This is a genomic window from Streptomyces sp. A1277 (assembly GCF_004795015.1).
GTDB lineage: Bacteria > Actinomycetota > Actinomycetes > Streptomycetales > Streptomycetaceae > Streptomyces.
Map to the genome: position 1 here is coordinate 1 of NZ_SSBI01000011.1, position 57,671 is coordinate 57,671.

Annotated in this window: 46 protein-coding genes and 1 tRNA gene (1 of these 47 running past the window's edge); 24 read left to right on the forward strand and 23 right to left on the reverse strand. The window is 72.6% G+C overall.

Annotated features, from left to right (window positions below):
- On the reverse strand, positions 1-222 hold a 222-nt coding region (locus E6R18_RS09670; protein ID WP_206308251.1), incomplete at its 3' end, for a zf-HC2 domain-containing protein.
- Complete coding sequence (locus tag E6R18_RS09675; protein WP_136316449.1) at positions 219-821, reverse strand: RNA polymerase sigma factor; 603 nt, start codon at positions 819-821, stop codon at positions 219-221. The genes E6R18_RS09675 and E6R18_RS09670, both read right to left, overlap by 4 nt.
- Before the next feature lie 359 nt (positions 822-1,180).
- Here E6R18_RS09675 and lon point away from each other — a divergent pair, with 359 nt between their 5' ends.
- Positions 1,181-3,601 (forward strand): endopeptidase La, encoded by a 2,421-nt coding sequence (gene lon, locus E6R18_RS09680; RefSeq protein ID WP_136316450.1) that lies wholly within the window; start codon positions 1,181-1,183, stop codon positions 3,599-3,601.
- Between the two features lie 131 nt (positions 3,602-3,732).
- Here the strand turns inward: lon and E6R18_RS09685 are convergent, their stop codons facing one another.
- Positions 3,733-4,413, reverse strand: coding sequence for a polysaccharide deacetylase family protein (locus E6R18_RS09685; RefSeq protein WP_240799678.1), 681 nt, complete (start codon positions 4,411-4,413; stop codon positions 3,733-3,735).
- 273 nt (positions 4,414-4,686) lie between these two features.
- Positions 4,687-5,529: a lysozyme gene (locus E6R18_RS09690; protein WP_136316451.1), complete on the reverse strand. Its 843-nt coding sequence runs from the start codon at positions 5,527-5,529 to the stop codon at positions 4,687-4,689.
- A 240-nt stretch (positions 5,530-5,769) separates the two neighbouring features.
- Between E6R18_RS09690 and E6R18_RS09695 the strand changes: the two genes are divergently transcribed.
- The gene (locus tag E6R18_RS09695) at positions 5,770-6,252 is read left to right on the forward strand and encodes a MarR family transcriptional regulator (RefSeq protein WP_136316452.1); all 483 of its coding nucleotides are present in this window, start codon (positions 5,770-5,772) and stop codon (positions 6,250-6,252) included.
- A 37-nt stretch (positions 6,253-6,289) separates the two neighbouring features.
- Here E6R18_RS09695 and E6R18_RS09700 read toward each other — a convergent pair whose 3' ends face one another.
- Positions 6,290-7,075, reverse strand: a complete 786-nt coding sequence (locus E6R18_RS09700; protein ID WP_136316453.1) for a protein phosphatase 2C domain-containing protein — start codon at positions 7,073-7,075, stop codon at positions 6,290-6,292.
- A 364-nt stretch (positions 7,076-7,439) separates the two neighbouring features.
- On the opposite strand from E6R18_RS09700, the gene E6R18_RS09705 reads away from it, so the two are divergent.
- Genes E6R18_RS09705 through E6R18_RS09725 form a run of 5 tightly spaced genes read left to right on the forward strand, consistent with a single transcriptional unit; the run spans position 7,440 to position 13,318 of the window.
- Positions 7,440-10,517 carry a nitrate- and nitrite sensing domain-containing protein gene (locus E6R18_RS09705; protein WP_136316454.1) on the forward strand — a complete coding sequence of 1,026 codons (3,078 nt, stop codon included), beginning with the start codon at positions 7,440-7,442 and terminating at the stop codon, positions 10,515-10,517.
- Entirely contained in the window at positions 10,514-10,993 is a 480-nt protein-coding gene (locus E6R18_RS09710; RefSeq protein WP_136316455.1) for a roadblock/LC7 domain-containing protein, read from the forward strand. Before E6R18_RS09705 ends, E6R18_RS09710 begins: the two co-directional genes overlap by 4 nt.
- Positions 10,990-11,406 carry a DUF742 domain-containing protein gene (locus E6R18_RS09715; protein ID WP_136203246.1) on the forward strand — a complete coding sequence of 139 codons (417 nt, stop codon included), beginning with the start codon at positions 10,990-10,992 and terminating at the stop codon, positions 11,404-11,406. The genes E6R18_RS09710 and E6R18_RS09715 overlap by 4 nt, the downstream gene beginning before the upstream one ends.
- Positions 11,387-12,037: an ATP/GTP-binding protein gene (locus tag E6R18_RS09720; RefSeq protein ID WP_136316456.1), complete on the forward strand. Its 651-nt coding sequence runs from the start codon at positions 11,387-11,389 to the stop codon at positions 12,035-12,037. Before E6R18_RS09715 ends, E6R18_RS09720 begins: the two co-directional genes overlap by 20 nt.
- 39 nt (positions 12,038-12,076) lie before the next feature.
- Positions 12,077-13,318: a styrene monooxygenase/indole monooxygenase family protein gene (locus E6R18_RS09725; RefSeq protein ID WP_136316457.1), complete on the forward strand. Its 1,242-nt coding sequence runs from the start codon at positions 12,077-12,079 to the stop codon at positions 13,316-13,318.
- A 32-nt stretch (positions 13,319-13,350) separates the two neighbouring features.
- Here E6R18_RS09725 and E6R18_RS09730 read toward each other — a convergent pair whose 3' ends face one another.
- The 5 genes from E6R18_RS09730 to E6R18_RS09750 form a co-directional block, all read right to left on the reverse strand.
- Entirely contained in the window at positions 13,351-14,505 is a 1,155-nt protein-coding gene (locus E6R18_RS09730) for a C40 family peptidase (protein ID WP_136316458.1), read from the reverse strand.
- 162 nt (positions 14,506-14,667) lie between these two features.
- Positions 14,668-17,325 (reverse strand): PQQ-binding-like beta-propeller repeat protein, encoded by a 2,658-nt coding sequence (locus tag E6R18_RS09735; RefSeq protein ID WP_136316459.1) that lies wholly within the window; start codon positions 17,323-17,325, stop codon positions 14,668-14,670.
- A 53-nt stretch (positions 17,326-17,378) separates the two neighbouring features.
- Positions 17,379-17,678: a hypothetical protein gene (locus E6R18_RS09740; RefSeq protein WP_136316460.1), complete on the reverse strand. Its 300-nt coding sequence runs from the start codon at positions 17,676-17,678 to the stop codon at positions 17,379-17,381.
- Between the two features lie 17 nt (positions 17,679-17,695).
- Positions 17,696-18,448 (reverse strand): TetR/AcrR family transcriptional regulator, encoded by a 753-nt coding sequence (locus E6R18_RS09745; RefSeq protein ID WP_136316461.1) that lies wholly within the window; start codon positions 18,446-18,448, stop codon positions 17,696-17,698.
- 26 nt (positions 18,449-18,474) lie between these two features.
- The gene (locus E6R18_RS09750; protein WP_136316462.1) at positions 18,475-19,407 is read right to left on the reverse strand and encodes a diiron oxygenase; all 933 of its coding nucleotides are present in this window, start codon (positions 19,405-19,407) and stop codon (positions 18,475-18,477) included.
- Positions 19,408-19,584: 177 nt separating this feature from the next.
- Here E6R18_RS09750 and E6R18_RS09755 point away from each other — a divergent pair, with 177 nt between their 5' ends.
- Genes E6R18_RS09755 through E6R18_RS09765 form a run of 3 tightly spaced genes read left to right on the forward strand, consistent with a single transcriptional unit; the run spans position 19,585 to position 22,678 of the window.
- On the forward strand, positions 19,585-20,703 hold the full coding sequence (locus tag E6R18_RS09755) for a ferritin-like domain-containing protein (RefSeq protein WP_136316463.1): 1,119 nt from the start codon (positions 19,585-19,587) through the stop codon (positions 20,701-20,703).
- The gene (locus E6R18_RS09760) at positions 20,687-21,736 is read left to right on the forward strand and encodes a protein kinase family protein (protein ID WP_136316464.1); all 1,050 of its coding nucleotides are present in this window, start codon (positions 20,687-20,689) and stop codon (positions 21,734-21,736) included. The genes E6R18_RS09755 and E6R18_RS09760 overlap by 17 nt, the downstream gene beginning before the upstream one ends.
- Positions 21,737-21,796: 60 nt before the next feature.
- On the forward strand, positions 21,797-22,678 hold the full coding sequence (locus tag E6R18_RS09765) for a hypothetical protein (RefSeq protein ID WP_136316465.1): 882 nt from the start codon (positions 21,797-21,799) through the stop codon (positions 22,676-22,678).
- Between the two features lie 32 nt (positions 22,679-22,710).
- Here the strand turns inward: E6R18_RS09765 and E6R18_RS09770 are convergent, their stop codons facing one another.
- From E6R18_RS09770 to ligD, 8 genes are all read right to left on the reverse strand, one after another.
- Positions 22,711-23,019, reverse strand: a complete 309-nt coding sequence (locus E6R18_RS09770) for a hypothetical protein (protein ID WP_136316466.1) — start codon at positions 23,017-23,019, stop codon at positions 22,711-22,713.
- Positions 23,020-23,236: 217 nt separating this feature from the next.
- Entirely contained in the window at positions 23,237-24,694 is a 1,458-nt protein-coding gene (locus E6R18_RS09775) for a penicillin-binding transpeptidase domain-containing protein (RefSeq protein WP_136316467.1), read from the reverse strand.
- Positions 24,691-26,115 (reverse strand): FtsW/RodA/SpoVE family cell cycle protein, encoded by a 1,425-nt coding sequence (locus tag E6R18_RS09780; RefSeq protein ID WP_136316468.1) that lies wholly within the window; start codon positions 26,113-26,115, stop codon positions 24,691-24,693. Before E6R18_RS09780 ends, E6R18_RS09775 begins: the two co-directional genes overlap by 4 nt.
- A gap of 65 nt (positions 26,116-26,180) precedes the next feature.
- Positions 26,181-27,500, reverse strand: a complete 1,320-nt coding sequence (locus E6R18_RS09785) for a HAMP domain-containing sensor histidine kinase (protein ID WP_136316469.1) — start codon at positions 27,498-27,500, stop codon at positions 26,181-26,183.
- Complete coding sequence (locus tag E6R18_RS09790; protein WP_136316470.1) at positions 27,497-28,228, reverse strand: hypothetical protein; 732 nt, start codon at positions 28,226-28,228, stop codon at positions 27,497-27,499. The genes E6R18_RS09785 and E6R18_RS09790 overlap by 4 nt, the downstream gene beginning before the upstream one ends.
- A 123-nt stretch (positions 28,229-28,351) precedes the next feature.
- On the reverse strand, positions 28,352-28,678 hold the full coding sequence (locus E6R18_RS09795) for a zinc-ribbon domain-containing protein (protein WP_136316471.1): 327 nt from the start codon (positions 28,676-28,678) through the stop codon (positions 28,352-28,354).
- The gene (locus E6R18_RS09800) at positions 28,675-30,789 is read right to left on the reverse strand and encodes a PBS lyase (protein ID WP_136316472.1); all 2,115 of its coding nucleotides are present in this window, start codon (positions 30,787-30,789) and stop codon (positions 28,675-28,677) included. Before E6R18_RS09800 ends, E6R18_RS09795 begins: the two co-directional genes overlap by 4 nt.
- Positions 30,790-30,937: 148 nt before the next feature.
- Positions 30,938-31,834: a non-homologous end-joining DNA ligase gene (gene ligD / locus E6R18_RS09805; protein ID WP_136316473.1), complete on the reverse strand. Its 897-nt coding sequence runs from the start codon at positions 31,832-31,834 to the stop codon at positions 30,938-30,940.
- Positions 31,835-31,895: 61 nt separating this feature from the next.
- Here ligD and E6R18_RS09810 point away from each other — a divergent pair, with 61 nt between their 5' ends.
- Positions 31,896-33,053, forward strand: a complete 1,158-nt coding sequence (locus E6R18_RS09810) for a Ku protein (RefSeq protein WP_136316474.1) — start codon at positions 31,896-31,898, stop codon at positions 33,051-33,053.
- A gap of 386 nt (positions 33,054-33,439) precedes the next feature.
- Here the strand turns inward: E6R18_RS09810 and E6R18_RS09815 are convergent, their stop codons facing one another.
- Complete coding sequence (locus E6R18_RS09815) at positions 33,440-36,667, reverse strand: BTAD domain-containing putative transcriptional regulator (RefSeq protein WP_136316475.1); 3,228 nt, start codon at positions 36,665-36,667, stop codon at positions 33,440-33,442.
- Positions 36,668-36,941: 274 nt separating this feature from the next.
- Between E6R18_RS09815 and E6R18_RS09820 the strand changes: the two genes are divergently transcribed.
- The gene (locus E6R18_RS09820) at positions 36,942-38,189 is read left to right on the forward strand and encodes a hypothetical protein (RefSeq protein WP_136316476.1); all 1,248 of its coding nucleotides are present in this window, start codon (positions 36,942-36,944) and stop codon (positions 38,187-38,189) included.
- Between the two features lie 463 nt (positions 38,190-38,652).
- Here the strand turns inward: E6R18_RS09820 and E6R18_RS09825 are convergent, their stop codons facing one another.
- A complete protein-coding gene (locus tag E6R18_RS09825) occupies positions 38,653-40,887 on the reverse strand; it encodes an NB-ARC domain-containing protein (RefSeq protein WP_136316477.1) in 2,235 nt (744 codons plus the stop codon).
- 397 nt (positions 40,888-41,284) lie between these two features.
- Between E6R18_RS09825 and glyA the strand changes: the two genes are divergently transcribed.
- Positions 41,285-42,568, forward strand: a complete 1,284-nt coding sequence (gene glyA, locus E6R18_RS09830; protein ID WP_240799677.1) for a serine hydroxymethyltransferase — start codon at positions 41,285-41,287, stop codon at positions 42,566-42,568.
- 60 nt (positions 42,569-42,628) lie between these two features.
- On the opposite strand, the gene E6R18_RS09835 is transcribed toward glyA, so the two are convergent.
- Together E6R18_RS09835 and E6R18_RS09840 are read right to left on the reverse strand one after the other, a co-directional pair.
- Positions 42,629-42,934, reverse strand: a complete 306-nt coding sequence (locus E6R18_RS09835) for a DUF397 domain-containing protein (RefSeq protein ID WP_136316479.1) — start codon at positions 42,932-42,934, stop codon at positions 42,629-42,631.
- Entirely contained in the window at positions 42,931-43,794 is an 864-nt protein-coding gene (locus tag E6R18_RS09840) for a helix-turn-helix transcriptional regulator (RefSeq protein WP_136316480.1), read from the reverse strand. Before E6R18_RS09840 ends, E6R18_RS09835 begins: the two co-directional genes overlap by 4 nt.
- A 491-nt stretch (positions 43,795-44,285) precedes the next feature.
- Here E6R18_RS09840 and E6R18_RS09845 point away from each other — a divergent pair, with 491 nt between their 5' ends.
- From E6R18_RS09845 to E6R18_RS09855, 3 genes are all read left to right on the forward strand, one after another.
- Positions 44,286-45,224 carry a MarR family transcriptional regulator gene (locus E6R18_RS09845; protein WP_136316481.1) on the forward strand — a complete coding sequence of 313 codons (939 nt, stop codon included), beginning with the start codon at positions 44,286-44,288 and terminating at the stop codon, positions 45,222-45,224.
- Positions 45,225-45,295: 71 nt separating this feature from the next.
- Positions 45,296-45,748: an ATP-binding protein gene (locus tag E6R18_RS09850; RefSeq protein WP_136316482.1), complete on the forward strand. Its 453-nt coding sequence runs from the start codon at positions 45,296-45,298 to the stop codon at positions 45,746-45,748.
- A 177-nt stretch (positions 45,749-45,925) separates the two neighbouring features.
- Positions 45,926-47,359 carry an ATP-binding protein gene (locus E6R18_RS09855; protein WP_136316483.1) on the forward strand — a complete coding sequence of 478 codons (1,434 nt, stop codon included), beginning with the start codon at positions 45,926-45,928 and terminating at the stop codon, positions 47,357-47,359.
- 102 nt (positions 47,360-47,461) lie between these two features.
- On the opposite strand, the gene E6R18_RS09860 is transcribed toward E6R18_RS09855, so the two are convergent.
- Positions 47,462-47,533, reverse strand: a tRNA-Arg gene (locus E6R18_RS09860).
- 216 nt (positions 47,534-47,749) lie between these two features.
- Between E6R18_RS09860 and E6R18_RS09865 the strand changes: the two genes are divergently transcribed.
- From E6R18_RS09865 to E6R18_RS09900, 8 genes are all read left to right on the forward strand, one after another.
- Complete coding sequence (locus tag E6R18_RS09865) at positions 47,750-48,163, forward strand: response regulator (protein WP_136316484.1); 414 nt, start codon at positions 47,750-47,752, stop codon at positions 48,161-48,163.
- A gap of 98 nt (positions 48,164-48,261) precedes the next feature.
- Positions 48,262-49,419, forward strand: coding sequence for an ArgS-related anticodon-binding protein NrtL (gene nrtL, locus E6R18_RS09870; RefSeq protein ID WP_136316485.1), 1,158 nt, complete (start codon positions 48,262-48,264; stop codon positions 49,417-49,419).
- A 25-nt stretch (positions 49,420-49,444) separates the two neighbouring features.
- Positions 49,445-50,836, forward strand: coding sequence for a diaminopimelate decarboxylase (lysA, locus tag E6R18_RS09875; RefSeq protein ID WP_136316486.1), 1,392 nt, complete (start codon positions 49,445-49,447; stop codon positions 50,834-50,836).
- A gap of 125 nt (positions 50,837-50,961) precedes the next feature.
- Positions 50,962-52,272 (forward strand): homoserine dehydrogenase, encoded by a 1,311-nt coding sequence (locus tag E6R18_RS09880; protein WP_206308252.1) that lies wholly within the window; start codon positions 50,962-50,964, stop codon positions 52,270-52,272.
- A gap of 6 nt (positions 52,273-52,278) precedes the next feature.
- Complete coding sequence (gene thrC, locus E6R18_RS09885; protein WP_136316487.1) at positions 52,279-53,349, forward strand: threonine synthase; 1,071 nt, start codon at positions 52,279-52,281, stop codon at positions 53,347-53,349.
- Between the two features lie 309 nt (positions 53,350-53,658).
- Positions 53,659-54,603 carry a homoserine kinase gene (gene thrB, locus E6R18_RS09890; RefSeq protein WP_136316488.1) on the forward strand — a complete coding sequence of 315 codons (945 nt, stop codon included), beginning with the start codon at positions 53,659-53,661 and terminating at the stop codon, positions 54,601-54,603.
- A gap of 377 nt (positions 54,604-54,980) precedes the next feature.
- Positions 54,981-57,020: a transcription termination factor Rho gene (rho, locus tag E6R18_RS09895; protein ID WP_136316489.1), complete on the forward strand. Its 2,040-nt coding sequence runs from the start codon at positions 54,981-54,983 to the stop codon at positions 57,018-57,020.
- A 356-nt stretch (positions 57,021-57,376) separates the two neighbouring features.
- Positions 57,377-57,671 carry the 5' end (the start) of an LCP family protein gene (locus E6R18_RS09900; protein WP_136316490.1) on the forward strand. The gene runs 806 nt beyond the window's last position, so the window shows 295 of its 1,101 coding nt (coding positions 1-295); its start codon is at positions 57,377-57,379; the stop codon falls past the right edge of the window.

Genomic DNA, 57,671 nt, shown 5'->3' on the forward strand with positions numbered 1-57,671 from the left:
CGCCGCCCGGACCGGTTCCGCGGCGGCGGTCGCGAGCACGGCGGCCCGGACCCCGTCCAGCAGCGGTGCCGCGGCCCCCCGACCGCGTACCGCCGCCGACACCCGCTCCGCGCAGCCGGCACAGGACTCGACGTGCTTCTCCAGGGACCAGGCGTCCGTCTCGGGGGCCGTGCCCGCGGCGTACCGCTGGGCCAGGTGGTCCGCCACGTGCCAGGCCGTCATGCCCTGCCTCCCAGGGGGCCGTTCTCCACGACCAGCCGGTCCAGTGCGGCCCGCAGTTCACGCCGGGCCCGCAGCGCACGGGTCTTGACCGTGCCCTCCGGTATGCCGAGCAGCCGGGCGGCCTCCCGGGTCGTCAGCCCGTCGACGACCGTCGCCCGCAGGACCTCCCTGAGTTCGGGCGAGATCCGGTCGAGCGCGGCGCCCACATCCCCGTACTCCAGACCGGCCAGGACCCGGTCCTCGGCGGACGGCACGGGGGCGGCCCACTGCGCACCGCCCACGTGTTCGGCCGCCGCCGCGCGTTCCGTGCGGGCCCGGGTCCGCTGCGCGTCGACCAGCCGCCGGGCGGCGATCACCCAGAGCCAGCCCCCGGCCTCGGCCCCCCGGTGCGCACCGGCGGAACGCCAGACCGTCACGAAGGTGTCCTGCACGACCTCCCGTACGGTCTCGGCGTCCGGGCACCGGCGGTTCAGCCGGGCCAGCAGCCAGCCGGCGTGCCGGTCGTAGAACGCGGCCAGGGCGGTCGTGTCCCCCTGGGCGACGGCACGCAGAAGCGCCTCGTCGCTCCGGTCGTCCCCCGAGGGGCGCAAGTGGCTCACACCCCTCTATCGGAGGCCGGGCGCCGACCGGTTCACGCCAGGGGATGTCCGGCGTGGAGGCGGCCGATGCGCCCCGGGTCAGGGCGCGGAGCCGATCACCCAGTCGCGCGGTTCAGGGGCGGGGCGCAAGGGTCCCGCGCGGGCGTCCGACGCCCACGCGCCCTTGTGTCTCTCCCTGATCGTGCCGAGTCCCCGCATCGTGGCAGCCGGCACTGACAACCGGCGGGGCCAGCGGTGGCGGGCGGGTCTCACCGGCCGTTCGGCCCCTGATCGCTCAGAGCGAACACGGTTCGGGGAACATTGAGCGGCTCAGCAGCATTGAGTCTTCATAGCTCAACTTGACTGCCGAAGGGGAGATCATGGCTACTGAGTCCAACGCCGTCACACCGCTCACCCTGCCCGTGCTGCCACTCGACGACGAGGTCGTGCTGCCGGGGATGGTGGTGCCTCTGGACCTGTCCGACACCGAGGTGCGCGCCGCCGTGGAGGCCGCGCAGGCCGCCGCCCGGGAGGGCGGGGGCAAGCCCGAGGTGCTGCTCGTCCCGCGCATCGACGGGACCTACACCGGGATCGGTGTCCTCGGGACCGTGGAGCAGGTCGGACGGCTCTCCGACGGCGATCCCGGCGCCCTGATCCGCGGCCGCGACCGGGTCAGGATCGGAGCGGGCACCAGCGGACCGGGCGCCGCGCTCTGGGTGGAAGGGGTCCGGGTCGACGTCTCCGTCCCCGAGCCCGTCCCCGGGGCCGTCGCCGAACTGGTCAAGGAGTACAAGGCGCTCGCCACCAGCTGGCTGAAGAAGCGCGGCGCCTGGCAGGTCGTGGACCGGGTCCAGCAGATCGAGGGCGTCTCCGCGCTCGCCGACAACTCCGGGTACTCGCCCTTCCTCACCACCGCCCAGAAGGTGCGGCTGCTGGAGACCACCGACCCGGTCGCCCGGCTGAAGCTCGCCATCCAGTGGCTCGGCGAACACCTCGCCGAGCAGGATGTCGCCGAGTCCATCGCCAAGGACGTCCAGGAGGGCGTCGACAAGCAGCAGCGCGAATTCCTGCTGCGGCGCCAGCTCGACGCCGTACGCAAGGAGCTCTCCGAACTCAACGGCGACCCGGAGGACGAGTCCGACGACTACCGGGCCCGCGTCGAGGCCGCCGATCTGCCCGAGCACGTCCGCGAGGCCGCGCTCAAGGAGGTCGACAAGCTGGAGCGCGCCTCCGACCAGAGCCCCGAGGGCTCCTGGATCAGGACCTGGCTCGACACCGTCCTGGAGCTGCCGTGGACCGAGCGCACCGAGGACGCGTACGACATCAAGGGCGCCCAGGAGATCCTGGACGCCGAGCACGCCGGGCTCCAGGACGTGAAGGAGCGCATCACCGAGTACCTGGCGGTGCGCAAGCGGCGTGCCGACAGGGGACTGGGTGTCGTCGGCGGGCGTCGCGGCGGCGCCGTGCTGGCCCTCGTCGGGCCGCCCGGGGTCGGGAAGACCTCGCTGGGCGAGAGCGTCGCGCACGCCATGGGCCGCAAGTTCGTCCGCGTCGCGCTCGGCGGTGTCCGGGACGAGGCGGAGATCCGCGGCCACCGTCGTACGTACGTCGGGGCGCTGCCCGGACGCATCGTCCGGGCGATCAAGGAGGCCGGTTCGATGAACCCGGTCGTCCTGCTGGACGAGATCGACAAGGTCGGCTCCGACTTCCGGGGCGACCCGGCCGCCGCCCTCCTCGAAGTGCTCGACCCGGCGCAGAACCACACCTTCCGCGACCACTACCTGGAGGTCGAGCTCGACCTCAGCGACGTCGTCTTCCTCGCCACCGCCAACGTCCTGGAGGCCATCCCGGAGGCGCTGCTCGACCGGATGGAGCTGGTCAGGCTCGACGGCTACACCGAGGACGAGAAGGTCGTCATCGCCCGCGACCACCTGCTCCCGCGCCAGCTGGAGCGGGCCGGACTGGAGAAGGACGAGGTCACCCTCGACGAGTCGGCGCTGCGCAAGCTGGCCGGCGAGTACACCCGGGAGGCCGGCGTCCGGAACCTGGAGCGGGCCGTCGCCCGGCTGCTGCGCAAGGTCGCGGCCCAGAGCGAACTGGGCGACCGCGAGCTGCCGTTCACGGTGACCGAGGACGACCTGCGCGGTCTCATCGGCCGCCCGCACCACGTCCCCGAGTCCGCCCAGGACCCGGCCGAGCGCCGGACCGCGGTGCCGGGTGTGGCGACCGGGCTCGCGGTGACCGGGGCCGGCGGTGACGTGCTCTTCGTGGAGGCGTCGCTCGCCGACCCGGAGACCGGGGCGTCCGGACTGACCCTCACCGGCCAGCTCGGCGACGTCATGAAGGAGTCCGCGCAGATCGCGCTGAGCTTCCTGCGGTCGCACGGCGCGGAACTGGAACTGCCGGTCGCGGACCTCAAGGACCGCGGGGCGCACATCCACTTCCCGGCGGGCGCGGTGCCGAAGGACGGCCCGAGCGCGGGCATCACCATGACGACCGCGCTGGCCTCACTGCTCTCCGGGCGGCTGGTCCGCACGGACGTGGCGATGACCGGTGAGGTCTCGCTGACCGGGCGGGTGCTGCCGATCGGCGGGCTGAAGCAGAAGCTGCTGGCCGCGCACCGCGCGGGCATCACCACCGTGGTGATCCCCAAGCGGAACGAGGCCGACCTGGACGACGTCCCGGCCGAGGTGCTGGAGACCCTGGAGGTCCACCCGGTCACCGACGTCCGCCAGGTGCTGGAGATCGCCCTCGCCCCGGCCTCGGCCCCGGCGGAGCGGAGGATTCCGGCCGCGGCGTAGGTGCCACGGCGTGACGGGCGCGGCAGCACGGACGTGGCCGGTACGGGCGGTCCGCCTTCCCCTCGCGGGGGAGGCGGGCCGTTCCGCGTACGTGAGGAAAAGGCTCGGGCCGTTCCGCGCGCAGCCCGGAACTACGGGCGGTAGATGGTCCCCGGGACCGGCTCGGCGGGCGCCATCAGCTGGGGCACCGTCACGAAGGTGTAGCCCTGCTTCTTCAGCGCGTCGATGATGCCGGGCACCGCGGGCACCGTGCCCTTGTAGATGTCGTGCAGCAGGATGATGCCGTCCTTGCTCGCCTGGTCGAGTATCCGCTTCTTGATCAACGCGGAGTCGGTCGTCGAGTAGTCCTTGGCGGTGGCGCTCCACAGGATCTGGGAGAGGCCGAGGTCCTTGCTGATCCCCGAGACGGTGTCGTCGGTGCGGCCCTGCGGCGGGCGCATCAGCCGCGGCTTCTTGCCGGTGATCGCCGCTATCGCGTCCTGCGTCTTCTCCAGCTCGGCCCGTATCTCGGCGGGCTTCTTGTCCGTGAGGATCTCGTGCGACCAGGTGTGGTTGGCGATCTCGTGCCCCTCGGCCGCGAGCCGGCGGACGGTGTCGGGGTGCTTCTTCACGTGGTTCTTGCCGAGCAGGAAGAACGTCGCGTGGACCTTCTTCTCCTTGAGGATGTCCAGCAGATGGGGTGTGTCCTCGCCCGGGCCAGCGTCGAAGGTCAGCGCTATGCACTTGGCCTTGCGGCAGTCGACAGGGCCGAACGAGCCCTTGGCGTCCGAGCCGGCGTCGGCGCGCGCGGAGCCGGGCGCGGTGGTCTCCATCGAGCAGCCGCTCAGCGTCAGCGTGAGCGCAGTCACAAGGGCGACGGCCAACCCCGTACCGATCGACTTCGTCCTACTGGGCACGGTTGGCCACTCCCTCGCGTGAACGGCCGTACTGGTGTGCGACCTGGAGCGGCGACTATACATGTGGCGTATACACCCAGTGTATAGCGGGGGGTGTTCCGCGAAGCGCCTGTCCGGTCGGGGGCGTGGACGCGACGGAGCCCGGCGACGGGATGCGTCACCGGGCCCCGCTGGGCGGGAAGGGCGCTTCTAGCCGTTGGCCAGTGCCTGTACGCGGTCGAGGGCGCCGTTGAAGTGGTTGTGGTCACCCACCGTCGGGCCGGACGAGGTGTACTGCCAGATCGTGTAGAAGCCCCAGCCGGCCGGGAGCTCGCCGACCGTGGAGTTGTAACGGGCCACCCACAGCGGATTGGTGGTGGCGAAGCCCGCGTTGTTGCCCGTGCAGTCCTTCCACCAGCTGGTCGCGGTGTAGATGACCGCGTCCCGCCCGGTGCGCGCCCTGTACGTGTTCACGAAGTCACGGATCCACGCGACCATCTGGGCCGCGGTCTTGCCGTAGCACTGCGCCCCGTACGGGTTCCACTCGATGTCGAGCACCCCCGGCAGGGTCTTGCCGTCCCTGGACCAGCCGCCCCCGTGGTCCACGAAGTAGTTGGCCTGGACCGCGCCGCTCGTGGTGTCGGGTGTCGCGAAGTGGTACGAGCCGCGGATCATCCCCACGTTGTACGAGCCGTTGTACTGCTGGGCGAAGGAGGGGTTCGTGTAGTACGTGCCCTCGGTGGCCTTGGTGTAGGCCCACTTGACGCCGCTGTTCCAGAGCGTCGACCAGGCGACGTTTCCCTGGTAGCTGGCGACGTCCACGCCCTCGGTCTGAGCGGCGCGGGTGCCGATCGGCAGGCCGCCCCGGCCGTCGTGGGCGACGACGCCCATGCCCATGGTGGCGGTGCCGCGGGCGGGCGCGGTGGGGCTCCCGGTCGCCGCGTTCGATGCGCCGGGCAGGGCGACGAGGAGCGAGAGGGCTGCGAGCAGAGTGCCCGCCGCCGCGAAGCGGGAGCGACGGGTCTTCTTGGAGCCGGATCTGTGCACGGGCATTGCGTGCCTCCGAGGCTTCAGTGGGGGGATCTGCTGACCCGGGGGGCGCCGCGTGGCGACCCCGGAGGCATGTCATGGTGTGGACATGCCATGTATGACGCTACGCACGTAGACCCGTGTGACGGAAGAGGGTTTGGGCTGTGCCGTTGGTCTACTCCTGCGAAATACTGGGCGAGCTGCGGCGATGACCGCCGGCGGAAGAAACTTTCAGCGGCAGGAAAGCTCATGAGGGGTGTTGACGTGCACGGGAGCGAAAGCGGACGTGAACCCGGCGCAACCGGAGGAAGTGGTGTGGACCACGAATTTCTCGCCCTGGAGCTGGAGTTGGCCGTCTTCCTGCGGCGCGCGCGGGCGAATTCCGGCGAGATGGCGCGCGAGGTGCACCCCGAGCTGGAGGCCGCCGCGTACGGCCTGTTCGTACGCCTGGAATCCGCCGGGCAGCAGCGGGCCACCGACCTCGCGTCGTACTTCGGCGTCGGCAAGGCCACCATGAGCCGTCAACTCCGCGCCCTGGAAGCCCTCGGACTGGTGGCGCGGGAGCCCGATCCGGCCGACGGGCGCGCATTCCTCGTCCGCCTCACCGAGGAGGGCCTCGCCCGCTTCCGCAGCGTCCGCGACGCGCGCCGCGACCGCTATGTGCGCAAGCTCGCCGACTGGGACCGCGCCGAGGTCGCGGAACTGGCCCGGCTGCTGCACCACTTGAACGCCCGCGCCGAGGACTGACGGTGACCGGCGGCCGCCCCGCCGCCCCCGGACCGCCTCACAGCCGCGCGTAGACCGCCGTCGCGTCGTCGTGCGTCTTGCCGCGCCGCAGGTGCTTACGCTCCGTGTCCGCCTCCTCCAGGGCCCGGACCCGGTCGATCAGCGCCTGCGGCCCCTCCTTGTCCAGGACTCCGAGGCAGTCCGCCCAGTCGCCCTCGCCGAACATCTCCGTCCAGCGGCTCGCCCCGTCCGTCATCGCCGCCAGCGCCCGCACCTCCGTGCGCGGCGTCCGCCCGGTGACCGCGCGCTCCGCCACGGCCGGGTCGGCGGCGGCCGTGAAGAAGCCGCCCTCCTTGTTCCGCGCCCGGGCATCGGCCACCGCTTCCGAGACCAGGAACTCCGGCGCCAGCCGGTCGAGCCGGTCGTCCAGCACCGCGCGTACACCCCCGCCGGGCGACTCGAACAGCAGCACCGAATCGGACAGCACCAGGTGCTCGACCTCGGCCTCGTCCCAACGCACCATGACGACGGTTGCCTGTGGCGTACGCACGTGAGAAAGGTCACACAGGGAGTGGTGGCTGTCCGCGGTGTGCCGGATGGACTGCGCCAGGACCTCCCGCAAAGTCAGATCCCGCCGCGAACCGGACAGTTCGACCAGAGCCCCGCCCAGCCTCGCGGTGAACCAGGGAACCGAGTGCACACAACCGTCGTCGCCCCGCGGAGGCGTGACACCGTCGAGCAGCACCAGTCCTCCGCCCTGACCGGAAGCGGGAAGGACCGTGGCGGTCCAGTCCTCGTTCGGGCGTCCGGGCGTGCCGGCGGCGGTAGCGAGTTCGATACGCATGCCGCCAGTCTGCACGATGCCTTCACCTGGCCTGCACGGCATCGGGATTGGTGCGTACCAGCAGGTCAGACGGGCAGGAGGGGCGGAAGGAATCACTCCGCCCCGGGATGCGGGCGGGCATCCTGCCAAAGCCTGCCCGGAAGTTCCAGCCGGTGTCCACGGGTGGCGCCGGAGCCCGGCGGGGAGACTTGTTCGCCAACTCCGGAGTGATGTTCACTCGTTCGAGTGGCGGAGCGGTTGATGCGCGCCCCCTCCGCAAAAGCACTGGAATGGTCGGAAGCCGTACCAGGGGGCGGGGCGCTCGTTCATGTGACCGTGCGTCACCTCTGCTTCAAGGGCGGACGAGTCAAGATTGCGAGCACCGGTGCAGAAGAAGCGGCCTCGGAGCAAGGGCGGCAGCAACAGCGGTTCCGGGGCGGCGCCGACGGAGCGCGCCGGCAGCGGCCGCACCGTACGCGTCCGCACCAGGCTGGTCGCGGGCGTCGCCGTCGTCGGGATCACCGTCATAGCCGCTGGGACGCCCGCGGTGCTCGCCGCCTCGTCCGACCTCACCGACTCGCAGGCGCTGGTCACCCGGGCCGAGCTGAACCAGCAGGCCATCTCGCTGGCCCACTCCCTCGCCGACGAGCGCGACGAGGTGACCACCTACATCGCCGGCGGCCGTGAGGGCGAGCCGGGCAGCCGCAGCACCCGCGTCGACCAGCAGGTGGACGAGATCCGGGACGCGGCCCCCGCCGACCTGCGCCGCGACCTGTCCACCATCCCGTCCCTGCGCCGGGACGCGGTCAGCGGCAAGGGCACGGCGCTGGAGGCCCACCAGGCGTACTCCGAGGTCATCGCCAAGCTCCACGGCCTCGCCGACGAGCTCGCCCGGGACACCCCGCCGCGCGCCGCCGAGGAGACCCGCACCCCGCAGGCGCTCGGCCGGGCCACCGACCGGGCCGCCGCCACCCGCGGGCTGCTGCTCGCCGCGCTCGCCGTGCCGCGGCCGCAGCAGACGGCCCCCACGATCGACCCGTTCACCGGTCTCCCCGTCCAGCCCCAGGACGAGGGCGAGACCAAGGAGGACCGGACCCGCGACGCGCTGAGCGCCGCCGCCCAGCAGTCCCGGGTCGGCGAGCTGTCCGCGCTCGCCGAGTTCGACCAGTCCGCCGGCGCCGCCGCCCGCGACAAGCTGGCCTCCCTCGTCACGGGGCCCGAGGTCAACAGCGCCGAGAAATACCTCGCCGAGCTCACCGACCGCCCCGAGCTCTCCGACTCAGACCTGAAGGTCAGCACCAAGAAGGTCGCCGCGGCGCTCTCCGCCAGGGTCGACCGGATGCGCTCGGTGGAGTCCGCCCTCGGCACCACCCAGGTCCAGCGGCTCGAACAGCTGCGCGACGACGACGTCACGGCCCTCGAACTGCGCATCGCGCTCCTCGGCGGCTGCCTGCTCGTCGCCGTCGGCGTCTCCACCGCCGTCGCCCGCACCCTCACCCAGCCGCTCGCCGTGCTGCGGATCGGCGCCGCCCGGCTCGCGGCCGAGCCCGCCACCGCCGAACCGGTCCGCTACACCGGCCGCAACGACGAGTTCGCCCAGGTCGTCCGGTCCATCAACGCCCTGCACGGCCAGCTGCACGGGCTGCTGACGGAGTTCAACGGGCGGTTCGAGTCCCTGGAGGCCGAGCGCGCCGAGCTGCTCGCCGGCCGCGAGTCCCTCACCGTCCAGCGCGCCGAACTCCAGGTGCGCGCAGCCGACCTGACGGCCCAGCTGGAGAAGCTGAAGAACACCGTCCACCACACCTTCGTCAACCTCTCGCTGCGCACCCTCGGCCTGGTCGAGCGCCAGCTCGGCGTCATCGAGACCCTGGAGGAGCGCGAGCAGGACCCGGAACGGCTCGGCACGCTCTTCAAGCTCGATCACATGGCCACGGTCATGCGCCGCCACAGCGAGAACATGCTGGTCCTCGCCGGCGCGGAGCACGGCCACGGGCACCCGGGCCCGATCCCGCTGGTCGACGTCCTGCGCGCCGCCGTCAGCGAGATCGAGCGCTACGAGCGGGTCACCATCCAGTCCCTCCCGCCGCACGCCCAGGTCGCCGGGTTCGCCGCCGACGACCTCAGCCACCTGGTCGCGGAGCTCCTGGAGAACGCCACCTCCTTCTCCCCGCCCGACTCCCACGTCCAGCTCTCCGGCTGGCTCCTTGAGAGCGGCGAGGTGATGCTGTCCGTGCAGGACGAGGGCATCGGCATGTCCTCCGTACGGATGGGCGAGCTCAACACCCGCCTCGCCGACCCCACGCTCTTCGAGGCCGGCGAACAGAACGCGGACGGGGCCGGCCTCGGCCTCCAGGTGACCTCGCTGCTCGCGGCCCGCCACGGCGTACGGGTGGAGCTGCGCGAACAGAAGGGCAGCGGGGTGACCGCGGTCGTCGTGCTCCCCGAGGCCCTGTTCCCCAAGGCGCTCCCGGCCGCCACACCGCCGCCGGTCACCACCCACGGCGAGGCGCCCACGCTGAACCTGCCGGGCTCGGTGGCCGAGGCCAACTCCAACACGCTGCCGGGGCGCGGCCCGTCGGCGGCCGACGATCCGATGATCGCGGCGGCGGAGCGGGTGATCGCGGCGTCGGGGGCGGAGGCGGCGAAGCCGCCGGAGGCCGCGTCGGAGGCGCCCGAGGGCCCGGCGGCCCCGGAGACCGACGCGGTGCCAGCGGCCGAGGACGAGCCTGCGGCCGACGACGCGCCTGCGGCCGACGAGCCTGCGGATGCCCCCGAAGCCGCCTCCGAGGCGGCCCCCGCCCCCCAAACCGCCGCCGTCTCGGAACCGGAGACCACCCCCGGGGCGGCCCACGCCCCCGCCCCCGAGACCGACCCCGAGGCCACCCTCCAGGTGCGCCTGCCCCGGCCGCCGCGGACCGGCGACGCGCCCGAGCCCACGATCGCCGGCGGACCGTACGCCATCGGCCCCGACCGCCACGAGCGCGCCGCCGACGAGGCACCGCACAGCGCTCCGGCCCCTGCGGCACCGGAAGTCCCCGCAGCCCCCGAGGCACCACACAGCGCTCCGGCCCCCGCGACAGCGGAAGCCCCTGCGGCCCCCGCGGCACCGAAAGCCCCCGCGGCCCCCGCGGCAGCGGAACCCGCGGACACCGTCCCCGCCCCCCGCAAGCCGGAGGCCGGGCCGGTGACCGACAAGGGGCTCCCCAAGCGGACGCCCAAGATCGTCCGGCCGGCCGGGGCTCCCGCCGCCGAGCGGACGGGGAGCGTCGACAAGGAGGCCCTGAGGCGCCGGCTCGGCGGCTTCCACCAGGGCGCGAAGGACGGCCGCCGCGATGTCGAGGCGGAGATCGCCGAGGGCAAAGGACCGGCCCGGGGCACACGTACCGAGCACGCCGAGCCGGCAGGCCGCAGCGACGGCCGGACCGGAGAGACGGGGGACACAGTCGAGGAGGCACGCAGTTGACTGCGCCCAGCACATTCGGGCTGAGCACCGAGGCCCGGAACCTTCACTGGTTGCTGAGCAATCTCGTCGAGGAGGTGCCAGGGGTCCACTCGGTCACCGTCGTCTCGTCCGACGGGCTGATGCTGCTCTCCTCCGACCCCGGCCACCTCAGCGCCCCCGAGGAGGGGAGGCCGAGCGGACCGCGCGGCTCCAGCGCCGACCTGGCGACCATCGTCTCCGGCATCGGCAGCCTCACCGTCGGCGCCGCGAAGCTGATGGAGGGCGGCGGCGTCAAGCAGACCATGGTCGCCATGGAGGAGGGCAGCGTCTTCGTCATGTCGATCAGCGACGGATCGCTGCTCGGGGTGCACGCCGCACCCGACTGCGACATGAGCGTCATCGCGTACCACATGGCGCTCTTCGTCGGCCGAGCCGGACACGTACTCACCCCCGAACTCCGCAGTGAACTGCGCAAATCGATGGAGAGCGCCCAGTGAGCCACGCCGCTGCCGGACCCGCCCGCAAACTGCCCGTACGGGGGGCCGGCAAACGGCCCGCGCGGGTCCGCCCGTACTCGCTGACCGGCGGCCGCACCCGCTTCGGGCACGTGCTGCTGGTCGAGACGTTCGTCGCCGCGCTGGAGGCGCCCGAGGAACGCCGTGAACTCACCAACGGGAACCTGGCGTCGCGTCTGATGCCGGAGCTCAGGGCCATTGTCGAGATCTGCCGCCGGATGCGTACCGTCGCGGAGATCTCGGCCCTGCTGAAGATGCCGCTCGGCGTGGTCCGGGTGCTGCTCAGCGACTTGGCCGACCAGGGAAAGATCCGCGTGTACGGGACCGGTCACGGCACCGGCCAGCCCGACCGCGCACTGCTCGAAAGGGTGCTCGATGGACTCCGCCGTCTCTGAGTCGCCGCTGTTCGCCCCGCGGCAGCCGGGTCCGGAGGCCCAGCCCGAGGAGAAGCTCCAGCCCTGGCAGCTGGACCGCACCAGGGCCCCGATCGCCACCAAGATCGTGGTCGCGGGCGGCTTCGGCGTCGGCAAGACCACCTTCGTGGGCTCGGTCTCCGAGATCACCCCGCTGCAGACCGAGGCGGTGATGACCCGGGCCAGCGAGGACACCGACGACCTCAGCGCCACGCCGGACAAGACCACGACGACCGTCGCCATGGACTTCGGCCGGCTCACGCTCGACGACGACCTCGTGCTGTACGTCTTCGGTACCCCGGGCCAGCAGCGCTTCTGGTTCATGTGGGACGACCTCGTGCGCGGTGCGATCGGCGCGGTCGTCATGGCCGACACCCGCCGGCTCGCCGACTGCTTCCCCGCCCTCGACTACTTCGAGAGCTGCGGGCTGCCGTACATCGTGGCCGTCAACCACTTCGAGGGAACGCCGGGGTTCGAGGCGGACGACGTCCGGGAGGCCCTGACCGTCCCCCCGCACGTGCCCGTGGTGATCATGGACGCGCGCAACAGGATCACGGTCGTCGAATCGCTGCTGGCCCTCGTCGGCCACGCCCTCGACACCGGCCCCGCGTAGCCCCTGCCTCCCCCAAGCAACACACAACGGAGAACCGCGATGCGGAAGATACTCATAGTCGGAGCCGGTCAGTCCGGACTCCAGCTCGCCCTGGGACTTCAGTCCAAGGGGTACGAAGTCACCCTCATGTCCAACCGCACGGCCGACGAGATCCGCTCCGGCCGGGTCATGTCGACGCAGTGCATGTTCCACACCGCGCTCCAGTACGAGCGGGACTACCAGCTGAACTTCTGGGAGTCGCAGGCCCCGCGCATCGAGGGCCTCGGCGTCTCGGTCGCCGCCCCCGACTCCTCGCGGGCCGTCGACTGGGTCGGCAAGCTGGACGGGTACGCCCAGTCCGTGGACCAGCGCGTCAAGATGGCCGGCTGGATGGAGACCTTCGCCCAGCGCGGCGGCCAGCTCGTCATCCACGGCGCGGCCGTCTCTGACCTGGACTACTTCTCCCGCGCCTACGACCTGGTGATGGTCGCGGCCGGCAAGGGCGAGCTGGTCTCGATGTTCGGCCGGGACGCGTCCCGTTCGCCGTACGACGCCCCGCAGCGCGCGCTGGCCGTCGCGTACGTCCACGGCATGGGCCCGCGCCCCGAGCACCCCGACTTCGACGCGGTGCGCTGCAACCTGGTCCCGGGCGTCGGCGAACTCTTCGTGATGCCGACCCTGACCACCTCGGGCCGCGCCGACATCCTGTTCTGGGAGGGCGTCCCGGGCGGGCCGCTCGACGCGTTCCAGGGCATCAAGGACCCCTCCGAGCACCTGGCCAAGACGCTGGAGCTGATGGAGCGGTTCACGCCCTGGGAGTACGCCCGCGCGACGAAGGTCGAGCTGACCGACGCCAACGGCACCCTCGCCGGCCGCTACGCCCCCACGGTCCGCAAGCCGATCGGCCGGCTCCCCGGCGGCGGTCTGGTGCTCGGCGTCGCGGACGTGGTCGTCGCCAACGACCCGATCACCGGCCAGGGCTCCAACTCCGCCTCCAAGTGCGCCAACGCCTACCTGGACGCGATCGTCGAGCACGGCGACCGGGAGTTCGACGAGGCGTGGATGCAGGCCGCCTTCGACCGCTACTGGGACACCGCCCAGCACGTCACGAAGTGGACGAACGCCATGCTCGGCGCCCCGCCGGAGCACGTCCTGAACCTCATCGGCGCGGCCGGGCAGCTCCAGCCGGTCGCGGACCGCTTCGCCAACGGCTTCAACGACCCGGCGGACTTCGAGAACTTCTTCTTCGACCCGGAGAAGGCCGGCGCCTACCTCGCCTCGGTCGCGGAGGCCGCCGCCTGAGCGGGCCCCGCCGAACTCCCGCGCCCCGGCCGCTACGAGGCCGGGGCCGAGGAGGACCCGTAACCCTCGTCGGACCCTTCCAAGGCGCCGTCGGGCAGCTCGGGCGCCTTGTACGTGGCCAGCGCGGCGCTCTCCGGGTCGGGCCGCACCGCGCCCAGCACCGGGTTGGACGCCACGGGGGAGACCTTCACCCGCGAGCCCGGCCGGGGCGCCTGCACCACCAGGCCGTTGCCGATGTACAGCGCCACGTGGGTCGCCTTCGGGAAGTAGACCACCAGGTCACCGGGGCGCAGCGCGTTCATCGGCACCCTGGGCAGCTGCCGCCACTGCTCCTGCGAGGTGCGCGGAATGGTGCGCCCGGCGTGCGCCCACGCCTGCGAGGTCAGTCCGGAGCAGTCGAACGAGTTCGGGCCCTCCGCCCCCCACACGTACGGCTTGCCGATCTGCCGGACCGCGTACCGGACGGCCGCACCGCCCTGTGCGGACGGCGGCCGGGTCGAGGACAGCGCCCCGGAGGCGGCCAGAGCGCTCTGCGCCTGGGCCGTGTTCTTCCGTTCGAGGCCGGAGAGTTCGGCGAGCTGGTCCGCGGAGAGCGTGGAGAGCATCGCCTCCACCTCCTTCAGCCGGGCCCGCACGGTGTCGCGTTCCTTCTTCTGCCGTGCGGCGAGGACCTGCTGCTCGTCCAGCACCTTGCGGGACTCCTTCGCCAGCTCGTCGGCCCGCTTCTCGGCCGCGCCGAGCCGCTTGACGGTCGCCGCCCGCCCGGCGGCCAGCCGCTGGATGACCTGTCCCTGGTCCAGGGCGTATTCGGGGTCGCGCATCAGCAGCAGACGCAGGTACGCGGAGAGGTCGGACCGGCCCTGGTACTGCTCGCGGGCCAGCCGGCCCGCCGCGTCGCGGCTGCGGGAGAGCGCGAGCCGTGCGGTGACCAGTGCGGCGTCGAGCTTCTTGGCCTTCGCGGCCCGCTTCTTCAGCTCGGCCGCCGTGCCGTTGTAGGTCTCGGTGGCCTCCTCCGCCTGCTGGTACAGCCGCTGCAGCTCGCTCAGCAGCCCGGCGACGCCGCCGGCCGGTGCGCCGGAGGACTCCCCGGGGCCCGGCGAGGGGGCCGCGCCGGCAGTGGCCGGCGAGACCACGACGACGACGGCCAGAGCCGCCGTACCGAGGGAACGCACCAGGGTGCCCGACACGACATCACCTCCGGAACCGGGGCGAATCGTGCGACTACCCCATGAGTGAGCGCAATTCGTCCATACGCTCACCCGGCGCCGGGCGATGCAAGAACCCGGAGGCGTGGCGGCGGGCCCGCGCCCCCGGATTCCCCCGGAAGGCGGCGGCCCGCCCCCGGGCGGTCAGGCGACCGGGAAGGCGTAGACCGTGCGGCCGCGCCGGACGACCGCCGTCCCGTCGTACGCCAGCACCTGGTAGCCGTCGGTGACCGTGGCGCCCTCGGGGTCCTGGTTGCCGATGTCCTGGAACTTCCAGAGCCGCTTGCCGTCGGCCGCGGCGAAGGCGGTGACCTGGCCGGAGCCGGCCGCGAGCACGGTGTCGCCGGAGCCGCTGACGGTGATCAGGGGGGCCGTCCTGTCGGGCGTCGCCTCCGTGGACCGCCGCCAGCGCTGCTTCCCGCTCGCGCGGTCGACGGCCCCGACCTCCTGGTTGGCGTTGGTGGTGTGCAGCAGGCCGTCTGCCAGGACCGAAGCCCCGTACTCCGAGCCGCGTCCGCCCTTCAGCGTCCACTTCGCCTTGCCGCCGGGCGTCTCGAAGGCGCGGAGACCGGTGCCGTCCGCCGCGTACAGCGCGCCGTCCTCGTCGCCCGTGGCCGCCGCGTCGGGCCCGACCGTGCCGAACGCCCTGGTCCACTGGAGCTTGCCGGTCTTCCGGTCGTAGCTGCTGAACCGCGACTTCTTCTTGGCGGCCTTCACCTGGGCGGGGGTGAGGGTCGTCGGGCGCTGCCGTACGACGACGGAGTCCGGGCGGACCGCGATCATCCGGTACGCCGGCGCGACGTCGCCGCGGCCGTTGGGCACCGGCGTCCGCCACAGCTCCTTGCGCCGCACGATGTCGTACGCGAACAGGTACGACTTGACGACCTGCTTGTCCTTGCCGCGCTTCTTGCCCTTCTTGGGCTTGGGCGCCTTCACGGTGACCTCGTGCGCGGCGGTGAACCAGATGCTCGTCCCGTCCGCGCCGACGAGCGTGCTCAGCTCGAGTCCCGGCGCGCCCTGGAAGCCGTCGGTGTACGCCAGCCGGTGGGCGACCTCGCCGTCCTTCGCCGAGATCCACAGGAACTCCGCCGGGCCCGCCACGAAGCAGTGCTCCTTGTCGACGGGCAGGGCGGTCCGGCCCTTGGCACCGTCCGCGCTCTCCCAGACCCGGCGCCCGGTGCGCAGGTCGAGGGCGCTCGCCCGCTGCTCGTCGATCAGCACCAGCAGCCGGTCGTTCCAGAGGGCGGCGGTCTGCGGGGCGGGCTCGCCCTCCGGGTGGGTGTAGATCCAGCGCGGCTGCGGGGCGGTCCCGGCCGGGGTGGGCCCGGCGGTGCTGGGCGCGGGCTTGGGGTCGTCGGCGGCCTCCGCCTCGTCGCCGGACCCGAGCGCGTACACCGCGCCGCCCCCGATCAGCAGCCCGGCCACGCCCGCGGCGCCCCCGAACAGCAGCGCCCGCCGGTCGAGACCGGCCGGCCGGGGCTCGGCGGGCGGGGCGGCGTCCGGGACCGGCGCCGGGGGAACGGGCACGGGCAGCGGCTGCGGGGGCCGGGGAGGCTGCGCCTGCTGGGGTTGGGGCTGCTGGGCGTATGGCTGCTGGGTGTACGGCTGCTGGTACGCGCCCTGGTTCGGCCGGGAGGCGGCGGGCTGTCCGGCAGGTTGTCCGGCGTGCTGCCCGATCGTCCCGAGCTGTGTGGTCCGGGTGTCGAGGGCCGCTCCGGGGGCGGCGGGGGCCTGCTGCCGGGCGGGCGCGGGCGGCGCCGGGTCGGGCGGTACGGCGTCCTGTACGCCGGGCGCGGGCGGGGCGGGGGCCACGGCGTCCCAGACCTCCCCGTACGACTTCGGAGCGTTGGCGTCCGGGGCGCTCTCGTCGGGCACGGGCCCGCTCGGCCCGGGCTCCTGCGCCAGCCGGCCGGCCTCGACGCCCTGCGCGGCCACGGCCGCCGACAGCCGGTCCGGGAGCCAGCCGCCCGCGGCGAGCGCGGCCGCGCCCTCCAGGGCCAGTTCGGCGGCCACCGCCCCCGCGCCGGGGCGGTCGGCCGGGTCCTTGGCCAGGCACCGGGCGACCAGCTCGCGCAACGCCTCCGGGACGCCGCCGAGTTCGGGGTCACCCTCGGCGATGCGCTCGGCGGCCGCGGCCGGGTCGCCGTCCGCCAGCGGGGTGCTCCCGGTCGCCGCGTAGGCGAGCAGCAGACCGAGCACGAAGAGGTCGGACGCCGGGCCCGCCGCCTCGCCCGCGAGCTGTTCGGGGGTCAGGTAGCCGAGCCGTACGGAGAGCCCGCCGCCCGGACCGGCCTCGGCCTCGGCCGCCGCGCCCAGCGGGCCGAACGCGGTGAGCCGGGGGCCGTCCTCGGCGAGCAGCACGGTGGTGGGGGCGAGGCCCTGGAGGACGGCCCCGGTGGCGTGCACCCGGGAAAGCGTCTCGGCGAGGCCGGCGCCCAGTATCCGCACGGCGCGCTCGGGCAGTGGCCCGGCGGTCCCGATGGCCTCGGCCAGGGTCAGCGCGGGCACGTACGCCGAAGCGGTCCACGGCCGGTCGTCCTCGCCGGGGCCGTTGGCGGGGGCGTCGGTCAGCTCCGCGACCCAGCCGCCCGCCAGCCGCCCCGCGATGCGGGCCTCCGCGTCGAAGCGGTGCCGGAAGGCGGGCAGCGCGGCGAGCGCGGGCCGGGCGGCGGTCACGACGACGAGCTCCCGCCCGGCCGCACCGCGCGCGAGGTACTGCACCGAGGCGGCCGTCTCCCGCAAGCGCGCCAGCACGGTGTACGGCCCGAAACGGCCTGGATCGTCCTGACGCAGCGCCTCCATGGCGCACCCCCCTCATGACCGTCCCCGGCCGTCCCTTGACCAGACGGCCGATCCTAGGGCCTTTCCTGCGGCCCTTTGCCGCCATCGCCCCCGGGCTTGGACCAGGGCCATTTGGGGCGGTGGGGTGCGCGGCCCTCGGGGACGTACTCGTACACCCAGCCCTGCTGGAGGCGCAGCCGCTTCGAGTACCCCGCCGGGGCCCTGCGGTACGCGTACACGGTGGCAGGTCCGCCGTCGGCGGCCGGCACGGGGACCTCGTACCACTTGGGCGGGTGGCCGGTCGCGCCGGTGAGGACGGGCAGCACCCGGCCGTCCAGCGGGCCGCCGACGAAGGCGGTGTTCTCACTTCTCACCGGGCCAGTCTGACCGATCAGTCCGGCGGCAGCAGATGCGCGGCCGCGCCTACCAGCGGAGCGAGCCGGTCCGCCAGCCGGCCCGCCGGGCCCGCGATGGTCTCCAGGGGCAGCAGCGCTGCCACGGCGGAGGCGGTCTGCGGGTCGGAGGCCGAGGTGATGGCGAGGAGGCCGATGAACTGGTCGACCAGCCAGTCGCGCAGCTCGCACGCGTCCGGCCGCTTGCCCTCGTCCAGCCAGATCAGCGAGGCCGCCTCGACCGCCGCGATCCAGGTGCGCACCATCATGCTCAGCCGGGGCGCGGGCTCGCTGTGCTCGTCGTGGCCCAGGTGCAGCAGGATCTGCTCGGCCGCCGCCCGCCGCACCTCGTCCACGATCGTGCTCGTCCGGGAGGTCTCGGCGACGCTGCCGCCCCGCAGCAGGGCGCTGAAACCGGCGTCGTGCTCGTCCACGAACGCCAGATAGCGGTCGAGGACGCGCACCACCCGCTCGGTCGGCGGGCCCTCGGCGGGCTCGGCGAAGCACAGCTTCAGCTGCTCCGCCGCCGACCTGAGCGCCGCCTCGTACAACTGCTGCCGCCCGCCGGGGAAGTAGCGGTAGACCAGCGGGCGCGACACCCCGGCCACCGCCGCGACCTCGTCGAGCGAGACCTCGTCGGGGGCGCGGTGGGCGAAGAGGGTGAGCGCCGCACCGAGCAGCTGGGTGCGCCGCTCCTCGACGCTGAGCCTTCGGTACGCGCGCCCGGGCGGCGCGGCTGCGGCAGGGGTCATACCGGCCAGCCTAAGGGCTGCCGCCCTCAGGCGAGCAGGCCCGAGCTCTTCCACAGCCTGCGCCCCACGCCGTTCAGGACCCCGATGTCCTCGAAGAAGTCGGTCAGCCGCTTGGCGCCCGTCTGCATGACCTCGGCCCGGTGGCCGCTGGCCCGGACCTGGGCGACGGCCTCGTGGCGGTTCAGCCCGACGTTCTCGTACACCTGCGGGTTGACGAAGCAGATGGAGAAGACGCGGGCCGCCTCCCCGCAGCTCAGCCGGGCCAGTTCGCGTTCCCAGCGCGGGGCGGTCACCATCTGGCGGCGCAGCTCCTCGCGGGCGTAGCGCACGTGCCGCGCCTCCTCGATCACATGGATGCGGGTCACCCCGCGCACCAGGGGCTGGACGCGCTCGTCGGGGAAGGTGAGGCGCTGCATCCAGTCGAGGATCTCCTCGCCGAGGAGCGTGCCGGCGAACGAACCGGGCGTCGTGGAGACGCTCTTCAGGATGCGGGCCATGTTGTGGTACCTGCGCGGTACGGAGTAGGTGGGCCCGCCGCCCCAGGTGATCATCCGGCCGAACATCATCGAGTGCCGGCACTCGTCGGCTATCTCGGTGAGGGCGTAGCGGACGTGGCTGCTGGTCGCCGGCTTGTCGTAGATGTGCCGCACCAGCAGCTGCATGAGGATGATCTCGAACCAGATGCCGAGCGAGGCCAGCGAGGCCGCCTCGTGCCGGGACAGTTCGAGCCGCTGGTCGTGCGACATCCGCTTCCACAGCGGGGTGTCGTAGAGGGAGACCAGCTCGGGCGGCCAGAACCACTTGCCGTCCTCGGGCGGCACGTCCCAGGCGAGTTCCCTGTCCGGGTCGAAGGAGTGCTTGGCCGATGCCTCCAGCAGCCGCTCCGCGATCTGTTCGCGGCCGCGCAGTGGGCCGAGGGCGTCGCGGAGGGTCTGCAGGTCGCTTTCGGACACGGTCATGGCGGTAGGCACCTCACACATGGGTTACCGGCGGTCACCCTTTATGAGACTACCTGTCAGCAAGGCCGTCAATCCCTTGCGTACGACTTGTTGACCACACGTCTACCAACGTGTGAACCTGCCAACCGAGCCGGTAACGCGCCGCGTTACGACGTACGCGAGGCGAAGGAGCCGTCCGTGTCGACCCACGACCTCTACACCACCGCCCCCGAGCAGCCGCTGTGGGAGGTGCCCGCCTCGGGCGCCGCGCGCTTCAGCTGGGACTACGACGACGGCCGCGAGCGGCTTCTCGCCCTGTACCAGAAGGGCAAGGACAAGCAGTGGGACGGCAACAAGCGCATCGACTGGAGCCTGGAGGTCGACCCGGCCGACCCGCTCGGCACCCCCGACGAGGCGCTGACCCTCTACGGCACCCCGCACTGGGCGAAGATGACCGAGAAGGACCGGGGCGAGCTGCGCAGGCACTACACCTCCTGGCAGTTCAGCCAGTTCCTGCACGGCGAGCAGGGCGCGATGATCTGCGCCGCCCGGATCACCGAGTCCGTCCCCGACCTGGACGCCAAGTTCTACTCCGCGACCCAGGCCATGGACGAGGCGAGGCACGCGGAGATCTACAGCCGGTTCCTGCACGAGAAGGTCGGGATGCTCTACCCGGTCAACGACAACCTCCAGGGGCTGCTCGGCGACACCCTGCGCGACTCGCGCTGGGACATGCCCTACCTCGGCATGCAGGTGCTCATCGAGGGCCTGGCCCTGGCCGCGTTCGGCATGATCCGCGACACCACGACCCGGCCGCTGCCCAAGCAGATCCTCGCCTACGTCATGCAGGACGAGGCCCGGCACGTCGCCTTCGGGCGGATGGCGCTGCGCGACTACTACAAGCAGCTGAGCGACGCGGAACTGCGCGAGCGCGAGGAGTTCGTCATCGAGGGCTGCTACCTGATGCGCGACCGGCTCAGCGGGGTGGAGGTCCTGGAAAACTTCGGCATCGGCAAGCAGGAGGCGAAGGACCTCTCCGAGCACTCCGAATTCCTCCAGCTCTTCCGTAAGCTGCTGTTCAGCCGCATCGTCCCGTGCGTCAAGGACATCGGCCTGTGGGGCGAACGGCTGCAGAAGGCATACGTCGACATGGGCGTCCTCGAACTCGGCGACTCCAGCCTGGACCAGCTCATGGCCCAGGACGAGGAGATAGCCGAGCAGCTGGACAGGGACCGCTTCGAAGCGGAGGAACAGGCACGGGTCGCTGAGGTGGCCGAGGCGATCAGCCAGGGCGGGGCGGGTGCGGCAGGAGTCTGAACGGCACGGCGCACGCCTGGCCGCCCACGGCCGGGTCTCCGCCCGGCTCTCCCGGATGAGCGACCGCCGCCTCGGCGAGGCCGTCTCCTCCGCCGCCCCGCTGGGATCGGGCATCGGCGGCAGGGCGGCGGAGCTGGACGTCGACGGCACCCGGGTCTTCGTCAAGCGGGTGCCCCTGACGGAACTCGAACTGCGGCCGCACCACGTCCGCTCGACCGCCAACCTCTTCGGGCTGCCGGTGTTCTACCAGTACGGCATCGGCTCGGCCGGCTTCGGGGCCTGGCGGGAACTGGCCGCGCACACCCTCACCACCGACTGGGTCCTCACCGGCGCCTACCCGGACTTCCCGGTGCTGCACCACTGGCGCGTCCTGCCCGACTCCCCGCCCGAGGGCTTCACCGACGAATTCGGCGGCATCGAGGGAGCGGTGGCCCACTGGGAGGGCCACCCGGCCGTACGCGCGCGGCTGGAGGCCGTCGGCCGGTCCGCGGCGAGCCTGGTGCTCTTCCTGGAACACGTGCCGCACACCCTCGCGGCCTGGCTGGGCGAGCGCCGCGAAGCCGCCGCGCAGGGCGGCGAGGACCCGCCGTACGCACGGCTGGACGCGGCCCTGGCGCGCGGCGCCGACTTCATGAGCGCGCACGGGTTCGTCCACTTCGACGCCCACTTCCACAACGTCCTGACCGACGGGCACGCGATCCGCTTCGCCGACTTCGGCCTCGCGCTCAGCTCCTCCTTCGACCTCTCCGCCGAGGAGTCCGCGTTCCTGGCCGGCCACCTCGCGTACGACCGGCACTACGTCGCCGGCCACCTGGTGCGCCACCACCTCTTCGACGGGGTGCGCGACGCCGACTTCCTGCGCGGCTGGATCGCCGGCGACCGGCCCGGCGGCGTACCGCCCGAGGTGGCCGCGCTCGTCGACCGGCACGCGGCGCCCGCCGTCGTCCTGGACGGCTTCCACCGCCGCCTGCTGACGGTGAGCAGGCGCACGCCGTACCCGTCCGCCGCCATCGACCGCGCGGCGGGACGCTGACGGCCCCACGCGCCCGGGCCCTCGAAATCGTGTTCGTGTACATGCCGTAGCTTGGGCGCCATGACCACGCCCCCGCCCCAGCCGCCGCAGGGCCCGTACGGCGCGCCGCAAAGCCCCTACGGCCCGCCGCAGCCCCAGCCCCAGCAGAGCCCGTACGCCCCTCAGCCGCTGCCCGGGCAGCAGCCGCCGCCCTACGGGTATCCGCAGGGCGCCCCGACGCAGCCCGCGCCCTGGGGTGCGGTGCCCGGCGGGCCGGGGTTCCCGGGGATGCCGCCGCCCAGGCGGAACAGGGCCGGACTGATCGCCGCGGTCGTCGCCGGGGCGCTCGTGGTGGCCGGCGGCATCGCCTTCGGGGTCGTGCGGCTGGTGGACGCGGCGGACGACGGGAAGCTGCCGACGGCCGGAGGCTTCCCGGCGGCCGAGTACCGGCTGACCGTGCCGAAGACGCTGCTGGACGACGAGTACACCCTGCTGAAGGACTCCTCGGCGACGGACGGCAAGGAGATCGAGGAGACCTACGACCCGACCATCCGCGACGCGAAGGCGGTGGTCACCCAGTACACCTCCACGAGCGGCGGCACCCTGATCGTCTCCGGGATGTGGGGGCGCATCAAGTCCCCGGAGTTCTCCCGGGACAAGATCCTGGAGGGCGCCGCCGAGGCCGACGGGATGACCGTGGCCGTGCCCGCCCGGGAGTTCACCCCCGAGCGCTACGGGATCACCGTCTCCTGCCAGGTCGTCCGCTCGAAGGAGAGCGGCATCACCAGCACCCTCCCGATGTGCGCCTGGGGCGACGGCAACACCGCCTCCTTCGTCGCCGTCGTCACCGCCGAGACCGCGCTCCAGGACCCGGAGAAGGTCGACCTCGACCGGGCGGCGCTGGACACGGCCCGCGTCCGCGAGGAGATGCGCAAGCCGATCGAGACCACCGGGGCTAGCTGACCGGTCCGGCGGCTGATCAGCCGGCCGGCTGATCAGTCCGACGCGTCGATGATGTTCCCGTCCGCGTCCAGGGTGTGGGTGTTCCAGTACGTCCACCACTTGTCGTCCACGTGCTTCGGGACCTTGCCCTCCGGGTAGCGGGCGTATCCCTTGGGCGGCTCCTGGCCGTCCGGCACACAGGCGCCCCCGGTACTGCCCACGTACAGCACCGGGTACTCGCCGCCGGAGCACACCGCGTCCTCCATGGAGCAGGCGGACGTGAGCAGCGCCAGGGCCGCGCCGGTGACGGCGAGGGCGGCGGTGGCGGTCCGGAGGCGGCGGGGACGACGGGCTGTGCGCACGGTGGGGCTCCTTCTGGGGGGTGGCTGTCGGTGTCCAGGCTGCCGCCTGGGGCCGGCGCGGTCCTGAGTACACGTACTCGGATGCGGTACTCGGGTACGTGTACGGGCAATGCGTCTCCCTCCCCCCGCGACCGGTGACAGGGCCCGCTCCACCGCCCCGGCCGCGCCCAGCAGCTCCGCGTCCCGGCCCCGGCCGGCCACCGAAACCGTCACGGGGTCAGTCTTCCAGGGCGGCTTCCATCACGGAACGGGCGATCGGGGCCGCGCTGCCGCCGCCGCTGATGTCGGCCCGGTCGGCCTCGGCGTCCTCGACGACCACGGCGACCGCCACCGCCGGGCGGGCCGCGCCGTCCGCCTGCGCCCAGGAGATGAACCAGGCGTAGGGCAGGTCCGAGTTGTCGACGCCGTGCTGGGCCGTGCCGGTCTTGCCGCCGACCGTCGCCCCGCCGATCGCCGCGTTCGTGCCGGTGCCGTCCCGCACCACGTCGACCATCATCTGCCGCAGCCGCATCGCCGTCATCGCGTTCATCGCCCGGTGGTAGGACCGGGCACCGGTGGTGTGGACCGTCGCGCCGCTGTGCTTCGTCGTCCGCTCCACCAGGTGCGGGTACATCAGCTCGCCGCCGTTGGCGACGGCCGCCGCCACCATCGCCATCTGGAGCGGGGTGGCCGTCGTGTCGAACTGGCCGATCGAGGACTGGGCCAGCTGGTCGTCGCTCATCTCCGTGTCGAAGTTGCTCTTCGCCACCCCCGACGGGATCTCCAGGCCCGTGTCGTTGAACCCGAAGCGCTCGGCAGCGGCCACCATGCCGTCGAGCCCCACCTCCACCCCCAGGTGCGCCATCACGGTGTTGCAGGAGACCCGGATCGCGTCGGCCAGCGACGCCTTCTCGCAGCCGCGCGACTCGTCGGGCAGGACGGTGGAGGTGCCCGGCAGCACGTACGGGGACGGGGTGTCGGTCGCCGCGTCCGGATCGGTGACGACCTCCGCGTCCAGGGCGGCGGCCGCCGTCACGATCTTGAACGCGGAGCCGGGCGGATAGGTCTGCCGGATCGCCCGGTTGAGCATCGGCCGGCTGTTCGCCGCGTTCAGCTCCCGCCAGGCGTCGGTGACCGACGAGCCGGTGCCGGACAGCCGCCCGGGGTCGTACGAGGGGGTCGAGACCAGCGCGAGAATGCGGCCCGACGACGGCTCGATGGCCGCGACCGCGCCCCGCCGGTTGCCGAGCCCCCGGTAGGCGGCGCGCTGCACCGCGTCCTTGACGGTGGTGGCGACGTCGCCGCCCGGCTGCCGGTCCCGGCTGACCTCGTTCCACAGGGGGAGCGGGGCGAGCAGCGGGTCGGTGCCGGAGAGGACCGCGTCCTCGGCGTTCTCGATGAGGGTGGTGCCGTACGTCTGCGAGGCGTACCCCGTCACCGGCGCGTACAGCGGGCCGTAGCGGTAGGTGCGTTCGTGGGCGAGCTGTTCGCCGGTGTCCTTCGAGCCGGTGACGGGCCGGCCGTCGACCAGGATGTCGCCGCGCGGCTGGTCGTAACGGGCGATGGTGTTGCGGCGGTTGGCCGGGTTGCCGTCCAGTTCGTCGGCCTCGAAGACCTGGACGCGGGCGGCGTTCACCAGCAGAGCCACGAGCAGCAGCAGGCAGAAGGCGGCGGCGTGCCGGATGTGGCGGATCACCGCTCGCCCTCCGGGAACGACGGGAACGACGGGGACGACGAGGACGACGGGGACGACGGGACCGACGCCACGACCCCGGTCTCCACCTCGTCGGGCGGGGGCCGGCGGGCGAGATCGCTGACCCGGATCAGCAGCGCCACGATGATCCAGTTGGTGACCACGGACGAACCGCCCTGCGCCAGGAACGGCATCGCCATCCCGGTCAGCGGGATCAGCCCCATCACCCCGCCCGCGATCACGAAGACCTGGAGCGCCAGGATCGAGGCGAGCCCGATCGACAGCAGCCGCCCGAACGCGTCGCGCAGCGCGAGCCCGGCCCGGTAGCCGCGCGCCACCAGCAGCGCGTACAGCAGGAAGACGGCGGTCAGCCCGGCGAGCCCCAGCTCCTCGCCGGCCGTGGCCAGGATGAAGTCGGACTTGGCGGCGAAACCGATGAGGACCGAGTGGCCGAGCCCGAGGCCGGTGCCGAGCATCCCGCCGGCGGCGAAGGCGAACAGCGACTGGGCGAGCTGGCCCGGCCCCCGGCCGGCGTCGATCGAGGCGAACGGGTCGAGCCAGTCCTGCACCCGGCTGTGCACATGCGGTTCGAAGGAGCCCACGACGAACGCGCCGACCGCCGCGAGCAGCAGCCCGACCGCGATCCAGCCGGTCCGCCCGGTCGCCACGTACAGCAGGATCACGAACAGCCCGAAGAACAGCAGCGAGGTGCCGAGGTCGCGTTCCAGGACCAGGACACCGACGCTGAGCAGCCAGATCGCCACGATCGGGCCGAGCACCCGCCCGGTGGGCAGCTGGAGCTTCCAGATCCTGCGGCCGGTGTACGCGAGGGCGTTGTGGTTCGCCGCGAGGTAGGCGGCGAAGAACACCGCGAGCAGGATCTTGGCGAACTCGCCGGGCTGGAAGGAGAAGCCGCCGATCCTGATCCAGATCTTCGCCCCGTTCACCGCGGGGAAGAAGATCGGCACGATCATCAGGACGAGGGCGGCGGCGACCGAGAGGTACGCGTAGCGCTGGAGCACCCGGTGGTCGCGCAGGAACACCACCACCGCGATGAAGAACGCGACGCCGAGCGTGGACCAGATCAGCTGGGTCGTCGCCGCCCGGTCGCCCGGCGTCTCCAGGTCCAGCCGGTAGATCAGCACCAGGCCCAGGCCATTGAGCAGGACCGCGATGGGCAGCAGCAGCGGATCGGCGTACGGGGCGCGGAAGCGGACCGCGAGATGGGCCAGCAGCGCGAGCAGCCCGAGGCCGCCGCCGTAACCGGCGACATCGGGCGGGACCGCGTCGTCGTGGGCCAGCCCGACCGCGGCGTAGCCGTAGACGGAGATGAGGACGGCCCCGATCAGGAGCGAGAGTTCCACGCCGCGCCGCTTGGGCAGGCGCAGCACGGGCGGGGGTGCGTCCGCCGTCGATGCGGTCATGCCCCGCAACGTAGCAAGAGGTGGGGGTTATTTCCCTTATGTCATAGTGCGGTTCGCGTGGGTGCCTACCGCCCGTCCGGCGGTTCCTCCGCGTCGAGGCGTACGTAGTGCGGCAGCGTCAGCCGGGCCACCGCCCCGCCGTCCGGCGCGTTCCCGAAGGAGAGCGCGGCGCCCATCACCTCGGCCTGCCCGGCGGCGATGGTCAGCCCGAGGCCGTGCCCCTTGCCGCCGGCCTCGGTGCGGAAGCGCTGCGGGCCGCCCGCGGTCAGGTACTCCGGGAAGCCGTCACCGTGGTCGCGCACGGTCACCACCGGCCCGTCGACCGTCAGCACCACCGGCGGCCTGCCGTGCCGGTGCGCGTTGCCGACCAGGTTGCCCAGCACCCGTTCCAGGCGCCGCCTGTCCGTCTCGACGCGCACGGGCTCCCCGGTGACCACGACCTCGGTCTCGGTGCCCGATGCGCGCACCACGCCCGCGGCGAGCGGTGCCAGTTCGTGCACATCGAGATCGACGTGCTCGGTACGGGCGTCGAGGCGCGAGATCTCCAACAGGTCCTCGGTCAGGGCGCGCAGGGCCCGCGCCCGGTCCTGCACCAGCTCGGACGGCCGGCCCGGCGGCAGCAGTTCGGCGGCGGCCGACAGACCGGTCAGCGGGGTGCGCAGCTCGTGCGCCACATCGGCGGTGAAGCGCTGCTCGGCCTGGAGCTTGCGCTGGAGCGCGGACGCCATCGTGTCGAGCGCCCCGGCGACGACGGCGACCTCGTCCTGCCGGCGCGCCGGGTCCGCCGTACGCGGATCGTTGACGCGGGCGTCCAGATCGCCCGCGCCGATCCGCCGGGCCACCCGCGCCGTCTGGTGCAGCCGCCGGGTGACCCGGGTGACGGCGAACGCGCCGACCAGCAGCGTGGCCCCGATCGCCAGCAGCGAGGAGCCGGTGATCGCCCCGTCCAGGCCGTTGATCGTGCGGGCGCTCTGGCTGTAGTCGGTCCAGGCCGCGAGCGCCCGCCCGCCGTCCGCCGGGGCGGCGGCCCACATCGCCGGGCGCCCGAGGTGTCCGGCGACCATGGTGCCCCGCCGCCCGCTCGCCGCCAGGGCCCGCAGCGGCGCGGGCAGGCCCGGCGGGTCCACCCCGGAACGCGGCGGCAGCGCCTCGCCCGCCTGGTAGGCGCGGGAGACCTCGGTGAGCCGGGACAGCGCCTTCTCGCGGGCGTGGCCGACCGTCTGACGGGTGACCGCGGTGTGGACCAGCACGCCGAGGAGTGCGGCGAGCAGGCAGCACATCACGGTGATGAAGACCGCCGACTTCCAGGTGAGCGTCGCGGTCCAGGCGGGCAGCCGCAGCCGGCGCCTGCGCCCGCTCCTCGGCGCCCCCACCCGGCGGCTCACCGGCGCTCCGCCGGGACGGATGCCGTGGGCCGGGGCGTGCGCGGGGCGGAGGGGCGCGGGCTCGGCGGGTGCCGCCGGTCCTGTCCGGTGCGCAGGATCTCGTCCTGGGTGGGCAGCATCGCGCGCTGCCGGTCGTCCCAGGACCACGCCGTGCGGTACTCGTAGCCCGTGATCGCCGACGGCGCCCGCATGATCAGGTCCCGGCCGGCCAGCTCCACGCTGATCACCGCGTCCGACGTGGCCATGATGCGGGTCAGCGCGCCCGCGTCCGGCATGTAGACGCGGACCGAGAGCTGACGGCCGGCCAGCCGGACGGCGAGGACCATCTCGTCCTTCCCGTCGCCGGTGAGGTCCCGGAAGTACGGCTGCAGCACCGGGCAGGAACGGGGCGCGCTGCGGCAGGCGTTGACCTGTTCCACCGTCCGGTCCGGCAGCTCGCCGACCCCGGTGGACCGGTCGGGCAGCGCCTTCAGCCCCGCCTGCACCACCGCCACCGGGTCCAGCCGGTGCACATCGCCGCCCGGGACCCGGATGCCGGGGATGCGCGCGGTCTCGCCCTCGCCGTAGTCGTACGGGGCGGCGGACGCCGGGGGCAGCGTCGGCCACAGGCGCACCGGACCGATCGCGGCCGGGGTCCGGCCGGCACTCCGCAGTTCCCCGCCGGTGCCGCAGCCGGCCAGCAGGGCACCGGCGACGGCCACGAGGGCCGGCAGCAGCCGCGGACGCATGACTTCCTCCGTTCCCGGGATTCCGAGGGGCGGACGGGCCGACGCCGCGCCGGCGCGCGGCCCCGTCCCCCTCGACCTTATTCGGAAGGAAGTCTCTTATGCGTATTTAGTGCTGATGTGCAGTCAGTGCTGGTACGGGTTCTGCCCCTGGCCCGGCGCGCCCGGTGCGTAGCCCGGCTGCTGCGGCTGGCCGTACGGGTTGCCGCCCTGCGACGCCAGGTGCTGGGCCAGCAGCTGGTCGGCCTGCTCCTTGGGTATCTGCTGCTCGCCACCGCAGAACGTGCACTGCGTGGCGAACTTGGTCGAGAAGGGGAACAGCGGCACGAAGAACAGCGTGAACTTCGTGACCCGCTTGCGCAGCGTGTGCGCGGCCGGATTCCCGCACCAGCCGCAGACCAGCGTCAGGACCGCCAGCTGGTACAGATAACCTCGCGTGCCGAAAATGATCATGTGGGTTCCTTCCCCGTCTTCCCCAGGAGCGCCCGGCGGCAGAGCGCCAGCAGCTTTTCGTCCGTGTACGTGTCGTGGCTGCCGTAGACGCCGTCCGTCGCGTTGTGACGGCGTACGGAGGTGAGCTCGGCCAGCAGCACGTGTGCCGCGTCCGACCCTGCACCAGCGGGCCCCATCCGCGCCAGGCATTCCGCCACCCGGACCCGGACGTGACGGTTCTGCTCCCAGGCCGCCAGCAGCACCGGAACGGACTCGGCGGCCCGCCCGGAGACCTCCCACAGGGCGATCGCCGCGTCCACCCGCAGCCACAGCTCCTCGTGGCACAGCAGGGCCCGCAGCCGGGGGGCGGTCACCGCCGCCCGCTCACCCAGCCGGCCCAGCGCGCCCGCCGCCGCGCGCGCCGCGTACACGTCGGGTGTCTCAAGTCCCTCGATCAGTGCCGGAACCACCGCGCCGGCATCCCCCTCCACCGCCCACAGGGCCTCGGCCGCCTCGGTCGCCTCCGCCGTCCCGGGGTGCCGCATCAGCGCCCGCAGCTCCGGCACGGCGCAGCGCGCGGCCGGCCCGAAGGAGGCGAGCGCCCGCAGCGCCGCCGTACGCAGCCACTCGCCCCGGAACTCCGGGGTGCCGCGCAGCACCCGCAGCACCTCCGGCGCGGCCTCGCCCGCCCGCAGCGCGGTCAGTCCGGTCAACAGCGGGCCCGCCCGGTCGTAGGCGTGCTCGTCGAGCACCGCCTCGCCCAGCCGGCGCCGCAGCTCACCGGCCAGCGGCCGGGCCGCCTCGCCCAGGTGGCCGATGCAGGGCCCGACGTCGTACGGCACCAGCGGGCAGTCGAGGGCCGCGGCCAGGGCGGGCAGCGCGCGGGCGTCGCCCAGCCGGGCCAGGGCCTTCACCGCGCTGCCGAGCGTCGGCCGCCCGCTCGCCCACTCCCGCACCCACGCCCCGGGGTCCGCCGCGACCCGCGCCGCCAGCGCGTCCGCCGCGGGGGCGGCCAGACCGAACAAGCCCTCCAGCAGGTGCGAGGCGGCCTCGGCGAGTTTCGGCTCGGGCGAGGCGAGCTGCTCGCCCACCAGTCCCACCAGCTCCGCGTAGGAACCCCGCCAGCCGCCTATGAGCCCGTCGCTCATGCGCACGGCGTCGATGCGCTGCCAGGGGTCGGGGCTGCGCAGCTGGTCGGTCAGCAGCGCGGTGCGTTCGGCCACCCGGTCGTCGAGCCCGACGTGCAGGGTGCGCAGCAGATCGGCCGTCCAGGGCGCGGCCCGCCCCGCGTTCTCCTCGGCGGACAGCGCACGCAGCTGGCCCAGCAGCGTCACCGGGGCGGCCTCGGGGGCGGCGGCCCCGGGCGGCTCGGCGCCTCGGGGCCGGGCCCCGACCGGGCCGGGGAGCGTGCGCAGCTGCCGCAGCAGCCCCGTCACCAGCGGCACCACATCGCCCGGCAGCGAGTGCGGCGCGCAGCGTGCCAGCTGGGCCAGGGCCGCCAGCCGCAGCCCCGGCGGATTGGCCTCGGCGGCCAGCCGGCTCAGCCAGTCGGCGACCGGCCCGGTCAGCGGCCGGTGACGCAGCGCGAGCCGTCCCGCCGCCTCGACCAGTGCGAGCCGCACCTCCTCGTGCGCCTCCACGGCCAGCCGCTTCCGCAGCAGGGCCAGCACCCGGGCCGGGTCGTCGTGCAGGGTGGCCAGGGCGAGCGGGGCGGAGAGCCGTACGCACGGGTCCGCGTCGGCCATCAGCGGGAAGAACACCCCGGCGCCGGCGGAGACGGCCGCCGCCGCCATCGCGTAGTTCGCCGCGCCCTCCGCCTCGTCCTCGTCGAGCTCCTCCTCGTCGTCCTCGTCGAGGTCGATGCCGCCGATGCTGGTGAGCAGCTCGACTATGTCGCCCCGGTCCGGGACCGCCGGATCGACCACCAGCTCGAAGAGGAAGGGGATGCAGGCGAGGGTGCACGCGTAGACGTCGCCCTGGTGGTGCACCGAGCCGTACATCCCGTCCAGGGCGTGTTCGCGCTCCGCCGGATCGGCGGACGCCAGGCCCCGCAGCAGCGCGGGCACGTCGTCCGCCGGCCCGTAGGCATGCTCCATCGAGGCCCAGTCGACCTCTTCGATCCCCGCGAACACGCCATCGCCTCCCCACCGACGTCCACGAAAGCAGTGTCTGCGCAGAGTGTGCACCACGGCTGGGACAATCCGACCACCCCCCGCACCCATTTGCCCTTGGACATGACAAAACTCGCGTGTGTGCGGTATGGGCGCGGGACCCGTACGGCTACGCGCTGTCCGGAACGGGCCGGCCCCGGCCGGGCTCGTGGAGCGGGGCGAGCAGATCGCCGTGGCGGACCAGTCGCCCGGCCATGTCGCCCGCCAGGAAGACCAGCTCGGCGGGGCTGCGGCACTGCTCGATCTCCGCCCAGGTGACCGGTGCCGAGACGGACGGCTCGGCCCGCGCGCGCAGGGTGTAGGCGGTGGCGGTGGTCTTCGCGGCGGCGTTCTGGCTGAAGTCCACGAACACCTTGCCCGGCCGCAGTGCCCGCCGCATCCGGTGCACCACCAGATCCGCGAGCTCCCGTTCCGCCCGGACGGCCAGCGACTTCGCGTACGCCGAGACCGCCGCCGAGTCCGTCGGGACGATCGGCACCAGCAGGTGCAGGCCCTTGGAGCCCGAGGTCTTCCCGTACGCCTCCAAGCCGTCCTCGGCCAGCCGCTCGCGCAGCCACAGCGCGACCCGGCAGCACTCCACGACCGTGGCCGGCGCCCCCGGGTCCAGGTCGAACACCAGCCGGTCGGCCACTGCGGGCGTCTCGGTCCGCCACTGCGGGGTGTGGAACTCCACCACCAGGTTCGCGGCCCACATCAGGGAGGCCAGATCCTGCACGACCACCTGCTCGGCCGGCTCGCTCGCGCGGTGCGGCACCGGGGTCGTGCGTACCCAGGACGGAGTACCGGGCGGCGGGTTCTTGGTGAAGAACAGCTGCCCGTCCGGCCCGTCCGGATAGCGCAGGAACGACACCGGCCGGTCCCGCAGGTGCGCGAGCAGCACCTCGGACGCCGTGGCCGCGTAGTAGTGCAGCACCTCGCCCTTGGTGGTGCCGGTGGCCGGATACAGCACCTTGTCCAGGTTGCTCAGCGACAGGCGTCGCCCCTCCACCTCCGTGATCGGCGTCATACGATAAGAATCACACGAAAATATGTTTTCTACGGACATTGCGGATGTAAGGGGTGAACCGGTGAGGTCCATCTGGAACGGCGCCATCTCCTTCGGGCTGGTCAGCATCCCGATCAAGCTGGTCAACGCCACCGAGAACCACTCGATCTCCTTCCGGCAGATCCACGTCGAGGACGGCGGCCGCATCCGCTACCGCAAGGTGTGCGAGCTGGACGGGGAGGAGGTGACCCCGGCCGAGATCGGCAAGGCGTACGAGGACGCCGACGGCACGATGATCCCGATCACCGACGAGGACCTGGGCAAGCTGCCGCTGCCCACCGCCAAGACGATCGAGATCGTCGCCTTCGTGCCGGCCGACGCGATCGACCCGCTCCAGATGGACGCGGCGTACTACCTCTCCGCCAACGGCGTCCCGGCCGCCAAGCCGTACACCCTGCTGCGCGAGGCGCTGAAGCGGAGCCGGAAGGTCGCGCTCGCCAAGTACGCGCTGCGCGGGCGGGAGCGGCTGGGCATGCTGCGGGTCGTGGACGACGTGATCGCCATGCACGGGCTGCTCTGGCCGGACGAGATCCGCGCCCCCGAGGGCGTCGCGCCGGAGTCCGACGTGACGGTGCGCGACGCCGAGCTCGACCTCGCGGACGCCCTGATGGACACCCTCGGCGAGGTCGACATGGGCTCGCTGCACGACGACTACCGCGAGGCGGTCGAGGAGCTGATCGCCGCCAAGGCGTCGGGCGAGGTCCCGGAGCCGGCCGAGAAGGGCACCTCCGGCGGCGGCAAGGTCATCGACCTGATCGCCGCCCTGGAGAGCAGCGTCCGGGCCGCGAAGGAGGCCCGCGGCGAGGAGACGGACGAGGAGGCGGGCGGCGAGGGCGGCGAGGACGGCGGGGACGGCGAGGGCGAGCGGCCCGTAGCCGATGTCACCTCGCTCTCGGACCGCAAGGCATCGGGCACCTCCCGCAAGAAGGCCGCGTCGGGATCGGGCTCCGGCTCGGGATCGGGCTCCGGTTCCGGATCGGGCGCTGGCTCCGGATCCCGTTCCGGTTCCGGTTCCGGCTCCGCCAAGAAGGCCGCGTCCAAGGGCACGGCCAAGAAGCCGCCCGCGAAGAAGGCGGCCTCCAACAAGGGCACGGCCAAGAAGACGGCCGCCAAGAAGGCGACGGCCAAGAAGCAGTCCGCATCGAAGAGCAGCACCTCACGCAAACGCGCCTCGGCCTGACGGGGCAGGGGTGATTCCGTACGCGGGTGGCCGACCGCCGAGAACCAGTGGCCGGCCCGCTGCGCGAGGCCGTTCAGGCCGGCGGCGTAGCGATCGACGGCCTACGTGCGAAATGCCTTGCCAGAGGGAGGGCGATTAAGAGGCCGGATTGCATGATGATCACTCAAACTGATGAGCTTGTTCCCATTCCTCAGTCGCAACATGCCATGATCAACTCGCCGGATCTCGGCGCTGACAAATTGGCCAACTCGGCCCGGATTGAGATGAGTTGTAGCTCACATGGTAGAAATGCTCCAGTGGATGTGGTGACTCCGCGGCCCCTGACCGGGCACGTCACCGGCGGTTGATCCGCATCACGGTCGAACGGGCCGGCGTCTGGGCGAGGCTCAGTCACCGGTCCGATTCGTTTCCTCCAGCAGAAGACGCCGGAGGCGTTCCGCCTCGGCTCCGGTGCCCAGGCTCCGGTACACCTCCTCCGCTCTCCTGCCGTACTCCAGGGCCAGGTCGCTCCGTCGCGCACTCAGCGCCGCACGTGCGAGGCCCGCCAGCGCACGCGCCGCGGCGAGACGGGAGCCCGTGTGTTCGGACAGGTCGAGAGCGCGCCCGTAGAGCTCCAGGGCCACGTCCGGCCGGGCTGCCGAACGATGGATGTCGGCCATGCCGAGCAGGGCCCGGGTGCGCTCATAGGCACTGCCGATCCTCCGCGCGACCTCCTCCGCCAGCGTGAAGTGGAGCAGTGCCTCCTCGCTGTCGCCGTTCGCGGTGTGCGCGGCGCCCATACTGATCAGCGCGTTCACCTCGCCCAGCGCATCCCCCCGGGCCCGGTGGCTCTCCAGTGCCCGCCGGAAGCCCGCCAGCGCTCGCGGAGTGTCTCCCATGGCCTGGTGAACCGCGCCCATATTCGTGTCCAGAATGGCCAGCTCCTGTGCTCCACTGTGCAGTTGGGCCAACATCCGCGATCGTTCGAGGTGGTCGCGGGCTTGCTCGATGCGCCCCTGAAGTTGGTGGATCTCGCCGATGTTGTTGTGCGCGCGGATCTGCCCCAGCAGGTCCCCCGTCCCTTCGTGTATCCGGAGCGTGACGCGCGCCCGGCCGAGCGCTTCGTCGTACCGGCCCTCGTAATACAGCGCGGCCCCCTCGACGTTGAGGCAGTCCGCCTCGCCGTACAGGTCTCCCAGACCGCGGTATAACCCCAGCGCCCGCTCCACCATGCGCAGCGCCGGGCCGGTGTGGCCGGCCGCCAGGTGGGCGCGGCTCGCCTGGAACGAACTGTCGGCGCATCCCGCAGGGTCGTTGAGGTCCTGGAACAGTGTCAGAGCCTCGCCCGCACAGCTCAGCGCCTCCCCGGGCCCCGTCTGCGCCAGTACGTCCGCGGCCTCCACCAGTGTCTGCGCCAGCAGTACCGGGTTCCCCCTGGGCCGCAGCGCTTCCACGGCCGCGCCGTACAACTCGTTCGTGACCGCCCAGCTGCCCCAGATCCTCAAGGAGGGGGCGAGCGCGTGCGGGAAGAGCGCCGCGTGGTCCGCGTCCTCGGCGGCGGCCGTGCGAGCGGCGGCCAACAGATTGGCCCGCTCGGCGTTCAGCCAGGCCGTCGCCTCTCCATCGTCGCCGAACTCGGCCGCGTACACCGACGGATGCTCGGGCTCCAGGGCTCTGCGGCGCGGGTGGGTGAGGCGGTGTGCCCGGTGCGCGGAAGTGAGGTAGTACCCGAGGAGCCTGCCGACGGCCTCACCGCGAGCGCTCTCCGGCTCGTCGGCCGTGGACATGCGCAGTGCGAACGCTCGGGTGAGGTCATGCAGCTGATAGCGGCCGAGTGTCGGTTCCGCCAGCAGGTGGCAGTCCAGCAGCTCCTCGACGCTGCGCCGCACGCTCCCGGCTCCGCCGCCGGGGCCGAGGCCGGTCCCGTTCCCCGACAGTGCGGCCGCCGCCGCCGCTGTCATGTCGGGGCCGGGATGCAGCGCCAGCAGGCGCAGCAGTCGGCGGGTGCCGGGAGTCAGTTCCGCGTAGGAGAACCGGAACGCCGAAATGAACACTTCTTCGCCGAGTTCGTCCAGTGGGTCGCTCGACTGCGCCAGGCGCTCCAAGAGGTGGCGCAAGTCCCAGATCTCCCGGTGCCGGAATCGGCCGGCCAGCAGAGTCGTGGCCAGCGGATGACGGCCGCAGGCATCCACCAGCAGCTTCAGCGCGTCCGGGTCGCGAGAGGTACGGGCGGTGCCCGCCACCCGGGTGAACAGAGCTGCCGCCTCCTGGGCCGGTAGCGCATCCACCAGCAGGGAGGACGCTCCGTCCAGTGAGGAGAGCCGGTTGCGGCTTGTCACGATCGCCATGCAGCCGGCCGAACCGGGCAGCAGCGGGCGGACCTGGGCAGCGTCCCGCGCGTTGTCGAGGACCACCAGCACCCGGTTGCGCGCGGTCCACTCCCGCCATTCGGCCGCCCGCTCGTCGAGTGTGTCCGGCAACGCGTCGCCCGCTCCGGCGGCGTGCAGCAGGAGGGCCAGCGCCTCGACCGGGTCGACAGGCCGCCGCCCGCTGAACCCGTGCAGATCGACATACAGCTGACCATCCGGATACGCGTCGGCCAGCCGGTGCGCCGCGTGCACTGCCAGCGCGGTCTTGCCGATGCCGGGCATCCCGTGCAGCACGGCGAGTGGCAGCGCGTACCCGCCGGCACCGGCGAGCCCTTCGCGCAGGAGTGTCAGCTCCCGGGTGCGGCCGGTGAAGTCCCGGGTGTCACGGGGGAGGTTGTTGCGGACCGGGGGACTGGCCGGGGGCCGCGCGACCAGGACGGCGGGGGCGGCTGGGGGAGGGGGTGCGGCGGGGGAGGGGGCCTTGACGGTGACGGCGACCTCCCGGGACCCCGTCAGGCCCCGGTCCCGTTCCAGGATCCGCTGGTGGAGGGTCCGTAGACCGGGGCCGGGCTCCATGCCCAGCCCCTCGCGCAGCCTGGCGTGCGTCGTCCGGTAGAGCTCCAGCGCCTCGCTGTCTCTCCCGCTGCGGTGGAGTGCCAGCATCAGAGAGCCGACGACCCCTTCGGCCAGTGGGCTCTCCGCCACTAACTCGCGCAGCTCGCCGATGAGATCGGCATGATGCCCGAGCTCCAGTTCCAGCCGGATGCGCTCCTCCCGGACATGGCGGTGGTCCTCCACCAGACGGGCGCGCACCGACGCCGCCCACTCGCCGGAGCTCTCCGTCAGCGGCTCGCCCCGCCACATGCTCTCGGCGGTGCGCAGGAGCCCGATCGCCCAGTCCGTCCGGCCTTGCTCCGCCGCCACGGCGGCCTCGGCGCGAAACCGCTGGAAGCGGACCAGGTCCAGGTCGTTCGGGTCGCTCATACGAAGTCGGTACAGCCGGGGCGGCACGTGGTCCACCTGCACGAGCGGACCCACGGCGTCGCGCAGGTGGCCGCGCAATTTGGAGAGGTAAGTCTGGAGCGTGGTGGGGCCCTTGGGCGGAGGTTCGTCACCCCAGACGCGCTCCATCAGCGTGTCCACGGCGACGGGCTCCCCGCGCGCGTGTACCAGAACCGCGAGCACACAGCGGTGTTTCACCGAACCGAGCATGTGCTGCTGGTCTCCGTGCCATAGTTCCAGAGGTCCCAGAGCAAGAAGGTCCATATCGCCCCCGATGGGTGCGCCACTTCCTGCCGCCGCCGGCAGCGCCCGCACGTCTGTGCGGAACAGTCCACTGTTCCCTGAGCCACCGGCCCGGACCAGAGCGCATGGGGGCGCGAGTGGGGCGCATGGCGCAGCGCACTTCTCCGCACAGCTGGAACGCAGGATTCCTGCAAGTCGTCCGTCCACCTCCATGGGCAGAAGCGTGCCGGGCCGCCACCAGCCGCGGCCTCCGCGGGCCGGTCGGCCCGCGGCGACGGAAACGGGGACTGATCAGATGACCTTGACCATGTCGGACTCCCACCGGCCTCTTGTACCGGTGCGCTTGGACGTCGAACGCTGGGCCACCCGGCGGACGCGCAGGAAGGTCCTGGCCGTGGTGCACACCGTCACAGCGGGACAGCGGCTGCTCGAAGCCGTGCGACTGCTGGAGGGTGACGCGCGGTTACAGGTGTTCTTCACCCAGGCGCCCGATGTGTTCAGCCACGGGGTGGACCACTTCCTGGAACAACTGGGCGGTCTGGTGCTGCCCTGGCACCAGGTGGTCCAGATGCCCTTCGACCTGGCACTGGCGGCCGCCCACGGCGGACTGGGGGAATTGCACGCCCCGGTGATCGTGCTGCCGCACGGCGCCGGGCACAACAAGCTGATCCCCGCCGGACAGCGCGGCCGCCGGGTCGCCGGACGCGGGATCTACGGACTCAACCGGCAGTGGCTGATCCAGGACGGCCGGCTGGTGCCCGAATCGATCGTGCTCGCCCACCACGAGGACATGGCCCGTCTCGGCCGCGAATGCCCCGAGGCCCTGCCTGCCGCCGAGGTGGTCGGCGACCCGTGCTTCGACCGGATCACCGTGAGCCTGCCGCAGCGGGCTCTCTACCGTGACTCCCTGGGGGTCGGGACGCGGCAGCAACTGGTCTTGGCCTGCTCCACCTGGGGGCCGGGCTCTCTCCTCGGCCAGCAGTGGGAGCTGCTGGAACGGCTGGTCGAGGAGCTGCCCCGGGAGGGATTCCGGGTCGCACTTCTGCTCCATCCACACGTCTGGAACGCCCACGGCGCATGGCAGATCCGCAGCTGGCTCGCGGGGCTCGGACGCTCCGGGCTGTTGGTGATCAGCCAGTACGCCGACTGGGTCGGGGCACTGGTCGCCGCCGACCACATCGTCGGGGACCACGGCTCCGTGACGCTCTACGGGGCGATGACCGGCGTCCCCGTCCTCATGGGCAGCGTCCCGGAGGGCGACCTGGACCCCGCCTCGCCCGCCGCCGAACTGGCCTCGTTCGCCCCGAGGCTGCACGTCGGCCGCCCCCTGGACCGCCAGCTCATCCGCGCCGCGTCGACCCACCGTGCCGAACGGTACGAACAGGTGGCGGCCCGGATCACCTCGGAGCCGGGGCGGTTCGCGGTCAGGATGCGGGCTCTGATCTACCGCAAGCTCCGGCTGCGTGCCCCTGCCGTCCGGCCGCGTACGGACCACGCGCCGCTGCCGGTAACGGTGCGGCACGACGCGAGGGGACCGGCCTGATGAGCGCGACGACCGTACGGCTCACAGAGGATGTTCCGCAGCGGGGAGTCCGCCGTACCGGAGCCACCCTGCTGTATCCGGACGGCACGCTGCGGGACGTCGACGAGCACCTGCGCGTCCGGCTCTCGACGCCGCCCCCGATGCCGCTGCTGGCTGACGTCCTGGTGGCGGAACTCCCATCCGTGGGATTCCCCTCCGCGGGACGTCCGCCGCACGAGGACCCCGTCCGGTACGCGGCTGGGCTCGCCGATCGCCACCCCGGCGCCCTGGTAGTGGCTGTGTACCGGGGGCGCTGCTGCTGGCTGCGGTTCGGAGGCCGGCCGCGACTGCTGGTCCATGAGCCGGGGTGGCCGGTGCAGTCATGGGCGGTCTGTGCCTCGGTCGCGCACGTCTGGTTGGTGGCGGGCCTGGACCCGGACGCGTTCGACCCGGCCGTCGTACGGGTCGTGAGGACCGTGCACGGCTACGGGCCGGAGGCATCGCCGCCCTGGAGGTCCTCGGCCGCTGCCGGCCCCGGGGCTTCGAGGTCCGGAGCCCCGGGCACCGCTTCCGGCGGCTCCAGCGCACTGAGTCTGGCCCGCACCTCCTCTGCCGCCGCTGACTGCGACCGGCTGGCGGAGGAGTACAGAGACAGCGCCTTGCGGTAGTACTGACGGGCTTGCCAAGGCTGCCCGCGCCGCTCGGAGAGCCGAGCCAGGCCCCCGAGCACGTGGGCAGCCTCGAACCCGGCCCCCTCGGCCCGCAGCGCGGACAGCGCCGCCGACAGCTCCGACTCCGCCCGGTCGAGCCTGCCCAGACCCACGCAGGCGCGCCCGGTCAAGCCGGCGGCCCGCGCGGCGTTGTACGTGTCGCCGGCCGCCTCCAGGGTGAGGCGGGCGGCTTCGGCGTTGACGACGGCATCCCCGTACCGGCCCTGGGCCAGGGCGACATCTGCCAGGTTGAACCGGGCCAGGGCGCCGGCCCGGAGGTCTCCGCAGGCAGGAAGTTCGGCCGCCGCGCGGGCGAAGAGTTCAGCCGCGTGGTCCTGCTGCCCGAGCCGCTGATGGGCCAGCCCTTGATAGTTCAGCGTCCGGGCATGCCCGAGGGCGTCGCCGCGCTCCAGGAAGGAGGCGGCGGCCCGCTCGAACATCGCCAGCCCCTCGGCGTGGTCGCCCGTGGCGAGCTTCCCCAGGGCGCCGGAGGTCAGCATCCGGCAGGCGGCCTCCTCGTTCCCCGCCTCCTCGGCGGCCAGCAACCCCTCCCGATGCGCCTCGTGCCACTCCCCGTAGAGCTTGCGACGCGGAAACAGCGGCCACAACGCGTCGGTGAGCCCCCAGGCCAGCTCCGGGGCGCCCATCGGGCGCGCGAGGCGGACCACTGCCATCAGGTTGGGCAGTTCCCGCTCCAGCCAGTTCAGCGCTGCCTCCGCCTCCGTCTGCCCGCCCACGGGGTCGAGGTCCTCCTCCACGACGGATTCCGGCTCGAAGGCCCGTTCCAGAGAGGAGCGTCCGGGCTCGATGATCTCCTCGGCCCGGCCGGTGTTGGCGAGATAGTGGTGACCGATGCGGAGCAGGGCGGCGGCCCGCTCGTCGCCGCTCTCCTCCTGCGCGGCCTGTGCGGCGGCATGCAGTCGCACCAGATCGTGGAACCGGTAGCGCTCGCCGCCCGATGCTCCGGCGACATCGACGAGCAGATTCGCGTCGTGCAACGCGTCGAGCGCCTCGACGGCATCCCCGCCCAGCAGCGCCCGGGCCACCGGGGCGCCGAATTCGCGGCCCGGGTGGAGCCCGAGCAGCCGGTAGAGGCGGGCAGCCGTGGGCGGCAGGCCCTGGTAGGAGAGGCCCAGTGCCGCCCGCACGTCGTAGTCGCCCTCTATGGCCAGGGCCTTCAGCCGTTCGTGCTCCTCGGACAGGGCGCGGACCATCGTGGTGATGCCCTGCCGGGGGCGGGCCGCCAGCCGCGCCCCGGCGATCCGCACCGCGAGCGGCAGCCCCGCGCAGAGCACGACGAGGGCTCGTGCCTCCTCGGGCTGGGCGGCGACCCGGCCGTCGGCGAGGGTCGCGTCGAGAAGTTCGACCGCCGCCTCGGTGGAGAGAGGCTCCAGATGGATCACATGGCCCCCGTCGAGGCTCAGTCCCGGCATTCGCCGACGACTGGTCACCGCCGTCACACACCGCCCGGCCGGTAACAGGGGCCGCACCTGGGCCGCGGTCGCGGCGTCGTCCAGCAGCACCACGAGCCGCCGGTCGGCGGTCAATGACCGGTAGAGCGCGACCCGTTCGCCCAGCGCCGGCGGCACCTGGCCGGTGGGTACGCCCAGAGCCCTCAGGAACCGTCCCACCACCTCACCGGGGTCGGCGGGTCCGCCCGGTGCCTGCGCGCCCAGATCGGCGTACAGCTGACCGCCGGGGAAGTGCGGGCGAAGGGTGTGCAGCCAGGCCAGCGCGACCGCGGTCTTCCCCACCCCGCCCAGCCCGCTCACCGCCGCCAGCGTGGAATGCCCGCCCTCCGCGGCCCGGCACCGGTGCGCCTCCAGGGCACGGAGCTCGTCCGTGCGGTCCGTGATGCGGACCGAGGGTGGTAACTGCCAGGGCAATGGCACCTCTTCCCGCGCATCGGCCCCGGCCACATGGATGCCGCCGTGCACGTTCCCCGCTTGCACCACGAAGCCGTGCACCGTACCGCTCAGATCGTTGCTGCTGTGCTCATGCCCCCGCATGCGTCCCCCTCCGGACAGCCGAGTGCCGACTTCCACAGACATCCTTTCCGCACGTGCGCTCGATACCCGGGCCCGCGACGACCGACTGCGGTCGATTGCCGAATTCCGCGTCGGATCGAGGTGTTCTGCATATGCCAGACGTGTATGTGCTCGCCCGAGTGACCATAGTGCCGCGAGAGACCGCCGGTACCGAGAACCGGGCCTTGGTCCGTGTGCGGGCGCCGGGTAGGGTGCGAGGCGCCGCGACTGGCGCGCACTCCTCGCGGGGTGCTCAGTGGAATCGACCACGAGGGAGCGGCACACCCCCGGGCGCGCCCGGGGGCGTCATCGCCGGAGAGCCGTCCGCCTGGGCATCCGGGTCCACGCCGCAGCCATGCGACCGACCCGGGAGGAACCCGTGACCGCGTCCGTACCCGCACAGCCCCGCCACCCCGCCCTGGCGGCAGCCGATCCGGAACTCGCCGCCCTCGTGGCCGCCGAGGAACAGCTCCAGGCCGACACCCTGCGCCTGATCCCCAGCGAGAACTACGTCTCCGCCGCCGTGCTCGAAGCGTCCGGCACGGTGCTCCAGAACAAGTACTCCGAGGGCTACCCGGGCAAGCGCTACTACGAGGGCCAGCAGATCATCGACCAGGTCGAGACGCTGGCCGCCGAGCGCGCCCGGACCCTGTTCGGCATGGACCACGCGAATGTGCAGCCCTACTCCGGCTCACCGGCCAACCTCGCCGTCTACCTGGCCTTCCTCAAGCCCGGCGACACCGTGCTCGGCATGTCCCTGCCGATGGGCGGCCACCTCACGCACGGCTGGGGCGTCTCGGCCACCGGCACCTGGTTCAACGGCGTCCAGTACGGCGTGCGCCGCGACACCGGCCGCGTCGACCTGGACGAGGTCCGCGACCTGGCCCTCGCCGAGCGGCCGAAGCTGATCTTCTGCGGCGGCACCGCCGTGCCCCGCGAGATCGACTTCGCGGGCTTCGCGGAGATCGCCCGTGAGGTGGGCGCGGTCCTGGTCGCCGACATCGCCCACATCGCGGGCCTGATCGCGGGCGGCGCCCACCCCTCGCCCGCCCCGCACGTGGACGTCGTCTCCACCACCACCCACAAGACCCTGCGCGGCCCGCGCGGCGCGATGCTGCTCAGCCGCGCCGAGCACGCCCGCGCCCTCGACCGCGCCGTCTTCCCCGGCCTCCAGGGCGGCCCGCACAACCAGACCACGGCCGCGATCGGCGTCGCGCTGAACGAGGCGGCCACCCCGGCGTTCTGCTCCTACGCCCACAGCGTGGTCGCCAACGCCCGCGCGCTGGGCGAGGAGCTGGCCGCCCGGGGCTTCGACCTGGTCTCCGGCGGCACCGACAACCACCTGCTCCTGGTGGACCTCACCAGCAAGGACATCCCCGGCAAGACCGCCGCCAAGGCCCTCGACCGGGCCGGCATCGTCGTCAACTACAACGCCGTCCCTTACGACCCCCGCAAGCCCTTCGACCCCTCCGGCATCCGCATCGGCACCCCGGCGCTCACCTCGCGGGGCGTCCCCGGGTCGGAGATGGCGGCCGTCGCGGGGTGGATCGACCGCGTGATCACGGCCGCCCGCGCGGGCGACGAGGCCACGATCGGCGCGGTGCGGGCCGAGGTGAAGGAGCTGATGGGCGGGTACCCGGCGCCGGGGCTGCCGGTCGCCTGACGCGGCACGTACGACTGTGCCCCGCACCGGAGTCGACCGGTGCGGGGCACGGCTTGGGGCTCAGCCCCGGGCGGCGTACGTGACGAACTCGCCCCACGCGGCGGGGGAGAGGGCGAGTTCGGGGCTGTGCTGGTCCTTGGAGTCCCGAACGTGGACGGCGGCGGGGCAGGTGGCGACCTCGACGCAGTCATCGCCCTGGGAGCCGCTGTGGCTGGACTTGTGCCAATCCATTGCCACCTCGACGCAGGCGTCGCCGTCGGAACCGCTGTAGCTCGACTTGCGCCAGTCCATCGCCACCTCGACGCAGCTGTCCCCCTCGGAGCCGCTGTAACTGCTCTTGAACCAGGTCAGGCCGGACGTGCTCATAGCGCTCCTCGCATTCGCTTCAGCAGGCTCAGCGAGTCCTCGGGCGTCAGAGCCTGTGAGCGCAGTTTCGCATAACGCTGCTGGAGCACGCTGATCTCCTTCGGATCGGAGATCAGCCGCCCGTTCTTCTGGCCCTCCGAGTAGGCGAACCAGCGGTGCTCGGGCGTTTCGGCCAACTGGAGTGGTCCGTCAAGCCCGGCATGCGATACCCGTCGCGTAGGCATGATCTGAAACTCAACGTTCCAGTTCCCCTCGATCAACTCGATCAGGTGATCAAGGAGTTCACGCGTGACGTCGTCCCCGCCCGTGTGCCGCTCCAGCACCGACTGCTCTACGATGAAGCTGAACGCGGTCGGAGGCTTTCGGCTGACGGATAGCAGTTCCTGACGGGCCATCCGCGCCGCGATCCGCTCTTCCAGCTCCTCCGGGTCCGGCAGGGGCGGGACGTCGAGGGAGACGGCACGCGCGTACGCCTCGGTCTGCAACAGGCCCGGGATCACCCGGCATTCGTACGTGTAGAGGCTGATCGCCGTCGCCTCCAGGCGTGCCCACTGCACGAACCAACTCGCGAGACCGGCCTGCCGGGTCAGATACGGTGCGGCCTTGCGAAGGGCACCCGTGTCACCGAGCACAGGCTCCGCGCTCTCCACGAAGCCTCGGTCCGGCATGCGGCGGCCCTGCTCGATGGAGGCGATCGTGTGCTTCGAGTAGCCGACCAGTTTGCCGAACTCCTCGCGGCTCAGGCCCGCGTGCTCGCGTAGGGCATGGACGACCGCGCCGAACGTACGCAGACTGTCCGAAGCCCCCGGCTCCGTACCGCCCGCAGATCCCGTACCGCCGTCCGTGTTCCCGTAGGCCATCGTGGCCACCTTTCGCGCCGCACCCCGTCGTACCGCTTCTGACTCGGTGTCATGGTCGAGGCGGGGGTTACGTACTGTCCACCAGGCGTGTGCGTACGCTGACGCAGCGTACGCGCTGCGGGCCTGGTGCAAACGGGGATTTCGGCGTTGCGTGCGAAGTGCCGTGCCGGGGCATCGACCACCTGTGCGTTCCGGCCGCACGGTCGGGTCTCGGGTCTCGGGTCTTGGGTCCCGGGCGGTGTGTTCGGGGTGTCCTTGGGCTTCGAGATCCGAGACCCAAGCGGTGTTTTCCATCCGGCGGGGAGGGCGGGAAGGGGAAACCCTCCCACCCTCCCGACCCCGTCACGGCCAGCAAGTATGACTAATAGTGAGCGAGTTGCAGCGGAAAGTCGCGACTGCTTACGGTGCCCCCAACGAAACGACCCCGACGCGGTGTTGTCGCACCGGCCGGGGTCTGACCCAAGATCGACACCCAATGAAAGACCGATCTCATGGCTGCCCAGCACTTTAGCCCCGCCCCCTCCGCGCCCGAAGCCCCGCGCCCGCACCGCACGGCCCGTACCGGCTACGGCAAGCGGGCCGTCCCCGGTCAAGGCCCCTCCCGCCCCGCCGACTTCGCCGCCCTGCCCGAGCGTGAGCGGTACGTCGCGGCTTACGTCGACCGCCTTCCCGACGGTGCCGCCATGGACATCAAGTCGCTGGCCAAAGACCTCCCCCTGTACGGCCAGATGGCCATCGGCACCGCCCTGCGCGCCCTCGCCGTGGCCGGACACCTGCGCCGCGTACGGCGGCGGGTCGAAGGGGGCGGCACGTGCCGCTGGGTGACGTACACCTACTGGTCCCGGACCGCCCGCGACAACGAGTGGTGGATCACCGCGCTCTCCGGCACGGCCGCCGCCCCGGACGCGGACCCGGTGGACGTGCCCCCGCAGCGCCCCGCCCCCGAGCGCACCGCCGAGCGCACCGCCCCCGAGCCGCCGCCCGCGCGGCCGGACCCGGCCGTCCCGCCCTCCGCCGCCTACCTCGCCCTCGCCGGACTCGGCCGTCGCGAACCCCGCCTGGCGCTCTCCGCCGCCGACTGCGCCGCCCTGGAACCGCTCGCCGCCGCCTGGTTCGCACGCGGTGTCGGTGCCGAGCACCTGACGTCGGCGCTCACCGCCGGGCTGCCGGAGGCCGTCACGCACCCGCTCGGCCTGGTGCGCCGCCGCCTCACCGACAAGATGCCGCCGCACCTGCCGGACGCGACGGGCCCCGCGAGCGGGCTCCGGGTGGAGTGCGTCGCATGCGGTCGCCCCGGCCCGGCGGCCGCCCTCCCCGACGGCCTCTGCCGCCCGTGCCGGGTCTCGCACGCACCGTCCGTGACGCCGGACGGCGCCCATGGGGTCGCGGCCCGCGTCGCCGGGCTCCGGGGGCTGATGCGGACACCCTGAGTGCGTACGCTCACCCTGAGTACGCGTCTGATCACTGGTGCGCGGTGTGGACGTACCGCCAGATTGGGGGCATGACACCACTGCCCATCGCGGTCGCCCCCCAAGCCCCGGCCACCGCAAGCGTGTTCACCCAGCGCTTCAGCTCCACCCCGCGCGGCGCCCGGCTCGCCCGGCGGCTCGCCCTGCACCAGCTCGACGCCTGGGGCGTGCCGCACGGCACCACGGCATCCGACACCGTCGCCGTGCTCGTTGCCGAACTCGCCGCCAACGCCGTCACGCACGGCCGCGTTCCCGGCCGGGACTTCGAGCTGGTCGTCCGGCTCACCGGCCGCACCCTCCGTATCGAGGTCTCCGACGCCCGGGGCGAACGCCGCCCGCCCGCCGGGAGCGTGGCCGAGCCCGCCCCGCTCGCCGAGGAGGGCCGGGGGCTGCTCCTGGTGGGCGCGCTCGCCGACCGGTGGGAGGTGCTGGACCGCGCCTGCGTCGGCAAGACGGTCGCGGCCGAACTGGACCTGCCGCTCTGACGGTGGACTGCGGGACAGAGGGCCGCACGCGGCGAGGTGCGGCCCTGTGCTTGCGGATTCCCGACCCGTCGTCTCGGCGGGGCTGCCGACGACGGCAGCAGAAGCGAGCTAACCTAAGTAAGATTCAATCTACGTAATATCGAATCTATGTTTTATAAAATTTAGGTTGGGGCTCTGATGCAGTTCAAGGGCAGGTCCGCCGACCTGGATCAGCTGGCTCGGCAGCTGGGCCTGGTCGTCGGCGGTACGGGTGCCACCCGTGGCCAGGCCGTGATCGTGACGGGCCGGCGCCGGGTGGGCAAGTCTCGTCTGGTCCAGGAGTTCTGCGACCGTTCCGAGCTTCCCTACGCGGTCTTCCAAGCGACCCGGGGACGCAATGCCGTGGCCGAGCGGGCGGACTTCGCCGCGACGCTGGCGCACTCCCCTCTTCCCGGGGCCGATCTGGTGGCCGGGCTGCAGGCTTCCGACTGGAATCAGGCGCTGCGCTCCCTGGCGGTCGCGGTTCCGGACGATGTCCCGAGCATCGCGGTGCTCGACGAGGTGCCGTGGCTGGTGGAGCAGGACGGGGAGTTCGAGGGGGCGCTGCAGACGGTCTGGGACCGGCACCTGTCCGCCAAGCCCGTCCTGTTGATCCTGGTCGGCAGTGACATGTCGGTGATGGAGGCGCTGCAGTCCTATGGGCGCCCATTTTTCGGCCGGGCGGCCAAGATGACCGTACAGCCGCTGCATCTGGCCGATGTGCAGGCGATGACCGGGCTCGACGCGGCGGAAGCGGTGGACGCGCTGCTGATCACCGGAGGGTTCCCGGAGATCGTTCAGTCCTGGCGGCCGGGGATGGGTCCCAGGGACTTCCTGCGCGAGGCTGTGTCCAACCCGCTTGCGCCGCTGTTGGTGGCGGGCGAACTGTCGCTGCTGGGGGAGTTTCCCGAGGCATCCCACTCGCGCGCGATCCTGGAAGCGGTCGGCAGTGGCGAGCGGACCTTTTCCACCATTGCCGCACAGGCCGGCGGTGCGGGCGCGCTGCCCTCGGGCACGCTGTCTCCGTTGTTGAACACGCTGCTGGCCAAGCGCGTCCTGGCCGCTGAGCTGCCGCTCTCCGTCAAGGCGGACAGCAAGAACAAGCGCTACCGGATCGCCGATCCGTATCTCCGGTTCTGGCTGGCCTTCCTCCAGCGCGGGATCCCGCTCATCGAGCGTGGCCGTGGTGATCTGGCACTGGAGCGCATCGAGCGGTCGTGGACGACCTGGCGGGGCCGGGCCGTCGAGCCGGTCGTCCGCGAGTCGCTGCTGCGGTTGCTGCCCGATGAGAGGTGGCCGCGGACGGAGGCGGTCGGGGGCTGGTGGAACCGGCAGAACAACCCGGAGATCGACCTGATCGGAACCGACCGTGAACCCGTGGCGGGGCAGGTCCACTTCATCGGCTCGGTGAAGTGGCTGGAGTCGCAGCCGTTCGGCCGTCGTGAGTACGACGCCCTGGTACGGGACATGCTCGCCGTGCCCGGGGCGGGGCCGGACACGGCGCTGGTCGCGGTGTCCCGTTGCGGTGTCGAGGGCGATCTGCCTCTGGCGGCCCACTGGGGCCCGGACGACCTTGTCCGTGCCTGGCGGTAACCGGGGAAAAGGCCGGGGACCACGGATCCTCCGGCATGGAACAAGAAAGCCTCTGACTTGCATTTCTGCAGGTCAGAGGCTTCTTTAGCACTTCTCGCGAAGTGCCCCCGGCAGGATTCGAACCTGCGCACCCGGCTCCGGAGGCCGATGCTCTATCCCCTGAGCTACGGGGGCGTATCGCTGTGCTGCTCTGCGACGGGTGAAACACTACCAGCTCCGACGGGGTGCCCGTGAACAGGTATTCCGCGTCATCGGGCGACGCCGGGAGACCCCTCGCACACACATCCGGCCATCCTCACCGCCCCCCGTCCGGGGACGGAAGTGGGCAAAACCCGGACGCAGCCCCTCCGGCCCACCTACTCTCGAAGGGTGTCAGGGGCATGCGGCCGCGTGCTTGTTGTCGACGACAACAAGGTCATCCGGCAGTTGATCAGGGTCAACCTTGAGCTTGAGGGCTTCGAGGTCGTGACCGCGGGCGATGGTGTCGAGTGTCTGGATCTGGTCCACCGGGTACGCCCCGATGTGATCACGCTCGATGTCGTCATGCCGCGGCTGGACGGTCTTCAGACGGCCACCCGACTCCGGTCCGATCCGCGCACGGGCCAACTGCCCGTCGCGATCATCAGCGCCTGCACCCCGTTCGAGGTGGACCACGGGGTCGCGGCCGGTGTCGACGCGTTCCTGGCCAAGCCCTTCGAACCGAGCGAGCTGGTGCGGCTCGTGCGGCGGCTGATGGAGCGCGGGCGGCCGCCCGTCCTGGACGGCGGGCCGGGTGCCGGGCGGGCGGAGAGTGCCGCGGGCTGACCGTGCGGCGGGATCGTAACCGCCGGACGGGCCCGATGGCTGACCGCATGGCGAAACCGGTTCGCGAAAGGCCCCCCTCCCTCCCATACGCTGGTCCCGTGACCCCCGTCGACCTCTCCACGACCGTGCTGCACGCCGTGCGCCGCGCGGTCGGTGAGGACGCCTTGCGCGCGCCCGTGCCCGCGCGCGTACGGGTGGAGAGGACACGGCCCGGCGGGCGCGGCGACTACGCGAGCGCCGTCGCCCTCCAGCTGGCCGGCCCCGCCGCACTGCCCGCCCGCGAGGTCGCCGAGATCCTCCGCGACCGGCTCACCGGAGCGCCCGGCATCGCAGGCGTAGAGATCACCGGCCCCGGCTTCCTGAACTTCACGCTCGACGCCTCGGCCGGCGCCGCCGCCCACCGCGACATCGTGCGTCGGGTGCGGGAGGAGGGGGAGCGGTACGGGTACGGGGACGACCTCGCCGGACAGCGGCTGGGCGTCGTCCACGCCCGCGAGGTCCGGGCCGCCGTCACCGCCGACGCGGTCCGCCGGCTGCTGACCGCCCAGGGGGCCGTCGTACGCCTCAGCTGCGAGGGGGAGCCGGACGCGGACTGGGCTCGGCTCGGGGTCGCCACCGACGCGTACGGGAAGCCGCCGGCCGGGCCCGGCGCGGACCGGCCGGCGTCCGGCGTCGCCGCCTACGGGCGCGCCGCCGACGGGCCCGACGCCCCCGGGACGCCGCTCGTCCCGGTGCGCCCCGTCCCCGCCGGGGACACCGCCGCGACCCTGCTCACCCGGCTCGGCCCCGACGCCGCCCGCTGGGGGCTGCTCCGGCCCGCCGGGCACGACCACGCGCCCCTCGGTCCCGAGCTGATCGTGCAGACCGAGGCCAACGCCCTCTTCCGGGTCCGCTACGCGTACGCCCGCACCCGTGCCGTGGTCCGGGAGGCGGGACGGCTCGGTGTCGTCGTCCCGGGGGACGGCGAGGACATCGACGCCACCGAGGCGTCCGCCGCCCTGCTCGCGCTGCTCGCCGACCACCCCGCCGTGCTCGCCGCCGCCGCCCGGCACCGCGCGCCCGACCGGCTCGCCCGGCACCTCGAAGCGGTCGCGGGCGCCTTCTTCGACTTCCACGACGCCGCCCCACCGCTGCCCGTCGGGGACGAGAAACCCTCGGCCGCCCACCGCTCCCGGCTGGCCATCGCCGAAGCCGCCGGGACGGTGCTGGCCGGCGGCCTGTCCCTGCTCGGCGTCAGCGCGCCCGAACACCTCTGAAGACTTGAGAGAGCAGAGCCACACCATGAGCCGATCCGCACACCCCGCCGGGCCCCGTCACGCCGACGTCATGGCGGAGGGCCACTACACCGCCCCCGCCGACGACCTCAACGTCCTGGACGAGAAGGTGTGGTCCCGCACCGTCACCCGGGACGAGCACGGCGCCCTGACCGTCGGCGGGATCGAAGTCGCCCGTCTCGCCGAGGAGTTCGGCACCCCGGCCTACTTCCTGGACGAGGCCGACTTCCGGGCCCGCTGCCGCGCCTGGGCCGACGCCTTCGGGCCCGGCGCCGACGTCTTCTACGCCGGCAAGGCGTTCCTGTCCCGGGCCGTCGTGCGCTGGCTCAAGGAGGAGGGGCTCAACCTCGACGTCTGCTCGGGCGGCGAGCTGACCACCGCGCTGGACGCCGGGATGCCCGCCGAACGCATCGCCTTCCACGGCAACAACAAGACGGTCGAGGAGATCGAGCGGGCCGTCGCGGCGGGCGTCGGGCGCATCGTCCTCGACTCCTTCCAGGAGATCGTCCGCGTCGCGCACATCGCACAGCGGCTCGGCAAGCGCCAGCGCGTCCAGATCCGGGTGACCGTCGGCGTCGAGGCGCACACCCACGAGTTCATCGCCACCGCCCACGAGGACCAGAAGTTCGGCATCGCGCTGGCCGGGGGACAGGCCGCCGAAGCGGTGCGCCGGGCGCTCACCCTGGACGGGCTCGAACTCATCGGCATCCACTCCCACATCGGCTCCCAGATCTTCGACATGGCCGGCTTCGAGGTCTCCGCCCGCCGCGTCGTGCAGCTGCTCGCCGAGGTGCGCGACGAACACGGCGTCGAACTGCCCGAGATCGACCTCGGCGGCGGCCTCGGCATCGCGTACACCTCCGAGGACGACCCCCGCGAGCCGGGCGAGATCGCCAAGTCGCTCGGCGACATCGTCACCCGCGAGTGCGAGGCCGCCGGGCTCGCCACCCCCCGCATCTCCGTCGAGCCCGGCCGCGCCATCGTCGGGCCGACCGCCTTCACGCTGTACGAGGTCGGCACGATCAAGCCGCTGGAGGGGCTGCGGACGTACGTCAGCGTCGACGGCGGCATGTCGGACAACATCCGCACCGCGCTGTACGACGCCGAGTACAGCGTCGCGCTCGTCTCGCGCACCTCGGACGCCGAGCCGATGCTCGTCCGGGTCGTCGGCAAGCACTGTGAGAGCGGCGACATCGTGGTGAAGGACGCCTTCCTGCCGTCCGACCTGGCCCCCGGCGATCTGATCGCCGTGCCCGCCACCGGCGCGTACTGCCGCTCCATGGCGAGCAACTACAACCACGCCCTGCGCCCGCCGGTCGTCGCCGTGCGGGACGGGGCGGCACGGGTCATCGTCCGGCGCGAGACGGAGGAAGATCTCCTGCGCCTCGACGTCGGCTGACGCCGTATTTTTCGGGGCGTACCACGGAAGCCCCGTAAACATCTCAGGATCCGGACGGGTGGCGGGAACGCCCGTCCGGTGAGTGAGACTGGTCCGTACAACAGATGTAAAGGAAACGAGGTCGGATGATGCGTACGCGTCCGCTGAAGGTGGCGCTGCTGGGCTGTGGAGTGGTCGGCTCAGAGGTGGCGCGCATCATGACGACGCACGCCGACGACCTCGCCGCGCGCATCGGCGCGCCGGTGGAGCTCGCCGGTGTCGCCGTGCGCCGGCCCTCCAAGGTGCGCGAGGGCATCGACCCCGCCCTGATCACCACGGACGCGACCGCCCTGGTCAAACGGGGCGACATCGACGTCGTCATCGAGGTCATCGGGGGCATCGAGCCCGCCCGTACGCTCATCACCACCGCCTTCGAGCACGGCGCGAGCGTCGTCTCCGCCAACAAGGCGCTGCTCGCCGAGGACGGCGCCGCCCTGCACGGCGCCGCCGAGCAGCACGGCCGGGACCTCTACTACGAGGCCGCCGTGGCCGGCGCGATCCCGCTGGTACGCCCGCTGCGCGAGTCCCTGGCCGGCGACAAGGTCAACCGGGTGCTCGGCATCGTCAACGGCACCACCAACTTCATCCTCGACAAGATGGACACCAGCGGCGCCGGCTACTCCGAGGCGCTGGACGAGGCCACCGCCCTCGGCTACGCGGAGGCGGACCCCACCGCCGACGTGGAGGGCTTCGACGCCGCCGCCAAGGCCGCGATCCTGGCCGGCATCGCCTTCCACACCCGGGTGCGGATCGGTGACGTGCACCGCGAGGGCATCACCGAGGTCACCGCCGCCGACATCGCGTCCGCCCGCCGCATGGGCTGCACCGTCAAGCTCCTCGCCATCTGCGAGCGCGCCGCCGACGGCGCCTCGGTGACGGCCCGCGTGCACCCCGCGATGATCCCGCTCAGCCACCCGCTGGCCTCCGTGCGCGAGGCGTACAACGCGGTGTTCGTGGAGGCCGAGGCGGCCGGGCAGCTCATGTTCTACGGGCCCGGCGCGGGCGGTGCGCCCACCGCGTCCGCGGTACTCGGCGACCTGGTGGCCGTCTGCCGCAACAAACTCAACGAGGCCCCCGGGCCCGGCGAGTCCGCGTACACGCGTCTGCCGGTGAGCCCCATGGGCGACGTCGTCACGCGGTACCACATCAGCCTCGACGTGGCCGACAAGCCGGGCGTGCTCGCCCAGGTCGCGACGGTCTTCGCCGAGCAGGGCGTATCCATCGACACGGTCCGTCAGAAGGGCCGGCCGGACAGTCAGGAATCCGGCGGCGAGGCTTCCCTCGTCGTCGTCACCCACCGCGCGCCCGACGCCGCCCTCTCCGGGACCGTCGAGGCGCTGCGCAAGCTCGACACCGTGCGCGGTGTCGCCAGCATCATGCGTGTTGAAGGGGAGTAAGGACCCATGACCACCAAGGGCACCCACCAGTGGCGCGGCATCATCGAGGAGTACCGGGACCGTCTCCCGGTCACGAGCACGACGCCGGTCGTCACGCTCCGTGAGGGCGGTACGCCGCTCGTCCCCGCTCAGGTCCTCTCCGAGCGCACGGGCTGCGAGGTGCACCTCAAGGTCGAGGGCGCCAACCCCACCGGGTCCTTCAAGGACCGCGGCATGACCATGGCCATCACCCGGGCCAAGGAGGAGGGCGCGCAGGCCGTCATCTGCGCCTCCACCGGCAACACCTCCGCCTCCGCCGCCGCGTACGCGGTCCGGGCCGGCATGGTCTGCGCCGTCCTCGTGCCGCAGGGCAAGATCGCGCTCGGCAAGATGGGCCAGGCGCTCGTCCACGGCGCCAAGATCCTCCAGGTCGACGGCAACTTCGACGACTGCCTGACGCTGGCCCGCTCGCTCTCGGACAACTACCCGGTGGCGCTGGTCAATTCGGTCAACCCGGTCCGCATCGAGGGCCAGAAGACCGCCGCGTTCGAGATCGTGGACGCGCTCGGCGACGCCCCGGACATCCACGTGCTCCCGGTCGGCAACGCGGGCAACATCACCGCGTACTGGAAGGGCTACACCGAGTACGCCGGGGACGGCGTGTCCACGCACAAGCCGCGGATGTGGGGCTTCCAGGCATCCGGCTCCGCGCCCATCGTGCGCGGCGAGGTCGTCAAGGACCCGTCGACCATCGCCACCGCGATCCGGATCGGCAACCCGGCCTCCTGGAACTACGCGCTCGCCGCGCGGGACGAGTCGGGCGGCTTCATCGACGAGGTCACGGACCGTCAGATCCTCTCCGCCTACCGGCTGTTGGCCTCCCAGGAGGGCGTCTTCGTGGAGCCCGCATCGGCCGCGTCCGTCGCCGGGCTGCTCAAGGCCGCCGAAGAGGGCAAGGTCGACCCCGGGCAGCGGATCGTCTGCACGGTGACCGGAAACGGCCTCAAGGACCCGGACTGGGCCGTCGCGGGCGCCCCGCAGCCGGTCACCGTCCCGGTCGACGCGGCCGCCGCCGCCGAGAAGCTGGGCCTCGCGTAACCGCGTGAGCCACGGTGTCCCCGGGGCCAGTCGTACGACGGCCCCGGGGCACCACGCGCGCGACGCCTCGTCAGAAACACCGCCCGACCGGCCCTTTCCGGGCCGGAGAGCGCATCGCGGGCGGGCGACACGCATCGTGCGCCTCCTGTGCGCCCTATGTCGCCACAGAACCTTCCTTCGATAAGCTGTACCCAACCCGCCCCGCCACATCTGCCGGGGTGCCCGGACCGTTGCGGCTCCCCCCGAACACATCCCCGCAGTCGCAGCGCCCCGAATCCCCGCCGCCTCACAAGGAGAGTCGTCACAGCGATGGCCGGTCCCGCCTTCCGAGCCGCCGCCGTCCGGGTGCGCGTCCCCGCGACCAGCGCCAACCTGGGCCCCGGTTTCGACGCCCTCGGCCTGTCGCTCGGCCTGTACGACGACGTCGTCGTCCGCGTCGCCGACTCCGGACTGCACATCGACATCGCCGGTGAGGGCGCGGACACCCTGCCCCGCGACGAGAAGCACCTGCTCGTACGGTCCCTGCGCACCGCCTTCGACCTGCTCGGCGGACAGCCGCGCGGCCTGGAGATCGTCTGCGCCAACCGCATCCCGCACGGCCGCGGCCTCGGCTCGTCCTCCGCCGCCATCTGCGCCGGCATCGTCGCCGCCCGTGCCGTGACGACCGGCGGCGACGCCCGCCTCGACGACGCGGCCCTGCTGGAGCTCGCGACCGAGATCGAGGGCCACCCCGACAACGTCGCGGCCTGCCTGCTCGGCGGATTCACGCTCGCCTGGATGGACGGGGCGTCGGCCCGCGCCATCAGGATGGATCCCGCCGATTCCATCGTTCCGGTGGTTTTCGTCCCCGGCAAGCCGGTGCTCACCGAAACCGCCCGCGGACTGCTGCCGCGCACCGTCCCGCACGTCGACGCCGCCTTCAACGCGGGCCGTGCCGCCCTCCTCGTCGAGGCCCTGACCAGGCGCCCCGAACTGCTGCTCACGGCCACCGAGGACCGGCTGCACCAGGACTACCGCGCACCGGCCATGCCCGAGAGCGTCGAACTCGTGGGCCGGCTGCGCGCCGAGGGCGTCCCCGCGGTCATCTCCGGTGCCGGTCCGACGGTGCTGGCACTGGCCGAGGACGGTGCGGCCGACAAGGTCGCCCGACTGGCGGGCGAGGGGTGGGCGGCCAACCGGCTCACTCTCGACGCGCAGGGGGCGAGCGTCCTGCCGCTGGCGGCCCAGAGCGGGAGGCCGCAGGCCGAGAAGTGATTGCCGGTGAGTGAGAGGGGGAATGTTTGTTGGAGCCGGTAGTGTTAACCTCAAGTCTGCAATCGACGTCCATGAGGCGCGTTGCTTCGTGTCCCCTTCGGGACCACCAATTCTTCCGGGAGCCTCCCCAACTGCCTGAGCAGCCTGCCTGAGCAGTTGCGAGCACGCTCCGGAACCGGCACGACACCCCTCGCTCGTCCAGGAGTGGGCCGAGCAGGGGGATGCTCGCGCCGGGCCCATGCACACGTTCATCTCTCCGCCGTTCTACCCGGCGGACCACCGCCCCGGCACGGGCCGCACCACCGAGGACCGCAGCCGGACAGCACAACCGGTCGCCGAGCCAGAAGGCCGACGTCCGCTCCAGGGAAGGACCCTTCGTGAGCGACACCACCGATCTGATGGGCGTGACTGCCGACAAGAACGTCGACAGCGCCGCGCCCGCCGAAGGTGCTGCCACTGGCACCACCGCACGGCGCCGCCGCTCCGGCACCGGCCTTGAGGGCATGGTCCTGGCCGAGCTGCAGCAGGTCGCGTCCGGCCTCGGCATCAAGGGCACCGCGCGGATGCGCAAGAGCCAGCTGATCGAGGTCATCAAGGAGACCCAGGCCGGTGGCGGCTCCGCCGCGCCCAAGGCCAAGGCCGCCGCCCCCGCCGAGGCGGCGGAGACCAAGCCGAAGCGCCGCGCCACCTCCAAGGCGCGCACCGGTGCGGGCGACGAGACCCCGGCCGCCGCGCCCGCCGACAAGGCCGCGGCCCAGCAGCAGATCGACATCCCCGGCCAGCCGGCCAGCGACGAGCAGCCCACGGGCGAGCGCCGTCGCCGCCGCGCGACCGCCCAGGCGGGCAGCCCGGAGAGCAAGCCGGACGCCAAGGCGCAGACCAAGGACCGGGCGCAGGACGAGCCGAAGCACGAGCAGAAGCACGAGGCTCCCGCCGAGGACCGCTCCGAGGCCAAGGCCGAGGCCGGCGCGGACAACGCCGAGGGGCGCCGTGGCGACCGCCAGGAGCGCGGCCAGCGCGGTGACCGGGGTGAGCGCGGTGAGCGCCGTGAGCGCCAGCGCGACCGCCGGGGCAAGGGCGACGACCAGAGCGGCCGGCGCCAGGGCGGCCAGGGCCAGGGCCAGGGTCAGGGCCAGAACCAGGGCGGCGGCGGACCGCAGGACGACGGCTTCGACGACGAGGGCGGCCGGCGCGGCCGTCGCGGGCGCTACCGCGACCGCCGAGGCCGTCGTGGACGCGACGACTTCGCGAGCGACGCCCCGCCCGTCAGCGACGACGACGTCCTGATCCCCGTCGCGGGCATCCTGGACATCCTCGACAACTACGCGTTCATCCGGACCTCCGGCTACCTGCCCGGCCCGAACGACGTGTACGTCTCGCTCGCCCAGGTCCGCAAGAACGGCCTGCGCAAGGGTGACCACGTCACCGGTGCCGTGCGCCAGCCCAAGGACGGCGAGCGCCGCGAGAAGTTCAACGCGCTGGTCCGCCTCGACTCGGTCAACGGCATGGCGCCCGAGACCGGCCGCGGCCGCCCCGAGTTCCAGAAGCTGACGCCGCTCTACCCGCAGGACCGGCTCCGCCTGGAGACCGACTCCAACGTGCTGACGACGCGGATCATCGACCTGGTCGCCCCCATCGGCAAGGGCCAGCGTGGCCTGATCGTGGCCCCGCCGAAGACCGGTAAGACCATGATCCTCCAGGCCATCGCGAACGCGATCACGGTCAACAGCCCGGAGTGCCACCTGATGGTCGTCCTGGTGGACGAGCGTCCGGAAGAGGTCACCGACATGCAGCGGTCGGTGAAGGGCGAGGTCATCTCCTCGACCTTCGACCGTCCCGCCGAGGACCACACCACCGTCGCCGAGCTGGCCATCGAGCGTGCCAAGCGCCTGGTAGAGCTGGGCCACGACGTGGTCGTCCTGCTGGACTCGATCACCCGCCTGGGACGCGCGTACAACCTCGCCGCCCCGGCCTCCGGCCGCATCCTGTCCGGTGGTGTCGACTCGACCGCGCTCTACCCGCCGAAGCGCTTCTTCGGTGCCGCGCGCAACATCGAGGACGGCGGCTCGCTGACCATCCTGGCCACCGCGCTGGTCGAGACCGGCTCGCGCATGGACGAGGTGATCTTCGAGGAGTTCAAGGGCACCGGCAACATGGAGCTCAAGCTCGACCGCAAGCTCTCCGACAAGCGGATCTTCCCGGCGGTGGACGTCGACGCGTCCAGCACCCGCAAGGAGGAAATCCTGCTCGGCAGCGACGAGTTGGCGATCGTCTGGAAGCTGCGCCGGGTGCTGCACGCCCTCGACCAGCAGCAGGCCATCGAGCTCCTCCTGGACCGGATGAAGAAGACCCAGTCCAACGCGGAGTTCCTGCTCCAGATCCAGAAGACCACGCCGGCCCCGGGCAACAACGACTAGTCGAAGCCCCTCCGGCAGCAGGACACAGGCCGCCCCCGCCACTTCGGTGCCGGGGGCGGCCCTGCGCCGTACGCCGTTGCCGTTCCGAGACCTTCACCACACGGCAGGTCCCGCTCAGCCCCGCCGCCGGTCGTCCGTACCGGCCACGAAACCGCAGGTGAACGCCGGGTCACCGGCTGCCGCCGGCCGCCCGGAAGCCGTCCGGTGCTCGCCCGGAGGCCACGGACGCCTGTGCAACCCTTCTTGTCGCCGCCGCGTCGTACCCAGGAGTGACGAACAACAGCGACAAAGCGGCACACACACCCGCTCACCACTGCAGGGGGTAGCCGGGAGCAGCCGAGGGAACGAGGGAGAGCATGAGCGAGCAGAGCGGGAGCGGCAGCCGAATACGGGCCACCGGCAAACGCCGGAGGAAGCCGTCCCGCCGCCGCAGAGCGACCCGCACAGCCGTCTGGAGCCTGGCCGGCGCGGTCGTCGTCGCAGGAGCGGGGCTCGGATACGCCTACGTCCACCTCAACGGCAATCTCCAGGCCGTCGACATCAACACCGCGCTCGGCAAGGACCGCCCCCACAACGTCGACAACGGCTCCGAGGACATCCTCGTCCTCGGCTCCGACTCCCGCTCCGGCGCGAACGGCGAGTACGGCACCG

Excerpts from the sequence above, each read along its gene's own strand:
- lon (WP_136316450.1), top strand. The coding sequence starts at position 1,181 with ATGGCTACTGAGTCCAACGCCGTCACACCGCTCACCCTGCCCGTGCTG.
- E6R18_RS09685 (WP_240799678.1), bottom strand. The coding sequence starts at position 4,413 with ATGGAGACCACCGCGCCCGGCTCCGCGCGCGCCGACGCCGGCTCGGAC.
- E6R18_RS09690 (WP_136316451.1), bottom strand. The coding sequence starts at position 5,529 with ATGCCCGTGCACAGATCCGGCTCCAAGAAGACCCGTCGCTCCCGCTTC.
- E6R18_RS09700 (WP_136316453.1), bottom strand. The coding sequence starts at position 7,075 with ATGCGTATCGAACTCGCTACCGCCGCCGGCACGCCCGGACGCCCGAAC.
- E6R18_RS09720 (WP_136316456.1), top strand. The coding sequence starts at position 11,387 with ATGGACTCCGCCGTCTCTGAGTCGCCGCTGTTCGCCCCGCGGCAGCCG.
- E6R18_RS09725 (WP_136316457.1), top strand. The coding sequence starts at position 12,077 with ATGCGGAAGATACTCATAGTCGGAGCCGGTCAGTCCGGACTCCAGCTC.
- E6R18_RS09735 (WP_136316459.1), bottom strand. The coding sequence starts at position 17,325 with ATGGAGGCGCTGCGTCAGGACGATCCAGGCCGTTTCGGGCCGTACACC.
- E6R18_RS09745 (WP_136316461.1), bottom strand. The coding sequence starts at position 18,448 with ATGACCCCTGCCGCAGCCGCGCCGCCCGGGCGCGCGTACCGAAGGCTC.
- E6R18_RS09750 (WP_136316462.1), bottom strand. The coding sequence starts at position 19,407 with ATGACCGTGTCCGAAAGCGACCTGCAGACCCTCCGCGACGCCCTCGGC.
- E6R18_RS09765 (WP_136316465.1), top strand. The coding sequence starts at position 21,797 with ATGACCACGCCCCCGCCCCAGCCGCCGCAGGGCCCGTACGGCGCGCCG.
- E6R18_RS09780 (WP_136316468.1), bottom strand. The coding sequence starts at position 26,115 with ATGACCGCATCGACGGCGGACGCACCCCCGCCCGTGCTGCGCCTGCCC.
- E6R18_RS09790 (WP_136316470.1), bottom strand. The coding sequence starts at position 28,228 with ATGCGTCCGCGGCTGCTGCCGGCCCTCGTGGCCGTCGCCGGTGCCCTG.
- E6R18_RS09795 (WP_136316471.1), bottom strand. The coding sequence starts at position 28,678 with ATGATCATTTTCGGCACGCGAGGTTATCTGTACCAGCTGGCGGTCCTG.
- ligD (WP_136316473.1), bottom strand. The coding sequence starts at position 31,834 with ATGACGCCGATCACGGAGGTGGAGGGGCGACGCCTGTCGCTGAGCAAC.
- E6R18_RS09815 (WP_136316475.1), bottom strand. The coding sequence starts at position 36,667 with ATGGACCTTCTTGCTCTGGGACCTCTGGAACTATGGCACGGAGACCAG.
- E6R18_RS09820 (WP_136316476.1), top strand. The coding sequence starts at position 36,942 with ATGACCTTGACCATGTCGGACTCCCACCGGCCTCTTGTACCGGTGCGC.
- E6R18_RS09825 (WP_136316477.1), bottom strand. The coding sequence starts at position 40,887 with ATGCGGGGGCATGAGCACAGCAGCAACGATCTGAGCGGTACGGTGCAC.
- E6R18_RS09835 (WP_136316479.1), bottom strand. The coding sequence starts at position 42,934 with ATGAGCACGTCCGGCCTGACCTGGTTCAAGAGCAGTTACAGCGGCTCC.
- E6R18_RS09840 (WP_136316480.1), bottom strand. The coding sequence starts at position 43,794 with ATGGCCTACGGGAACACGGACGGCGGTACGGGATCTGCGGGCGGTACG.
- E6R18_RS09845 (WP_136316481.1), top strand. The coding sequence starts at position 44,286 with ATGGCTGCCCAGCACTTTAGCCCCGCCCCCTCCGCGCCCGAAGCCCCG.
- E6R18_RS09850 (WP_136316482.1), top strand. The coding sequence starts at position 45,296 with ATGACACCACTGCCCATCGCGGTCGCCCCCCAAGCCCCGGCCACCGCA.
- E6R18_RS09855 (WP_136316483.1), top strand. The coding sequence starts at position 45,926 with ATGCAGTTCAAGGGCAGGTCCGCCGACCTGGATCAGCTGGCTCGGCAG.
- lysA (WP_136316486.1), top strand. The coding sequence starts at position 49,445 with ATGAGCCGATCCGCACACCCCGCCGGGCCCCGTCACGCCGACGTCATG.
- E6R18_RS09880 (WP_206308252.1), top strand. The coding sequence starts at position 50,962 with ATGATGCGTACGCGTCCGCTGAAGGTGGCGCTGCTGGGCTGTGGAGTG.
- thrC (WP_136316487.1), top strand. The coding sequence starts at position 52,279 with ATGACCACCAAGGGCACCCACCAGTGGCGCGGCATCATCGAGGAGTAC.
- thrB (WP_136316488.1), top strand. The coding sequence starts at position 53,659 with ATGGCCGGTCCCGCCTTCCGAGCCGCCGCCGTCCGGGTGCGCGTCCCC.